The organism is Vagococcus intermedius, assembly GCF_029144185.1.
GTDB lineage: Bacteria > Bacillota > Bacilli > Lactobacillales > Vagococcaceae > Vagococcus_D > Vagococcus_D intermedius.
Map to the genome: position 1 here is coordinate 2133843 of NZ_CP110232.1, position 57671 is coordinate 2191513.

A 57671-nucleotide genomic window follows, 5' to 3' on the forward strand; every position below is an offset into this window, starting at 1 on the left:
ACATTAAAAATATGATGTCAAACTTTTTTTAATCTTTATACTTTCAATGTCGCCCTTCTTAAGGACATGTATTAATATACCAAGTTCATAAATAAAATGCAAGACTTTTTTATAACATTTTTATATTTTATCACCCAAAGTTTAAGTCCGTTATTTTATTAACTAAAAAATAAAAAGCTCGCCTTTTCAGACGAGCTTTTGTTTTTAATTTCTCATTGTTGGGAATAACAAGACATCGCGAATTGATTGTGAGTTTGTTAATAACATAACCAAGCGATCAATTCCAATTCCTAATCCACCTGTTGGTGGCATACCATATTCTAAAGCTTCAATGAAGTCTTCATCAATCCCATGAGCTTCATCATTACCTAGATCTTTTTCACGAGCTTGTGCTTCAAAACGCTCACGTTGATCAATCGGATCATTTAACTCAGTAAAGGCATTTCCATACTCTTTACCTACAATAAAGACTTCAAAACGGTCCGTAAAACGACCATCTTCTGGATTTTTCTTTGATAAAGGTGAAACGGACGTTGGATGACCATAAATGAAGGTTGGTTGAATCAAAGTATCTTCAACAAACTCTTCAAAGAATTCATTAACCACATGACCAAAGTCCATGTGATCTTCTACGTGAACATGATGCTCTTTAGCAATAGCACGCGCTTCTTCATCTGTCATCTCCTGCCAGAAATCAACGCCTGTCTGAGCTTTAATCGCATCAACCATATGAATACGTGCCCATGAACCACCTAAATTAATACTATGATCGCCATATTCAACTGTTAAGCTATCATTAACTTTAGTAGCAACATGTTGAATAATTCCTTCTGTTAAATCCATAATATCACGGTAATCAGCATAAGCTGTATAGACTTCGATCATTGTAAATTCAGGATTATGAGTTGTATCAATTCCTTCATTACGGAAAACGCGACCGATTTCGTAAACTTTTTCCATACCACCGACAATTAAACGTTTTAAATGTAGTTCTAGGGCGATACGTAAATATAATTCCATGTCTAAAGCGTTATGATGAGTAATAAATGGTCGTGCTGCCGCTCCACCAGCCATGTTATGTAAAGTTGGTGTTTCAACTTCTAAATAATCATTTTCATTTAAATAGTTACGGATTTCCTTGATGATTTGACTACGTTTAACAAAAGTGTCAAAACTATCGCGATTGCTAATCAAATCTAAATATCGTTGACGGTAACGTTGTTCTACATTTGTTAAACCATGATATTTGTCTGGTAACGGACGTAGCGCTTTAGTTAAGAAAGTTAATGAAGTTGGTTTGATTGTTAACTCACCCATATCAGTTTTCATGATTTGGCCAGTAACGCCAATAAAATCACCTAAATCTGCTTGTTTGAAATGTTCATATGGCTCTTCACCAATCGCATCTTTACGCACGTACACTTGAATTTGACCTTCTCTGTCTTGTAAATGAGCAAAACCGACTTTTCCTTTTCCACGTTTTGTCATAATACGTCCAGCAACTGTTGCTGTTAATTCTTTTTCATTTAATTCTTCTTTTGTAAATTGATCGTAAGCATCATGTAATTCTTTTGAATTGTGAGTTCTTTCAAAACGTTGTCCAAAAGGATCCATTCCTTCTGCTTGCATTGCTGCCATCTTCTCACGTCTCACCAATAATTGGTCATTCATCTCTTGCTGAGTTGTTTGTTCTTCAGTCAATTTAATTCCTCCATCCTTTTAACTATCTTCATCTATCTTATAATGCCACATTAAAAACAAAAAAGGCAAGGATAATTTGCCTTTTCATCTGTTTGTTATTAAACTTCTTAACGAATGATTCCTTTTGCCTCAGTTGCCTCGACAAAATCATCTAAAATCTTCACCATTTCAGCTTGTTCTGTAGTTTGGTTAATCGCTACTTTCGTTTTAGCAGCACGAGGGATTCCTTTTAAATAATAAGCAGCATGTTGTCGGAATTCACGTGTTGCAACGACCTCACCTTTTAAATCAACTAAGCGCTGTAAATGTAACTTAGCTGTTTTAATTTTTTCTCGTGGTGTTGGTTCTGGTAATAACTCACCTGTTTCCAAATAATGTTTTGTTTGATAAATCATCCAAGGATTTCCAAGAGCCGCGCGACCAATCATCACACCATCACAACCCACTTCATCTAACATGCGTTTAGCATCTTGTGGCGTTCTAACATCCCCATTTCCCATAAATGGAATCGTCAATTGCTCTTTAACTTGACGCAATACATCCCAATTAGCTTTACCTTCATACATTTGAACCCGTGTACGACCATGCATTGCGACTGCTGCAGCTCCTGCTTTTTCAGCAGCTAACGCATTTTCAACTGCAAAAACATGCTCATCATCCCAGCCAATACGCTGTTTTACTGTCACAGGTAATTTAACAGCCGACGCGACTGCTTCGACCATCTCATAAACTTTATCAGGATCTAATAACCATTTAGCACCTGCTTCCGCTTTGATCACTTTGTTAACTGGACACCCCATATTAATATCGATAATGGCAGCTTTTGTATTAGCTTCAACAAATTTGGCAGCTTCTACTAAGGTTTCTTTCCCTCCACCCATGATTTGAACACTCAAAGGATGCTCACTTTCATCTATATACAACATATCTAAAGTTTTTTTATTACGAAACTGAATCCCTTTATCACTAATCATCTCACAAACAACTAAACCTGCCCCAAACTCTTTAACAGTCATACGAAAGGCAGCATTACTAATTCCGGCCATTGGTGCCACAACCACACGGTTCGGAATTTCAATATTTCCAATATTCCACAAAACTAGACACACCCTTTTACTTAATTAATTAGCTTCTTTTAATAACTCTTTTAATTCATCTTCTGAAAATTGATATTTATTGGCACAAAAATGACACACAGCCTCTGCTCCATGATCTTCATCAATCATCGCTTGAATTTCTTCTTTACCTACAGAAATTAAGGCTGATTCAATTTTTTCAGATGAACAATCACATTTAAATTGGACTGGTGTTTCTGTTAAGAAATTAACATTTTCATCCCCTAACAATCGATTTAAAATCGTCTCTGGTGACTCTCCTTGTTCAATCAATCGTGATACAAAAGGCATATCAGCAATACGTTTTTCAATTTCAGTAATCGTTTCCTCAGTGGCACCAGGCATAACTTGAATAACAAAGCCACCGGCGGCTTTTACTGTATCATCCGTATCAATTAACACACTCAATCCAACAGCTGATGGTACTTGTTCAGAATTTGCCAAATAATAAGTAAAATCCTCTCCTAATTCACCAGAGACAATCGGAACTTGTCCAGAAAATGGCTCCTTAAGTCCTAAGTCTTTGGTAACTGAAAATGAACCAGCGGTTCCCACTGCCCCACGCACATCAATCTTACCCTTTTCATTAAGTGGTAAGCTAACTTTCGGATTCTGAATGTAGCCTTTGACATCTCCACGTCCATTACTCCCCACAATAATTGCACCGGCAGGTCCATTACCTTGAATACGAACAGTAATAACATCCTCACCTTTATTCATCGCTCCTAACATCACAGTCCCAACCATAGCGCGTCCTAATGCCGCTGTTGATGTATTCCATGAATCATGACGGCGTTGTGCTTCGGCTACTGTATTTGTAGCATTCACCGCGTATGCCCTAATTTGACCCTCAAAACATAATGCTTTTAATAAATAATCTTTCATCTATTATCACCTTGCTCTTTATTTTATAGTCGTTCTAATATAGCATATTTTTACATTTATCTCTAATTTTCTCGAAAATAAAAAGTGGATTGCTCTTAGCAACCCACTTATTATATAACTATTTGTTAGTAAGCTTCAACTAGATAGACTTGTAAGTTACTCTTCCGTCTTTTCAACATCATCAGACTCGGCTGCTTGACTTGATGATACGTCTTCAGCTTTATTCATCTGTTGTGATTCGTCTTTTTCTTCTAACACTTTTTTAGCTTCTTTTTCTTCTAAAGCTTTTTTAGCTTCTTCAAATGTCCCTGCTTTTTCACTTGGAAACTGCTCATCAATCACATCTTGAGGCATAACACCTTCCTCAAATAATGATTTAATACTACGAGCATCTAACGTTTCAAATTCTAGTAGTTTCTCAGCAATTAGTTTATGTTGCTCACTGTACTCTTCAATAATCTCACGCGCTTTAGCATGAGCTTCATTTAAAATAGCACGAACTTCTTGATCAATTTCATATGATACCTGATCTGAGAAAGCTTTTGATTGACCATAATCGCGACCTACAAAGACTTGATGATTTCCCTCATATTGAACAGGTCCAAGTTTTTCGCTCATACCATATTCTGTTACCATACTACGGGCTAAACCTGTAGCTTGCTCAAAGTCGTTACTTGCACCTGTTGTTTGCACGCCGAAAACAATCTCTTCAGCTGTACGTCCACCAAGTAACCCTACGATACGTTCAAACATTTCATTACGGGTAATTAAGAATTGATCTTCTTTAGGAAGAGCAATCATATAACCACCAGCACGCCCACGAGGGACAATTGTTACTTTATGAACTGTATTCGCATCATCTAGTACTAGACCACAGATAGTGTGTCCAGCTTCATGATAAGCTACCAAAGCACGTTGACGTTGGCTGATCACACGATCCTTTTTAGCTGGTCCTGCTATAACACGATCTTGTGCTTCGTCAATATCTGAAGCATCAATTATTTTTTTATTACGACGAGCTGCAACTAAGGCTGCTTCGTTTAACACATTTTCTAATTCAGCACCAGCAAAACCTGGCGTTTGTTGTGCAACTACTTTCAAGTCAACATCATTAGCAAATGGTTTGTTCTTTGCATGAACTTTTAGAATAGCCTCACGCCCTTTAACATCAGGACGACCAACTAAAATTTGACGGTCAAAACGACCTGGACGTAGTAAAGCTGGATCTAAGACATCTGAACGGTTAGTTGCAGCAACGACGATTACGCCTTCGTTTCCACTAAACCCATCCATCTCAACTAACAATTGGTTAAGTGTTTGTTCACGTTCGTCATTTCCGCCACCCATACCGGCACCACGTTGACGACCAACAGCATCAATCTCATCGATAAAGATAATTGCTGGCGCATTTTTCTTAGCATTTTCAAACAAATCACGTACACGACTCGCTCCGACACCGACAAACATCTCAACAAAATCTGAACCTGAGATTGAATAAAACGGCACGCCTGCTTCACCAGCAACCGCTTTTGCTAGCAAGGTTTTACCTGTCCCTGGAGGGCCTTCTAATAAGACACCAGCGGGAATTCGAGCACCCAACTCAATAAAACGACGCGGATCTTTCAAGAATTCGACAACTTCCACTAATTCTTGTTTCTCTTCTTCGGCACCTGCCACGTCTGAGAAGCGAACTTTATTGGCTTTTTTATCAGCTTCTTTAGCTTTTGATTTACCAAAGTTCATCACACCACGGCCACCGCCGCCACCTTGTTGCCCTTGGCTCATCATCATATAGAAGAAGAAAATCATTAATAATAATGGTAAGAATGATAATATCATCGTCATCCACATACCGTTACTTGACTGTTCTTTAATATGAACTTTTGTATCTGAGCTTGCAGCACTTTTAGTGATTTCTGCTAATGTTGCATCATTTGGTAAAACCAACGTTGTGAAATGGTCATTCGGTGTCGAAGTTGAACCAAACACCAGTAACCCATTATTTGAAACTTTTTGTTTCTCGTAATACGTTCCCTCAACACGATAAGCTCCATTAGCTGGCTGAATCGTTAACTCTTTAATTTTTTCATTTTTTAATTGTTCAGAGAATGTCGAATACGTCACTTCTGAACCCGGGCTCTTCTTATCACCGAAGACAAAAAATACAACCATGGCCATTGCTAAAACTAACAAGACATAATAGAGCGTATTTTTCCCGTTTTTCTTTCTATTCATATAGGGCCTCCCTCTAAGTTACATATACTTTTTCTATTCTTTACTAATTCTATCACACTTTAGTAAAAAGCTTAGCTATTTGACTCATAGATTTCTGGCTTTAATACTCCCACAAATGGTAAATTACGATAACGGTCTTTATAATCAAGACCATAGCCAACAACAAACTCATTTGGAACATGGAAACCAAAGTAATCTGGTGTTAAATCTACAACACGTCCCTCAGGTTTATCTAACAGTGTCACTAATTTAACTGAATTTGCCTTACGGTACTTAAATAATTCAACTAAATAATTTAAGGTACGGCCACTATCAATGATGTCTTCTACAATTAAAATGTCTCGTCCCTCAACATTTGTATCTAAATCCTTCACAATTTTGACTTCGCCTGAAGATACCAAGGCATCCCCATAGCTTGAAACGTCCATAAAATCCATTTCTAAGTAAACATCAATATCACGAACTAACTCTGCCATAAAAGGAATAGCACCTTTTAAAATACCAATAACAAGTGGTGTTTTATCAGCATAATCTGCTGTAATTTTTTGTCCTAATTCCTTTGTTTTAGCTGCAATTTCTTCTCTTGAATAAAGCGTACGTTCTATGTCTTTCTCTAACATAAAGATCTCCTTCCGACTATGACTCACCTTTCAAATAGATAAGCCTGTAATGTATTTTATCAGTTTCTGTAATAATACTCAAATAACTTTTCTTAATTGGAATAATCCCAGATATTTCTTGTTGAGCATCTCTGACCACCCAAATTTTTTCCCTATCCTCTTTCGGAACTTTTTGATCAATTAAGACACGCTTAATTTTTTTTCTTTGTCCCTGCGCATTGTATATCATTTTATCACCTGGCTGGCGTCTAGTGATCATTAATGGATACTTTTGAGAATCAGAACTAACTGCCAACTCCCATCGTTGCCATCCCTGACATTTTTCTGGAAAAATGACTGTTTCTCCTGCACTAACAAGAGTCACCCATTCTTTATCAGATAAAAATAAATTCTCTCCCACTGATAATTGATAGGGTTCACTTACTCTTTCATTTGAATCACTAGTATCAGAAGCAATCATTAGAAAGGCAGAAGCATATCGTTTTTTAAACACCCAACCCGCAGATAACTGAATAACCCCCTGCCCTTTTTGAGCAGTTAATAAGGACAACACAGCACTTAGCTGACGCTCATTAATTGATACCCCTTTTTCTACTAAAGCTTGTTGCATAATTTCTACCAAAATAAAATAACGTACAGCTTCTGATTCTCTTAATAATTTAGTGACATCCAACTGCCAACACGTTACTTTTTTAGAAATTACAATATCAGCCAGTAATGGCTCTATGACTGACTCGATGACTTCATTGGCATACCCTATTTGACGTGAGAAATTTTGGATATGCTCTAATAAGTTAGGATTTTCTTGCTTTAAGTTCGGGATAACCTGCAGCCTATAGCGGTTTCTTGTATAAGTGGTTATTTGATTCGTTTGATCCTCTCTATAAGGGATATTTTGAGCTTTTGCAAATTCATAAATCATCTCCTTTGAGAAAATAAGCAAAGGACGACATACGGTTAACCCATTGGCACGATGTGTTACCGTCTGGATACCTCCCAAGTTTCTAAACTGGCTCCCTTTTACCAAGCGCATTAAAATCGTTTCAGCTTGATCGTCACCATGATGAGCTGTTACGACATAATCACAGTTCTGTTCCTTGGCTATCTTTGCAAAAAATGCATAGCGCATATCACGAGCTGCTGCCTCTAAATTATTAAGGGGATGATGGCATTCTAACCACTCTTTACAGTGGCAGATAACTCCCAACTGATGGCAATATTCTTTAACAAATTTTTCTTCCTCATTCGACTCTTGACGTAGATGATGATTGACATGCACTACCTCTATATTCGGTCTACACTCATCTGGTAGCCCTGTAAATAATGCTAGTAATACCATTGAATCTACACCACCAGAAACAGCTAATAATATTTTTTTTTGATGAATCTGTTCATCTATCCTCGTAATTAACTGTTTAAATGGTTCTATCAGCAACCTATTCGCCTCCAAACTTATGCCTTTCTTTAAAAATAAAAAAGGATAAGTTTCCTTATCCTTTTGACTCTATTTAAACTTAGTTGCGTCGTCCGCCACGGCCGCCGCGTTTACCTTCTGTGTTACGTTTTAACGAAGTTAAACGGTCATCGCTATCCTTTAAGAATGAATTCATTAACGAATCAAAATCGTTCTTTTTAGGAGCTGCTTGGACAACTGGTTTTTTATATTCTTTGCGTTGAGGACGATTAAATTCTTTTTTAGGCGCTCTCTCAGGTACTTCTTCAGAAGATGCTCGACGGATTGATAAACCAATCTTTCCATCATCTCCTACTGACATAACTTTTACTTCTACTGTTTCTCCGACTTTTAAAACATCATTAATATCTTTGATAAAGTTGTTAGATACCTCACTAATGTGAACCAAACCTGTTTTTCCTTCACCTAAATCAATAAATGCTCCAAAATTTGTAATACCTGATATCTTACCAGAAATTTTTGTCCCTACTTCGATTGACATAAAAAAGTTGTTCCTCCTTAATATTTTAAAATCATTTTATAATCGTTTAATAATTCCCAAAAACTATTCATTTTTACCGCTCTTATCAATCTGATTTAGCTGGTGATTTTGCGGTTTTTCTTTAATTTGAGGGAGACTATAAACTAATTCATCCTCTTTAGTATAAAAATACTTTTGACGAGCGACTTTTAATAAATAATCCTCATCTTCCAATAGCTTCACATCATATTTTAAAGACGAAAGCTGTTGCTTTAAATTCGCATCCTCCTGCTTAGCCGCTACCTTCTCTTGCTTTAAATCACTGATATGTAGGTAACTTCTAATTATGTTGAAACCACTGGCTAAAAAAACAACTGTAATCACTGTAAAAAGAGCTGCCAAACGGCGACGCTTAAAAATCAATTCTTTTTTTTCACGATTATATTTCTTTAATTGTTCTTCTGTGTAATGATTTCCAATTGAGGAGACCTTGGCTTCATTGGAATTAGTTTGGCGTTTTACATTTTTTTCGACCATCTCTAAAACCTCGTTCCATTGATTTTGTATCATAGATATTATAGCAATAAGGCAAGGTATTGTCTAATCTAATTTTGCTAATTCTGACTCTCTTTTTTCACTGATAATCTCGTACATTTTATCAGCATCTTCTTTTTTAGTAGAATCCTTCAACTGAAGTACTTTTATTTCTAGCGTTTTATTTCCAAAAAGAATTTTAATGATGTCCCCAACTTTTAAACTAGTTGATGATTTGGCTAACTGACCGTTAATTTGAATACGGCCTTTGTCTGCTACTTCTTTAGCTACTGTTCGACGTTTTATAATCCTTGAAACCTTTAAAAATTTATCTAAACGCATCTTAACTCCACCTCACTATTATTTTTACGCTATTTCAATCTCACTTTTTTCCCTATTTTTAATATTTTTTTTCCTAAGGGAATGCTTAACCACTCACGTACCGTAAACATTTTTTGTAATAAAATTACTGTTACAAACGTGAATCCACCCACCATAACACCAAATAATGCTAGGAATAACATAGTACCACGATGACATGTTTGAGCGAAGAACACACTAACAAGCAATCTATAGATCCCTAAACTCACTACCATCATACCCAAAGCATACCCCAATTGCCATATAAAGCGTATATTAATCATTGTTTTTTTTAACCAATTGGGACTTTTATATACCAACCATATCAAACAACTTAATAATCCTAATAAACTACTAACACTTGCACCGATTGTGCCAAAATAATAAGTTAAGTGATGACTAGTCAGGACTTTTACTAACATACCTACTAGTAAGCCAATCAAAGGGGAGCGATAGCTGTTGCAACTTTGATAGATTGTTTGGAAAACTAAAATTAATGACATCAAAAATACTGTCCCCATTAAGACAATCAATGCCTCTTCTTCCGCATTATCACCAAATAAACTAACGTTAATATACGGTAGCAACATCATCAAACCAATACTTGCTGCACTGGCTATAACAAACATTGTTCTGATAAAAATACCAACAGTCTTTTGATATAACACTTGCTTATTTTCTACTCTTAATTTAGTTAATTTTGGCATAAAAGCTGTCGAATAGGCTACCCCAATCACCATACCAACTTGAATTAAGGGTTGCCCACGGTCATAAGCCCCTTTGATAACTTTAGCATCTAAGTTAGTGAGACCCTGGGCTACCAATTGGTTTTTTATGACAAATGAGTCAACTAATTGAAATAAAACTAGTAAGGCACTATAACCACAAATCAAACCGCCTTCTACTATAAAACGTCGCCAATATATTCTGGTTCCTTGCCAATCAAGTGTATGAGAGAAAAGGGAACTACCCCAAATAGTTTCACCCGCTTGTTTTTTTAAAATGATTAATGCACCTAGTCCACCAATAAACGAACCAGACATTGCCAATGTCCCCATCTGATAAATTGATAGGGACCGTTTGGTAAAAATATAAGCTGCAACTAAGATGATCCCAACTCTCATGACTTGTTCAACAACTTGTGAATATGCCGTTGGTGTTAATAGTAGTTGCCCCTGATAATAACCTCGATAACTTGTTAAAAATGGTGTAAGTAAGAAAACAATCGCTACTATCCCAATGATTGGAGCTAATTCTGGATCTCCCATCCAATTTGCTATCACTTTCTTCCCTAAAAAAGTCAAAAGAAAAGCGACTAGCGATAACCAAAAATACAAAGGAAAAATCAAAGTAACTATCTCTCTTTTTTTCTTATCAGAGTCTTGTTCTGCTACTAATTTCGAAATAAAAACTGGTAAACCAGATAAAGCTAAGGTCATGGCAATTCCATAAATCGGATACACTTGCTGATAAACATAAAACCCCTCATCCCCTACCAAATTTTGGAAAGGAACTCGATAGACAGCACTTAAGATTTTCACTAGTAAGGAACTGATTGCTAATAAAGCTGCTCCTTGGGTCAATTGTTTATGCGTAGCTGTTTTTTTCAACATATCCCCAACCACCTTTATTACTCTTCATTTATTGACCCTCATCTGTTTGTTTAGCCTTTTTAGAGAGATACTTTTCTTGTCTCAATGCTGTCACAAATTGCGACAGTTCTAGCAACCAAACAGCTTCACTCATTCCTTTTGGTAAACTTAATTTTAGACACATCTTATCATCTTTAGTCCCAATGTCTGCCTTTAATTTGGTAGCTGTTAAAGCCTTTAAAAGCTGTTCAATAGTATAAGATTTTGTCCCAATAGGACTTAATAAGACTATTAATTGATTTTTTGATCGACTAATCCGTTCGATTAAAGCATAATCTCCATTCATTTTAATCAAGCCTATAGATAATAAATAGCCGACTTCATCTGGATAATTTCCAAAGCGATCAAATAAATCGTCTTCCAATTCTTCATACATTTCTTGATTTTCCAATTGGCGGACACGTTTATATATTTCGATTTTCTGACGCTCATCGCCTATATAATCTGAAGGAATATAGGCATCAATATCCACATCAATTTCCACAGACGTTTTATAATCATGCTCCGACTTACCTTGCTTACGAGCAACAGCTTCACTAAGCATTTGTGTATACATATCAAATCCAACTGAATCAATAAAGCCGTGTTGTTGCGCTCCCAGTAAATTCCCCGCACCTCTAATTGATAAGTCACGCATGGCAATTTTAAAGCCCGCCCCAAGTTCTGTAAAATCTTTTATCGCCTGTAACCTTTTTTCACTTACCTCATTCAAAACCTTGTCTGGTTCATACATAAAATAAGCAAAAGCTACCCGATTACTTCGTCCAACTCGTCCACGTAATTGATACAACGTTGATAGCCCCATATGATCCGCATTTTCTACAAATAAGGTATTAACATTTGCGATATCAACCCCTGTTTCAATAATCGTTGTAGTGACCAATACATCGAACTCATGATTAATAAATTCAAGTAAAACATTTTCTAACTGTACTTCTGTCATCTGACCATGAGCAAAAGCAATCCTAGCCTCTGGTAATAATTGGCGTAATTCATCTACTTTTTGGTCAATTGTATTAACACGATTATGTAAGTAAAATACTTGTCCGCCACGTGCTAGTTCACGTTCGACAGCATCCTTAATTGCGCCAGGATTTTGTTCCATCACATAGGTCTGTACTGGATAACGATTAGCTGGGGGAGTTTCTAAGACTGATAAATCTCGGACACCTAGCATCGACATGTGTAAGGTTCTCGGAATAGGCGTAGCTGTTAATGTCAGAACATCAACTTGAGAACGTAACTGTTTTAGGCGTTCTTTATGCTTCACGCCAAAACGTTGCTCCTCATCAACAATCAACAAGCCTAAATCTTGCATCTCCACATCTTTAGAAAGAATACGATGTGTGCCCACAACGATATCAATTTGTCCTTTAGCTAGTTCTTCCATAGTTTCTGTCTGCTGTTTTTTAGTTCTAAAACGACTTAATAAACCAATTCTTACTGGAAAATTAGTAAATCGTTCTAACATTGTCTCGTAATGTTGCTGTGCTAAGATAGTTGTTGGAACTAAAAATGCAACTTGCTTGCCGTCTTGTACTGCTTTAAAAGCAGCTCTCAAAGCAACTTCTGTCTTTCCAAAACCGACATCCCCTACTAATAAACGATCCATCGGACGTTCTTTTTCCATATCACGCTTAATTTCTTGAATGCTGCGTAGCTGATCTTCTGTTTCTGAATAAGGAAAGGCATCTTCAAACTCTTTTTGGTAACTATCATCAGGTGAAAAAGCATAACCTTTTTCCGCCTCTCTAGCAGCATAGAGTAAGATTAAATCATCGGCAATATCCTCAATTTTTGATGATACTTTTTTACGAGTCTTAGCCCACTCACTGCCACCAAGCTTATTGATTTTCGGAGCTTTCGACTCAGAAGCAACATATTTTTGAATTAAGTCTAATTGTGTCACAGGAATAAATAATTTATCATTATTTTGATATAAAATAGTCATATAATCTTGATGAACCCCATCCATTTGCAAGGTCTCCATCCCAATATACTGACCAATCCCGTGATTAATATGTACAACAAAATCACCTGGTTTTAGCTCATTGTAACTCTTTAAACGCTCTGCATTGGAAATTGTTTGCTTTCTAGCTCTTTTTTTAGTGACGGTCTGTAACATTTCTTTTTCTGTCACTACCACTAACTTTTCTTCTGGCAACTCAAACCCAGATTGTAAGTCCCCTATCATAATTTGAGTTGTCCCTTTTAATATAGTATCTGGTTGTGTCACAACAGCAGATAGGTCATGGTCAATAAATAACTCTTCGAGCTTACGACTCTTCTCTTCATCAGAAGCTAAAAAAATCACAGTATCGTTTCTTTTTTCCCAACGTGCCAACTCAACTTTTAAAACATCCACTTGGCCAAAAAATTGTTGCATGGCTCTAAATTGGAAGTGATGTAAAGCATGAAATTTTAAATGCCCCATCCCTTTTTGAAAAAGGGAAAAAAAGCTAACCGAACTTTTTACTGCTTTTAAGGTTTGCCGTAACTCAATGCCTAATTTTTGCTCTGGAAAAACTTTTAATTCAGCTAACTTTAGGGTCAGCCACTCGCCTTCCTCTACTAGCATCTCTTTTTCAGCATCTAATAATCTTGGGTAATCATCTATACAAATATCGTCTTCCTTTGTTAGATAATCCAAAATTGTATGCTTTTTTTTATATAAAATGTCTAAATAATAACGATCATATTCAGTTGTATGTCCTGAACGCCAGCTAGATAAAATCCCTCCAAAATGTTTCTCAAAAGTCTGTTTATCTGTTTCATTTTGCAAAGTTACAAGATGTTTCATAACGTGACCTTCTAAACGATCTGCCGCCTCTTTTAAAGATTCACCATTTAGAATAACATCAGTTGCCGGGCTAATTATCACTCGATTAATCGTTTCAATTGAACGTTGTGTATCGGCTTCAAAATAGCGGATAGAATCAATTTCATTATCAAAGAAATCTATTCTTACAGGATAATCAGTTGTTAGGGGATAAATATCTAAAATACTTCCTCTCACACTAAATTCACCTGGTTTGCCAACCATATCTTGACGTTGATATCCCATTAGGACTAATTCTTGAAGTAAACTATCTAACTCTACCTCAGTTTCAACCTTTAATTCTCTGACAAAGCCTTGCCACTCTCTCGGTGCTGGCACTATTTTACGTATACCTGAAAGAGGAACCACAATCACCCCGGGGCGCTTACTCGCTAGAAATGAAAGCGTCGCGACACGTTCGGCTAACGACTCAGGTGATGAATAAGACATTTCGATTGCTGTCATCTCTTCTACCGGAAATAAATGCAATTGTTCTTCTGGTATCACATTACGTAGATCATCTAGTAAATTACTTGCTTGGTATAAATTAGGTGTGACAATCACTGTTCTATTTTGCTTCGTTTGAAATAAGCTCGCCATGACTAGCATTTTGGCTGAACCTGTCAAACCTGTTACCAATTGTTGTTTAGCAGTCTCAGTTTGCCTTATCCACTCTACAACTGGTTGAGACTTAGAAATAATATCTACTATACTCATTACCTATCTTTCACCTTCACTTTACTTTACTTTGTATTATAACGATTCATTGTATCAACGAATGTATGGCCTTCTAACCAAAACATAATCGCATCTGCAGAACTCTTGACAGCTAAGAGCATCTCCTCATGAGTCTCTTTAGGAAATGTTCCCAAAACATGGGAGATAACATCTTGTCCTTTTTTAGGTCGATCAATCCCTATTTTTATCCGATTAAATTCTTTTGTTCCGAGATGTTGAATCAAACTTTTAATCCCATTGTGCCCACCAGCACTTCCTTTGGCACGCAAACGAATTTTGCCAACCGGCAAATCCAAATCATCATAAACCACTAAAATATCTTCTGGTTCAATATTATAATATGCCATCAATGGTCCTACCGAACGACCTGATTCATTCATAAAAGTTGTCGGTTTTACTAATAAAACTTTTTCAGAACCAACAAAAAACTCTGCAATATCAGCTTCACATTGTTGTTTATTAAAGGTTATATTTTCACGAACTGCTAATTCATCCACCGTAATAAACCCTATGTTATGTTTTGTTGCCATATATTTTTTTCCTGGATTTCCCAGACCAATTATTAATTTCATTACAATCAATTGCCTCTCTTCTATGCTCTTCTTTAACTCATCTTTTCAACACTATAAAACACAAAATAGCCGAGCAGGAGATAATCTCCTGCTCAGTTCACTCTATTATATCACACACTTAAAGGACTACGTAACTAAATTACTTTTCTAAAAACTATTCAGTCTAATTTCCTTTAGCGTACATATAAATCGAGTTATAATAGAACTAAAATAACGGTGTTAAGAAAATAATAGGTTTTTTTAACTTGGTCTTTATCTTTTAATTCTGTTACAATAAGTCTACGAAAAAAAACAAACAAAGGAGAGTTACTATGACAGCAAAAAAATGGACATACCTTGTTGCCGGCTTAGTATTAGTAGCTATAGGTAGTTTTTATTTATTAAAGGCTAACTTTTTCAAGCAACATTTTTTACCCAAAACTTCTGCCAATGGTGTCAATATTAGTAAAATGACGGTCAAGGAAGCTGAAAAAGCTCTCTCTGCCAAATACAGTGGTGATACTTTCGAAATAACAGATAATGGTGAAGTTTGGCGTGATATTCCTACAAAAGACTTAGGCATCGACCATGATTTTACTGATAAATTAACAGAGCATTTAAAAAAACAATCTGCCAATAATTGGCTAATTAAATCATTTTCAACTAAAAAATTAAAACTTAGCGAGTCCTCCCTAAACAAAGAAAATTTTGAACTCTTTAGTAAACAACTCAAAAAAGACTTAGCAAGTTTAAATAATACTAAAACACAATCCGTTAACGCTTATATCAAACAAGCCGATTCAGCTTTTGAAATCATTCCGGAAGTTGAGGGAGATACAATTAACACGGACAACGTCGTACACTCTCTGTCTGACTTCCTTACACAAGGAAAAACAGCGTTAGAATTGAATTCTTTTTTAGATAAACCAACTGTTAAAAAGGACGATCCTACGCTCCAAGACAAACTAAAAGAGATTACAAAAATCAGCGAACAACCTGTGACTTATCAAATAAACGGCAAAACAATTGAAGTCCCTCAAGATACTGTTGCTTCTTGGATTCAATTCGATCCAACTGAGCAAAACGTCACAATTAATACCGAGCTCGCTCAAACCTATATTAGTGAACTGGGTGATAAATATGATACCAGTGAGAATGAAACAACCTTTAAAAGTACTAAACACGGAAAAGTCTCTGTCCCAGCAGGTACTTATAGCTGGACAATTCAACCAACGGCTGAGGCAGAAGAACTAAAACTAGCCCTACTTGAAGGAAACGGTGTTGATCGTTCGCCAATTGCTATGGGAAGTGCTTCTATTGGCCAACCTCTAATTGGCGATACCTATGTAGAAATTGATTTAGACAATCAGCACATGTATTTCTATAAAGATGGAAAATTAGAACTAGATACTGATATTGTTTCGGGGAAACCAACCACAGTGACACCTAAAGGCGTGCACTATCTTTGGAAAAAAGAAAGAGATTCTGTCCTACGTGGAACAAATGATGATGGCTCAACTTATGCTGAACCAGTATCTTATTGGATGCCTATCGACTGGACTGGAGTAGGGATTCACGATTCTCCTTGGCAAGATAAATATGGCGGGAAGCGATGGAAAGAAGGCTTTGGTTCACATGGCTGTATTAATACGCCACCAGACATTGCTGCCAAATTATTTAATTCAATCGATGAAGGAACACCCGTTATTGTCTTTTAAAAAAACACCGTTGCTCCCATTAATGGGGGCAACGGTGTTTTAATTATCTTCATATAAAAAAGTTGCTTGCCTCATAGCCCTTTTTACTTCTAAAAAATGTGCCCCATCTCGGCATCTAATCGTATGTAGATGAACACCACCTGTCAAATCTGATAATAGTGTCACTTGATCATTTTCAGCTTTTGTCAAAAAATCAGACACATCTTGCTTAGATTTCAGGGATAAATTGCCAACAATCTCGCCATACAACTGATGTTCCACACTCACATCTTTAATTTCTACACCTAAATCTACCAACAAAAATAACTCTTCAGATGTCTCTTCTGGTAAATGCTTACAAACAATTTTATATTCCTTACCGATTTCTAAGTCATTTTGTATCAGTACATAACCTCGTGAAGTTGCTTGAATAGGGTGAGCTGCTGCTCTTAATAAGGCAATATCACCAACTACCACTTGTCTGCTGACACCAAATTCTTTAGCAAATACACTGGCACTCACCGGTTGGTCTATTCTTGTTAAGCACGATATGATTTTTTCACGTCGTTCATTTCCTTTAAGCATTTTTATTACACCTCTTTATTTTTTAGTTTTTGTCACTTTGGCTTGATATGCTTTTGATAAAATCATCATTTCTTGATACAACGCTAAAATAATTTCTTCATAATCCGGTTTTGATATATAACTTTTAATTTTACTAAAGACCTCTGCCTCACGTTTAGCATCATGCACTTCCAATTGATTACAAACCTTAACTTTGGCCACACGATTTACTACCGTCAAACGTTTTTCTAACAAAGAGACAATTTCTTGATCAATCTCATCAATTTCTCGTCTTTCTTGACTTAACATCTTCTCTCTCTCCTTTTTTCAACTTCCTCAAAGAACGACATAGCATCTTCTTGTACCATAATAAATGGCACTTCTAAATCTAAAACTTCTTGGTTAACTGCTATGACAGGACAATTAGCCTTTTTATATTGCAGTAACTGACAAAATGGTGATACCCTAAAACTTGTACCGACTATAACTAATAATTCAGCTTGGGAAACTCCGCTAATTGCAGCAGAAATAATATCATCACGTAGTCCTTCCTCATATAACACAATATCAGGTCGAAGCTGTCCGCCGCACTGATGATGTTTATCATTTTTCAAATAATCTTTAACAGCAACCTTTTTACCGCAAGACATACAGTAACACTTATATAAATTACCATGAAAAGAAACTACATTTTGACTACCCGTTAACAAATGTAACTGATCAATATTTTGTGTGATAATTTGAACGTCTTTTGATTTTTCTAACTTTTTCATACCACAATGAATACGATTTGGTCTCGCAGTAGGATGATATAACTGACGGACAAACTGATAAAATTTTGTTGGTTCGACTTCGAGGCAGGTCCGACTTAATAAATATTCAGGCTGATTCATCCCTTGATAGACGCCTGCTAAAGAACGATAATCAGGAATACCTGAGGGGACAGAGATACCCGCACCTGTTAAAAAGGTGATTTTTTGTGCGCTATCAATTAACTCAAGTGCTTCGATTCGTTTATTTTTTTTCACATTCTCACCTCTTTATACAATTATAACGAAAGACTAGTCATTGGCAAAGTCTTTATAGACCTGAAAGAAATTTAAATCAACGAAAAGAGTTTGTGATAAATTGTGCTAAATTTGTTTTTTTCAATGACAAGTCATATATAAGATGATAAAATACTAGTGAAAAGAAAGAGGTGAAAAAAATGGTAGCATTTTTAATTTATTGGGCTAGTATTTTAATAAGTATTGCATGGATTATTATCAGTGTTGGATTTTGTATTTATTATTTATCAAACAAAGAAAACGGAAACCTTTGGGCTTTCGCATTCCTTAATGTTCTTGCAGCAATTTTCTTAGCAATTGTTCTACTTGTATACAAAACTTGGGATTTCGACATTACAACATACAGTTCTTTAATGTACGGATTAATTGCAGCTGAATTAGTATTAGCTGTTATTAAAGGTTTCTTAGGTCGTGAACCTAAATTAGCTCCTGCTAAATAAAAAACCACCTAATCAAAATTAATCTAGATCTCAAATTTTGAGATCTTTTTTATTTTCAATAAGCTATAAAATGGTTACTTTGTCCTAATTGTGGATAAGTTTCCCCTCTGAAGTTTTCCACAATTAGGATAAGTAGCTAGTATCCCTTAAGGTTTTCCACAGAATTCTGTGGATTACCCTCCGTTTTTTGTGGAAAACTTAACCGGTTTCATTTTTAATAAAAAAAGTGCGAGTCTTTAAGGACTCGCACTTTTTTATTTGAACTGTTTTTTTAACGTATTATTATTTTAAGATTCTTTTTTTTCACCTATTACTTCTGGCGTAACTTCGGCCGCTACTTCATTTTCTTCTGCTTCATGATCTACTGCCTCTAATACGACTGCAATTTGCTCATCAGCTTCTGTCATTATCGTATAATCAGCATTTTTAGAAATATCCGCTACTGTTAATGCTTCGCCAATATTTAAAGCGGTCACATCTACCTCAACACGTTCTGGTAGTTTATCTGGTGTTGCTGAAACAATCACCGTGTAAAGATTTTGACCTAGTACTCCGCCCACCTTAACACCAGCTGGGGTTCCTTTTAGGACTAGTTCTGCTTCTAATTCGGTTTTTTCATCCATATCAACTGCTAAAAACTCGACATGCAGCCATGCTCGATTAAAGGTATCTTGTTGTTGTGCAAATATCAATGTTGGAACTTTTTTACCATCAATGTCTAAAGTATAAACCGCATTTTGTCCATTCTCTTTTAAAGCTTTCATCAATTCTTTTTCATCTACTGAAATAGCTGTATTCACTACATTGTTTCCGTAAACTACTGCTGGAATTTGACCTGCTTTACGTAATTCTCTTTTTAATGATCTTGGGCGTACTGCTCTTTCTTTTACTTTTAATAAGACTGTCATGATTTTTTTCCTCCTTAAGATATTATCCAAAATAAGTTTGTTTTTTGTGCCAGTCAGTTTGTTCACTTTTTCAGTCAATAGCGAACACTTTTCCAACATAGTACGAAAAATAAAATCTTTTTTTGCCACTTCTCGAGAAACAAACATCACTCATTATTATAGATAATCCCTTTGTTGACTTAGACAGTCATAGTCTACTTCCTAGACAAAAAATGATTAGATTAGTAACTTAATTTAGGTTACTTTGCTCATCATGATCATTAGTTTTATTACTACCACTACTAATTCAACTAATTGGCATCACACTATAATATAAGCTTATGTCTTAACCATACTAGCTGTCTAACAGATAGTCAAGAAATACGATGTAAGCTCTCTCATCTATAACTAACCTCTCTTAACTGATTTTTGACTTACAAACATTTATCTAAGCCTTTGTTTAATTTATTCTTTCATTTATATCCTTAACTTTATTTCTTTAAACAGTTGGAGTACAATAATTAGAAGTCAAAATAAGTCCCTTTTATTAGGAACTTTGAATTTATTTTTAGGAGGTTTCATATGTTTTCTCTACTTCACTATGCCAAGGATTACCGCAAAGAAATACTACTTGGCCCATTCTTTAAGTTTTTAGAAGCTGTTTTCGAACTCGCCTTACCACTTTATATGGCTCGCCTTATTGATTTAGGTATTGCTAAACAAGATAAGGCCTACATCATCAAATCTGCTAGCCTCATGATTGGTATGTCTCTCGTTGGTTTAATATGTGTCTTAATTTGTCAATACTATTCTTCCATCGCCTCACAAGGCTTCGGAACCGAACTACGAGAGAAACTATTAAAAAAAATCAATACCTTTTCCCATCATGAACTAAATAAATTTGGGAGTGCTACACTAATTACACGAATGACAGCTGATATTAATCAGTTACAACTAGCCTTAGCTATGTTAATTCGTCTCGTAGTAAGAGCGCCTTTTTTAAGTATCGGTTCAGTTTTTATGGCCTTCTATATCAATGCTCAACTGGCTAGCCTTTTTTTAATAGCTCTTTTCCTATTCTGCCTTATTTTATATTTTTTAATGAGCAAAACCATTCCCCTTTATCAAAAAGTTCAAGGAAAAGTTGATAATTTAAACCAAGTCCTACAAGAAAGTTTGAGTGGTGTAAGAGTCATTCGTGCTTTTTCACAACAAAGACATGGGGAAAAAAAAATGACCGAAACAAGTGATGAACTGGCAAGTGCTTATAAAAGAGTTGCTAATATTTCAGCGCTATTAAATCCTATCACCTTATTAATTATGAACAGTGCTATTATTATTTTACTTTACGTTGGCGGCTTCTCTGTTAATAGTGGTAATTTAACTCAAGGTGAAATTCTTGCTTTAATTAACTACTTAATGCAGATGTTACTGGCTTTGATCGTCGTTTCAAATCTGGTCATCATTTTTACTAAAGCTTCTGCTTCTGCCAAGCGCGTAAATGAACTATTTGACACTACGTCTAGTCTGATAGAAAAACCTACTGAAACATTAGACTTTTCCATCCCTCCTGTGAATGCTGTTGCCTTTAACAATGTTTCATTTAAATACACACCAGATAGTGGTCAGGCTCTAACAGATATTTCATTCACCTTGCCTCTTGGACAAACTCTAGGGGTTACTGGGCAAACTGGTAGTGGCAAGACTACTTTAACGCAATTGTTACCACGGTTCTATGATGCCACTATTGGTAACATTGAGCTATTTGATACGCCAATAAAAAAATTACCCCTAGCTGATATACGTTCAAGTATCGGTATTGTCCCACAAACGAGCACTTTATTTAGTGGGACAATTCGTGATAACCTTCAGTGGGGACAAGAAAAGGCTTCGGATCAAGAGTGTTGGCAAGCACTTAAAACAGCCCAATGCTTAGACTTTGTTAACGCCTTACCTAATAAACTTGATACGATGATTCTTGAAGGTGGAAAAAACTTTTCAGGAGGACAAAGACAACGTTTAGCTATTGCAAGAGCTTTAATTAGAACACCTCGTCTACTTATTTTAGATGACTCACTCAGTGCATTGGACTATCAAACTGACTTGGAATTACGTCTAGCCTTAAAAGAAGAGTTAACACAAACAAGTTTAATCATTGTTTCGCAACGTCTAAGCTCCGTCCAAGATGCTGAACAAATCTTAGTTTTAGAAGATGGCAAACAAGTCGGGCTTGGCAAGCATGAGACTCTTTTAAAAAAATCCACAATTTACCGAAACTTATACAACTCACAACAAGAACGGGAGGAAGCATAATGACACAATCTACTCATAATAAATCAGCCTTCAAACGATTTATCCCGTATCTTAAAACATATAAAAAAGAGATTACCTTAGCCTTAGCATTAGGTCTCAGTGGTGGTACTGCTACTGTTATGATGACACTTTATATTGGTAAGGCCATTGATACCATGGTTGGTTTAGGACAAGTTGACTTAAACTCTTTACTGACGATTCTAGCACTACTTAGTGGTATTTTAATTGTCGCTACATTTTCTCAATGGCTTGTCCAACTCTTAGGAAATCGCATGGCTTATCTCTCCATTGCTGAGTTAAGAAAAGATACCTTTGCTCATTTAAATCAACTCCCTATTAATTACTACGATCAACACCCACACGGAACAATTATTAGTCGTTTTACTAACGACCTCGATGTGGTCTCCGAAGCCTGTGTCGCCATTTTTAACAATCTTTTCTCTGGCATGACCATTGTAGTCATTTCTTTAATTTCTATGTTGCGTCTTAGTTTACCTTTAACCTTTGTGGTTTTAATTGCAACCCCACTAATCTTCTTTATTAGTTGGTTAGTTGCTCACACGAGTCAAAAACGCTTTCAAGCTCAACAAGAAATCGTTGGTGACATATCCGGATTTATCAACGAAATTGTCGGTAATCAAAAAATAGTTAAAGCCTTTCAGTATGAAGAGCACTCGGAAAAACGTTTTGAAGCTCTCAATCATTCCCTGCAAAATGAAGGACAAAAAGCACAATTTGCTTCTTCTCTGACTAATCCTCTTTCTCGTTTTATTGATCATTTAACATATATTTTTATCGGTTTAGTTGGGGGGCTTCTGATTTTAAACCACCAAACCAGCTTAAGTGTTGGGATGATCTCTAGTTTTACGATATACGCTAGTCAGTTTTCGAAACCTTTTATTGAACTATCTGGTATTACTACTCAAATCCAGACTGCTCTAGCTGGTCTAGAACGTACTTTTGCAATCTTAGATGAACCACTTGAACAAGCCGAGGAAAAAGAAATATATCAATTAGATAAAGTCATCGGCAAAATAGAATTTAAACATGTCAGCTTTTCCTATCTTCCTGATAAGCCTTTAATCACCGACTTTAACTTGACGATAATACCTGGTGAAACCATTGCGATTGTAGGAAAAACAGGTGCTGGAAAATCCACTTTAGTAAATTTGCTTATGCGATTTTATGACGTAACAGATGGCGTCATTCTGATTGACTCTCGCCCCTTAGCTTCTTATACACGTGAATCACTAAGAAAAAGTTTTGGGATGGTCTTACAAGATACTTGGCTATTCGATGGCAGCATTCGAGACAATCTTACATTTGGGAATCCCAAGGCGTCAGATGAAGAAATTAGGCAGGCAACCAAAGCAGCTAATATTCATAATTTTATTCAAAAATTACCTGATGGGTATGACACAATAATTGGCGCTTCAGGTGTTAAAATTTCTGAAGGACAGCGACAATTACTAACAATTGCTCGTACTATGATCTCTGATCCCAAGATGTTAATATTGGATGAAGCTACGAGTTCAGTGGACACATTAACCGAACAAACCATCCAATCTGCCTTCTTAACGATGATGGAAGGGAAAACAAGTTTTGTTATTGCCCATCGATTATCGACAATTCGTAATGCTGATAAAATATTGGTAATGGATAGTGGTGCCGTTGTAGAAATTGGCTCACACGATGAATTGCTTAAATTGCAAAATGGCGCCTACCATCAACTCTACCACTCTCAGTTTCACCATTAAAAAAAGCAGGTGCCGAGGCACCTGCTTTTTTACTTAGGTATAAAAATCTGAGGGTATTTCTTCACAATTATCAATAACAATAAGCCAGTTACGACAGCTGTTGCTAATCCGCTAACCCCATTCATAATAAGGGAAAACCACCAAGGATTTAGGCCCCATAAAGCATATTCCCCCCAAAAAATTACTCCGGCAATAAAATGCCAAAAGAAACGTGCTAGACACCCAACAAAAGTCGCCATAACTATGGTACTACTTACCTGTCTACTTTGATTGCTAAGCAAAGCAGTTTTAAGACGCTTACCATAAAGTCCTGCAAAACCAGCAAAAACAAAAGCAACAACATACTCTACGAGAACTTGACTAACTGCTAAAAAGACCACTGAGCCTAATAAAAAATGTAAAAGTCCCCACATCAGTCCTGAAAATAAGCCTGCTTTTAACCCACGACGTAGAGCATAAATTGTCAGTGGAATCATTCCAAGTGAAATAGTAAAACTACTCCCAATGTTCGTTGGAATCATTGATAATACCATCGCTAATGCTGCCACAATAGCGCCTTCAATCCAAATCGTTAATCTCGTTGTTGCCAAAAAAAACTCCTCCTTAAATTGTATAGAACTTAGGTCCATACAACAAAGAAGGAGTAGCATTTATAACATTAAAATTCGCCACTCCATCACAATCCCTACGCAAGTCTAAACATGATCAGGTTCGAAGGGTTAAAGCAAGTTGCTTAATCTCAGCCTAAGAGGCTCCCCTTTGTGATGGTAAGTTCTATTTAGTTTTTGTATTTCTTACAACAACTTCACTATAGCAAGTCAAACTTACTATGTCAAAGCTTATGATTCATTGATATAATAAGCCACTTACCCTTAAGAGCCAAGACCTACGTTAGACATAAGCTTTCTCACACTTACTACCTAAAAGAGTAACGCTTCTTTCTACAGTATAATCCTCGTTTCCTTCGTTAATTTTATTTTAACAGCACTTTTCTTAACGAGTTAACCTTATAACAAATTAAACCGAGCACTCTATTTTATGATTCAAATACATTAAATGCCTAATAAATTTAATTCGACTTAAAAAACTTAATTAATGTTGCTATTTCTTTTTTTCCTTGTTAAAATCACTTTGTGAAATAAATAACTTGTTTAAGTAATATTGGAGGAGACATAATCATGAAAAGTAAATTAGGTATAGGATTTGCCTCACTACTATCAGTTCTGTTATTAGCAACTGGGTGCGGAAATACAAATCAATCAGAGACGTCCAGCTCAACAAAAAAAATGGAGAAAACTGAAAAAGCAGCTAACAAAGAAACAGATACCACTTCAGGTGCCTCTGAACAGAAGAAAGCATCACTCGATGATCTAAAAGATCGTTATGATGTCGTCATTGTTGGAGCAGGTGGCGGTGGTATGGCTGCCGCTATAGAAGCCAAAGAACAAGGGATGAACCCTGTTATCTTAGAAAAAATGCCCGTAGCAGGTGGGAACACAGTCAAAGCTTCTGCAGGAATGAATGCTTCTGAAACTAAATTTCAAAAAGAAGCTGGAATTAAAGATAGCAATGATTTATTTTTTGACGAAACCCTAAAAGGTGGAAAAGAAACGAACGACCAAGAGTTACTGCGCTATTTTGTTGATAGTTCAGCTAATGCTATTGATTGGTTAGATTCTATGGGAATTACCCTAAATAATTTAACCGTCACAGGCGGTATGAGTGTCAAACGGACTCATCGTCCGGCTGATGGCTCAGCTGTTGGGCAATATTTAGTTCAAGGGTTGTTAAGAAATGTCCAAGAACGTGAAATCCCACTATACACTGACGCTGATGTCAAAGAAATTGAAAATCAAGATGGCGCTGTATCAGGAGTCAAAGTTATCTTTAACAACACAGACGAAAAAGAAATCAAAACAGATGCTGTGGTAGTTGCAACAGGTGGCTTTGGTGCCAATTTAGATATGGTGACTGATTATAATAAAGACCTAGATGGTTTCGTCACAACTAACCAAGCTGGTAGCCAAGGTGATGGGATTAAAATGATTGAAAAAATGGGTGGCACTACGGTTGATATGAAAGAAATTCAAATTCATCCAACAGTTGAACAGGAGACGTCATTCTTAATTACTGAAGCTGTTCGTGGTGAGGGAGCTTTATTAATCAATCAATCTGGTCAACGTTTTGTCAATGAATTAGAAACACGGGACAATGTTTCAGCTGCTATCATCGCACTAAAAGAACATGCTGCTTACTTAGTCTTTGATGAAGGCGTAAAAGAGCGCGTCACAGCCATTGATTTTTATGAAAAACAAGGCTTTGTTAAAAAAGCTGATACGATCGAAGAGTTAGCTAAAGAAGTTAAGATGGATGAAAAAACACTTACTGACACGTTAAGTACTTGGAATACAAGTGTTACAAATAAAAAAGATGGCGAATTTAATCGCACAACGGGTATGGACCATGATTTATCAAAAGCTCCTTACTATGCTATTAAAATTGCACCAGGAATCCACCATACAATGGGGGGCGCTAAAATTAACAATAAAACACAAGTATTAAATAAAGACGGCGAACCAGTCAAAGGACTTTATGCTGCTGGTGAAGCCTCAGGCGGACTACACGGCCAAAACCGTATTGGTGGTAATGCTGTAGCAGATATTATCATTTATGGACGTCAAGCTGGAACACAATCAGCTGAATTTGTTAAATCATTAGAAAAATAAAGCTTAAAAAGTTACTAGTGGCAAAAATCGCTAGTAGCTTTTTTATTATACCCAAATACATGACGCCTAGCTTTTTTTTCGTTACAATAAGAAAAGAGTTAATTTTAAGGAGGACCTGTTAATGAAATTTATTTCCTGGAATGTCAATGGTTTAAGAGCGATTGTAAAAAAAGGGTTTGTTGAGATCTTCGACGAACTAGATGCAGATTTTTTCTGTTTACAAGAAACAAAACTACAAGAAGGTCAAATCGAATTAGATCTCCCTGGCTATACCCAGTATTGGAATTACGCCATCAAAAAAGGCTATTCAGGTACAGCCATTTTTGCCAAAGAACCTGCTTTAACTGCCCAATATGGGATTGGGATCGACGAACATGATCAAGAAGGTCGTGTGATTACTTTAGAATACCCCAATTTTTACTTAGTAACTTGCTACACACCCAACTCGCAAAATGAATTAAAAAGATTAGATTATCGCATGCGCTGGGAAGATGATTTCCAACAATTTATCCACTCATTAAACCAAAATAAGCCAGTTGTCTTATGTGGTGACTTAAATGTTGCACATGAAGAAATTGATTTAAAAAATTATAAAACCAATAAAAAAAATCCTGGGTTCTCACTAGAAGAACGTCATAAAATGACACAATTCTTAGACGCAGGTTACATCGACACGTTTAGATATTTTTATCCCGATCTGACGGGTGCTTATTCATGGTGGAGTTACCGCTTTAATGCTAGAGCAAATAATGCTGGTTGGCGTATCGATTACTTCTTAACTTCAAAATGCTTACAAGATCAGCTTGTATCAGCAAAAATTCTTGCTGATATTATGGGAAGTGACCATTGCCCAGTCGAATTAGTATTAGAAATAGACCAATGATTCCTCTTAGAGACAACTCTTGTGATCAAAAAGAAAGGAAATTTTTATGAATTTTATTGCATTTGATTTTGAAACAGCCAATTTCCAAAAACATAGTGCCTGTTCTATCGCCCTAGTTATGGTTCAAAATAACCAAATCGTGGGTCATTACTATACCCTAATTAAACCTGAGACTGATTTTCATTGGAAAAATATCCAAATTCATGGTATTAAGCCAGAAGATGTGCGTGATGCTCCAACCTTTCCTGAAGTTTGGGCAGAATTATCACACTATTTTTTAGAAAATCGCTTAATTGTTGCCCATAATGCTGCTTTTGATTGCAGCGTCTTAAAAGCTTGTCTTGATTATTACAATCTATCACAGCCACATTATATGTCCCTTTGTACGGTGCAGACGAGTAAAAAATTATATCCTCAATTCGAAAATCATAAATTAAATACTGTGTGTCAAAACTTAGGATTAGCTTTAGAACAGCACCATCATGCTCTTGATGATAGCTTAGCTTGTGCTAATATTTTGGTGAAACAGGCAGAAACTTTCGGTATTGAGCCATTAAAAGCGTTAGTTAAATATCGCTAATTAAATTAAAAAGACGTTAGTGACTAACGTCTTTTTAATTTAATAATAGTCCCATCATATAGACATCTACTAAATCACCTTCAGCCGTGAAAGCAGCATTTTTTAACGTTCCCTCAATTTCAAAGCCTACCTTTTGATAGAGATGAACAGCACGTTCATTCCTAATTTGAACACGCAACTCCAGACGTTTTAAATTTCCAAGAGCCTCAGCCCAAGTAATCAGTTCTCCTATTAATAACTGCCCCAGACCGATGCCCCAATAATCTCGGGCCACACTAATACCAACCTCACCGATATGAGACGTATTTGATCCCTCTTCTCCTTTGATACTCGCTAAACCAATAATTTCCTCATCAGCTAATGCTACAAGGATTAAAGTATTTAGGCTCTGACAAAGTTGTTCGACTTGTGTTACCTCTTTCAATTCATTTTGAGGGGGATTAGGACTATTTAAAGTCAGAAAATCTGTCTCTCTTGCTACTTTTTGCATCAAACTTTGAACGGCTTGATGATCTTCTGATGTTACCTCTCTAATAATAACCGATACTTCCTCAGACATCTTCGCGCTCCTAACTTACTACCTCTAATCTATTTTTCAACTCTAAACCATTAGGTCCTACTGCAGCTATCCCTAATTCTCTAGTATTTGTCTCAGACAAATAACTCAAGGTCAATTCAACATAACTTTCCGGCAAGTCCTCTTTAATCATTTGTCCCCATTCTACAATGCTAACTCCTTCAGACTCAAAATAATCTTCTAAACCCAAATCGCCTGCGCCATCTTCTAAACGATAAACATCCATATGAAATAAAGGCAGTCGTCCTTTTCGATATTCTCTGACTATGGTGTATGTCGGACTCTTCACCATTTGTTCAATATCTAACCCTTTGGCTAGGCCCTTAGTAAAAGTTGTTTTACCTGCCCCTAACTCTCCAGTTAGAACGATACAATCCCCACTCTTCAATTGCCTACCCATTCTTTCAGCGACTGCCAATGTCTCAGCTTCACTTTTTAATAAATATGTCATTTTACTAACCCCTTCCCTCGAACTCACTTTATTACTCAGTATACCGATTATCCCTTTGACTGACAATTGCTTTTACTCAACAAAAAAGCTACCCAACTAAAGTCGGATAGCTTACCCTCAATACGGACTAGTCCATTAATGATTGTGCTGCTGTAATGATAGATAATTTATAAACTTCTTCCTCATTACAACCACGTGATAAATCAGAAACAGGTTTATTTAAACCTTGTAAAATTGGGCCAACTGCTTCAAATCCACCTAAACGTTGAGCAATTTTGTAACCAATATTTCCTGATTGGATTTCTGGGAATACAAAGACAGTTGCTTGACCAGCAACTGCTGAATCTGGTGCTTTTTGTTGAGCCACTGATTCAACGAAAGCAGCATCAAATTGTAATTCACCATCAATTTCATAATTAGGTGCTAATTCTTGAGCAATTTTAGTCGCTTCAGCTACTTTTGTTACTTCTTCAGATTTAGCAGAACCTTTTGATGAAAAACTTAACATCGCAACTTTAGGAGCAATTCCAAACATTTCAGCAGTTTTTGCACTTTCGACAGCAATTTCAGCTAACTCTTGCGCCGCTGGATTGATGTTAATTGCACAATCAGAGAATAAATATTTTTCATCCCCACGAACCATTAAGAACGCGCCACTTGTACGGCTAGCACCTGGTTTTGTTTTAATAATTTGTAAGGCAGGACGCACTGTATCACCTGTTGAATGAATGGCACCACTTACCATGCCATCTGCTTCGCCCATGTAGGTTAACATTGTTCCAAAATAATTAGGATCTAATAAAATAGTGCGTGCTTGATCTTCAGTTGCTTTGCCTTTACGGCGATCGACAAATGAAGCCACCATATCATCAAATTTATCATAACTTGTTGGATCAATAATTATTAAATCAGTTGCATCAACACCATTTTCTTTTGCAACAGCTTGAACTTCTTCCACATTTCCAATCACAACTGGTTTTAGTAACCCGTCATTATTTAAGCGAATAGCTGCTCCTAATACACGAATATCTTTTCCCTCTGGGAAAACGATTTTAACATCTTTACCTGTAATTTGTTGTTTTAAACCTTCAAAAATATCCACCGTGATACCTCCAAAACATATTTTATACTTTCTTAACTATCATACACCTAAAGCGATAAAAAGAACAGTTTAAAATGTGTCTAACCAACAATTTTTCACATTTCACTTACTTTAAAATAATACAGTTATTTTTATTGTCTTATACAGTTTCTGGTAATTGCCAATCAATCTCTTTTTCTCCTTTTCTACTCAACGCACTGTTCACTTTTGAAAAAGGCGAACTGCCAAAAAAACCTCGATAAGCTGCTAAAGGACTTGGATGAGGAGCAGTTAAAATAACATGGTGTTTTGCATTGATCATGTTAATTTTAGCTTGGGCAGGCTTACCCCATAAGATAAAAATAACTTGTTTTTCTCGTTCGTTTAAAGCTTCAATCACTTTATCTGTTACTAACTCCCAACCTTTTTGTTGATGAGAATTGGGTTGACCTTGACGAACTGTTAAAACGGTATTAAGCATCAACACACCTTGTTTCGCCCAGGACTCCAAATAGCCATGAGAAACGGGTACTATGCCTAAATCATTTTCTAACTCTTTATAGATGTTAGTCAATGATGGCGGAATTTTATTGCCTGGTAAGACAGAAAAACTTAAGCCATGTGCTTGGTTAGGACCGTGATAAGGGTCTTGTCCTAAAATCACTACTTTAACTTCCTCAAATGACGTCCATTCTAAAGCTGTAAAAATGGCTTCTTTAGGTGGATAAACTACCTGTGTTTGATATTCCTCTACTAAATAATTCATTAATTGAGAGTAATACTCTTTTTCAAACTCTGAAGCTAATACTTTTTCCCAGCTATTGCTCGGTTTTAATAACATCCTTAACACTCCCTCTTTCTCTATTTAATCAGCATACTAAAAATCATTAAAATGCTCAACTCTTGTAGGGAAAAAGCTTTTTAAAAAATGGTCTTTAAATGCCTATTTTCTTAAAAAATGGTACACTAAAAACGATGAAAGATTTTAGGAGGAAAACAAATGATCAAATTAATTGCATCTGATATGGATGGCACTTTACTTGGGAACAAAATGGAAGTACTACAAGAAAATATTGACGCTATAAAATTTGCTGAACAACACGGGATTAAATTTATGGTTGCTACTGGACGAGGATATACCGAGGCCAAACCCGCTTTAGATGAGGCAGGTATCACCTGTCCAATGATCACAGTCAATGGTGCACAAGCTTTTGACGAACAAGGGCAAGAACTATTTACGATAAATATTGATAAAAAGCATGCTCAAACTCTTTTAGACCTATTAAAGCTAAATAATGTTTATTTTGAGATTGCTACTGACCAAGGGGTTTATTCTGACAATCCCCATAAACGCATTGAAAATGCCGCTCAAATGCTCGCTGGAAAACTACCTCATTTAACCTTTAAAATGGCTATAGCTATGGCATCAGCTCACTTAGAGCTACTAGATGTTAATTATGTTGATCATTATCAAGAGTTGATTGATCGAACTGACATCGCTATTTTAAAATTTATCGTGTTTGAAGAACAAGGACCAACTATTCTCGATCCTTTACGTGAAAAAGTTGAAAAGGTACCTGAGGTTGTTGTCACTTCTTCCTTCCCAAATAATATTGAAATCAATCATGTGAATGCTCAAAAAGGTGTAGCTGTTCAACGCTTTGCTGAAAGTTTAAACATCCCAATGTCAGAAGTTATGACAATTGGTGATAATTTCAATGATGTGAGTATGCTAGAAATGGCTGATGTGAGTTTTGCCATGGGAAATGCTGAAGATGGTGTTAAACAGATTGCCCGTTATGAAACAGCCAATCATGATGTAGGTGGTGTCGGAAAAGCGATCCTTCGCGCGATCAAAGAGAATTTATAGATTACAATTTGATAGAAAGGGCTGAGGGTCCATGACTAGTTACTATATTCGAAAAACACGTTTATCTAGTAATTACCGTACCATTGTTAAAGACGAACACGGTCAACCTTGTTACTTGCTAGTTGGAAACTGGGGGAGAAGAGGGGACGTTTTCTCACTTTTTAAAATGGATGGACAACGTATCGCCTCAATCAAACAAGCATCTTGGGCTTTTACTTTGGGATCTCGATTTGATTTATATAATGCCACTGACAAAGTCGGCTCACTTAAACGTATCTTGTCCTTCAATCGTGATTTTTATTATGTTCACCAATTAGGCTGGATTGTCATTGGCGATATTGGAAATCAAACATACAAGATTCAGCATCTCAACCATATGATCATGAACTTAACTAAGATAAATGATGATACTGGGGAATTTTTTAAATTAGAAGTAGAGGAGAAGCATGCACCACTTTGTATTTGTATCGCAGCTGTCTTAGATTATTGGTTACGCCGACAAAATCCAAAGGTAACTCTTTTCAAGCAACCTGCTAAAGAATTACGCCTAGACTAAAAAAAACGACTAACTATGTTAGTCGTTTTTTTTAGTCTAATTCAATTTGCATATGGTCATATAAATGGCCACTTATGGTTGCTCTTCCTACCTCTTTAAAACCAATACGAGAATATAATTTTTTAGCTCTTGGATTGTCATCATCTACACTTAAGCCAATTTTATTTGCTTCTTGACTTTTAGCAAATTCAGGTAGCGCTGCTAGTAACTGCGCACCAATTCCTTTACCACGCTGATCATCACGAACAGCTATACTATCTAGGTACCACTCACCTTCAAATGCTTCCTTATCTAAAAACATTTTTTCTGTCACGGGGATCTCAAACTCATTGAAGATTTCAATCAAAGGCAGATCAATAATCGCCTCTTCTGATTCGTTGTAACCATAGGCTACTCCTAAAATTTCTCCCTCTTCTTCTACCACCATAGCTCGTCGATAACTATACCTGAAAGTTTCTGTCATAAATCCTTTTTTTAAGATTGCTCTTAACTTTTCATCACCGTAGGTTTGCAAGAAACCTAACTCCATATCCTCTAAAATAATCATAATCAAAGGAATAATTTGATCGGCATCATTTTTTTTTGCGTATCTTATCACACTAGTCTCCTCCTAAAAAGTATCATGCTCTAAATTGTAGGGGGTAATTGGTATAAAGTCAATCAAATAAAGCTTAAAAAGCCCTTTGTAACAAGCTTTTAACAAACTCTCGTTCTTTTTTTAAACGAGTGGACTCTCGTTTAATTTTGCCATAACAATGTCTATAATGTCTTCAACCTTTGCCATTGCCCCGATTCCAACATCTCCACAGGCTAAGCGTTCTGTTACAGGAGTAATTTCTTCATAACCATATTCTTTTAATGTCGCTAAATTTTTTTGTGTGGCTGGATTTTCATACATTTTAGTATTCATGGCTGGTGCAATCAAACGCGGCATTGTTTGCGGGGTTGCCATACAGACAGTTGATAACATATCATCAGCAATTCCGTTGGCTATCTTGCCTAAAGTATTAGCGGTAGCCGGTGCTACTAATAATAAATCGGTATTTTGTGCCAAGTAAATATGATTGATACGTTCAACTGATGGTTCGGTCATCACATCAACATGAACTGGATTACCTGACAAGATTTGTAACGTTAACGGTGTAATGAAAGCTGTACTATGTTGCGTCATTATCACATGTACATCCACATCTCGTTTTTTTAATTCGGTAATAATTGAAGCAGCCTTATACGCTGCAATACTAGCACTAACACCCAATACTACTTTTTTCATTTAACTTTCTCTCCCTTGAGTTGTTTCTTTGACAATTCCTTGAGCAATGTCTCTTTTTGTTTCAAAATATGTATACGTTCCGTCCTTAGTCAATAAAAGCCCGACATGCTGATCACCGCTAATACGAGTCTTATCGTTAGCTAAAACATAATCACAACTATTTTTAGCCATCAGACGGGTTGCAACTGATATTAATTCTGATTCTGGTACGTCAACTAGGAGTTTAAAACCGACCAAGGTCGTCGCTGGTTGAAGTGCTTTGATTCTACCAATCACCTTAGGTGTCTGCTTCAATTGCATGTAAACCGTTCCCAAATCAGAGCTCATCTTGCCTGCGCTCTCTGAAGCATTTTTAAAACTTGTCTCTAAAGCCTCTTGAAGCTGAATATCTGTGGCAACTAGATTTGCTTGAGACGCTTTTGCTAAGGAGGCAACGACTTGATCTTGACTTGCTGTACCTGCCAAATAATAATCACTTACTGCCATACTATGAACAACAATATCAAAATTTGTCTGTTTTAAACATGTTTCTAGACTATTTAATAAGTCGTCAACTGATTCTATCTCAATTTTTTTTATGTTCTGATTTTTCGGCAATATTGCTGTCTTGCCGTGGATATAAGTCACGTCACTATTTTCTTTTTCGGCATAAGCATCTGCAATTAAACTTCCCAAACGGCCTGTCGAAAAATTGGTAATCCCCCGCACATCATCAATTCTTTCAGATGTTCCACCTGCTGTTACAAGTACTCGCATTTCCCTACTCCTTCACTCTAATTTTTTAACTATTTATATGAACTTTAAGCACTTTCTAGTGTAGTCTAGGCACTAATAAAAAGGAAGTACTTTGCATTATTTTAATAAAAATATAGGATTATTATATTGCTTTTCTTTATAATTTAACAGTTTCATTAACTGTTAGCTCAAAATTTAACACTATGATAAACTATGATTAGAAGTAGGAGGGATTAAATGTCAAATATTGTGGATGAGGTAAATAAATTCCGAGAAGAACGTGATTGGAATCAATTTCATAACCCAAAAGACTTGGCAATATCGGTTTCACTCGAAGCTTCTGAACTTGTTGAAAATTTCCAATGGAAATCAAGTGAAGAAGCACTTTTGGAAAAGCAACAAAATATTAAAGAAGAGCTCGCTGATGTATTGATTTATTCGCTCATGTTAGCCAGTGATTTAGGATTAGATTATCAGGAAATCATCCGCGAAAAATTATGTCTAAATAGACAAAGGTATCCAGTTACTAAAAGTAAGGGAATTAAAAAAAAATATACGGAACTATAAAAATTAAAGTAAGAAAGTGAGTAAAAGTTATGACGATTCGTCTAGTATCTGTTACTGAAAACAATTGGCGCGCAATTTGTGCCTTATCAGTCGGCCCTAATCAAATAAACACTATTGAAACAAACCAAGACTCTTTATTAGAAGCAGCCTATGACCAAAGCCATAACTGGCATCCCTTCGGTCTTTATCATAAAGAAACACTTGTTGGTTTTACCATGATTGGCGCTTTTGATACAGACGAACAGACTATTTGGTTAGATCGCTTGATGATTGATCAGAACTACCAGGGGAAAACATATGGACACCAGGCAATAAAAGCTATTATTTCTTACATACATCAACACTATGTCATCAATGCTATTTTATTAAGCGTTCATGCCCATAATCACCAGGCAATAACATTTTACGAAAAGCACATGTTTAGTAACACTCAAAAAATTGATCCAGAGAATAATGAATTAATTTTTAAACGCCATTATACTGATTAAAAAATAAAAAGTTACCTAAATTATCTCTTAATAAAAGATAATCTAGGTAACTTTTTTACTTATCTTTAAACTGGAAAAGATCTCACAATATATAAAACGCCCATTGTTAGGAGATACAATCCAACTAAAAATGATAAAGTCATCACAGATACAATCGGTGACACTAACAACATAATACCGACAGCTATTCCAATCACATGACTAATTAATGAGAACCAGAAATAACCCTTATTAATTTTTTTTATCCAACCTAAGTCAAACAAGCCAAAGATTGAATCCAATAAAAACCAGCTAGCAAATACATAAGGAGCAATTGCAACACCACTACTCAAATTAAATATAAAATAAATTCCAATTAAGATATCAATAATCCCAATTATTAATAGTGGGGTTAAAGGTAAGTCAATATATTTTCTAATTTTACTTCGAGCCATCAACATATAAATCCCTTTAAATAAAACAGTAATTGTAAACATACTAACAATTACTCCAATATTACTAATTGGTGAGACTCTAAATGAAGTAAGTGCCGCTATGATAAAGATAACTCCCATAGCCAAGCTTAACCAATCAAACCCTCTTTTTTCTTCATACATATTACTCACCCTTTCATTAGTTTTCTATAATAACATTATATTGTTTCCTCATCCTTTTGTCACTTAATATCCCTTGTTATTTTTAATCCAGATAATTTTCTACATAAAATCTACAAAACTTTTTATTATCTTAAAGGTAAGGTCATAACTAGGAGGTTAAAACAATGAAATTTTCAAAAACTTTAGGGGCGGTTACACTTGTAACTATTTTAGTCGGTGGTGCTTTTTGGCTAGGAACACCTGAACAATCAGATGCTACTAATTTAGAAACTAACCAAGAAATGACAACTCAAACTAAAAGTCGAGAGAATGACACACAACGTCATCGTCTAGCGAATCGTGATTGTTGTAAATTATCAACAAATCAAGAGTATCACTACGATAATGATAACGCTTTTTAATCAAATGTAACAAACACCACTCTTAATCAACTATGGTAAACTAAAGCTAACTGTTTAAAATCAGCTAGCTTTTTTTAATTGAAAGAAAGGAGCAAACTATGCATATTTTAATTGTGGATGATGAACCAACTATTTTAGAATTTATCGCTGCTTACTTACAGTCAGCAAATTATACAGTCAGTTATGCTGATTCTGGCATAAAAGCTTTGGATAGTTGGCAAAAACTAAAGCCCGATCTCATTGTATTAGATTGGATGTTACCCGATTTATCTGGAATCGAGGTTTGCCAAACGATACGTGAACAAGCTGATACTCCTATCATTATGTTAACTGCTAAAACAGCAGAAAATGATTTACTAACAGGTCTCAAACTTGGAGCTGATGACTATCTCACCAAACCCTTTAGCCCAAAAGAATTAGTTGCGCGTATCGAAGTCGTTCTTCGTCGTACTCATCCTATTTCAAAAATAGCGTCTCAATTCAATCAAGGAAAATTACGGTTGGAATACAATACCCAACAGGTTTTCTTAGACCAAACAGAAATTATTCTCACTGCAACTGAATGGGATATATTAAGCCTTTTAACACAACATCCCAAACAAATTTTTACAAGAGAACAATTAATAGAACAAACCAGAGGATTAGAATTTGATGGGTTTGACCGTGCCATTGATTCTCATATAAAAAATTTGCGACAAAAACTAGGAGATTCTCCACGTCACCCAACTTATATTGTCACTGTCCACGGTAAGGGTTATCGTTTTGGTAATATAACATGAAGCACAGTCTAAGAAAATACTTACTCTGGGCTTTCTTATTTAGCTCTTTAATATTGTTAGGTGTTGTTAGTTTTTTAACTTTAACCTTAATGAATAAACATTTTAATAAATATGTGGATGAGAAACATGAAGAAACACTTGCACAATACCGTGAAGCAGTTTTATTTGCCTATAACCCTGAAAAAGAAACTTGGTACATGCGTGATTTAAAAAATATTACCGAAAAAGCCCAAGACAATCAGGTAGAAATTACGATTAAAGATAGCAACAACCAAGACATTTGGTGTTTTAAACATCAAAATTCAAATAAAATGTCTCACAATTCAATGATGTCTTCCTCACATCATAAAAAAAAACAAAGACTTAACCCAGAATCTTCCAACTATATCGAAAAGACAGAACCTCTCTCTTTTCAAAAAGAAAAAATTGGCAGTATTACCTTTGGCTATTACGGTAATCAAACTTATACCGAACACGATATCCAGTTTATTAGGGATATGAAAAAGAGTTTAAGTATGATGTTTCTAGCCGCTTTACCACTGTCTTTATTTTTAGCTTCGATTGTTGCCAAAAAAATCAGTTTGCCTATTACAGAAGTCAATCATTTAACAAAAAAAGTTGCAAAAGGTGATTTCACTACACACGTTACCATGACCACAACTGTTATCGAAATCAATGAATTATTACAATCAGTCAATGCCCTCACTCAGCGTCTCGATCAACAGCAAATACTTCGAAAACAATTGACAACCGATATCGCTCATGAACTCAGAACGCCTTTGACTACTCTTCAGGGAAATATTGAGGCTATGATGGACGGTATTTGGGAAATTACACCAGAGCGACTTGGCTTATGTCATAACGAAATTCTACGTCTCACAAGGCTTGTAGGAAATATTGAAAAAATTGCACGCTTAGAGCAACAAAATGACACCTTAGTCAAAGAAGTCTTCAATCTTGGCAGTCTCGCTAACGCGATTGGGATGAATTTTAACAATAGCTTCAATGAAAAACAGCTAGATTTTTCACTAAAGACCGCTGACATAACGATTGAAGCGGATAAAGATGGTCTTAGCCAAGTCATCACCAATCTACTATCTAATGCTTTAAAATTTACCGATAAGGGTGGAAAAGTTACCTTAACGCTACAAGCTACTAGTAATGAAGCCCTCTTGATTGTCACTGATACCGGAATTGGTTTATCAAAAGAAGAGCAGCAAGCGATTTTTGATCGTTTTTATATGGCTGATCCCGCTCGTAGTCGACAAACTGGCGGTCAAGGTGTTGGCTTAGCAATTGTCAAAAGTATTATTGAAGCTCATCGCGGCAGTATTACTGTTACTAGTCAAGAAAAAAAAGGCACACAGTTTAAAATAACATTACCTTTAAAATAAAAATGTCGCTTCTAAAATAGAAGCGACATTTTTTTAACGACCTAGACTAAATCCTCGACCCATAACCTCACTTGCTGCCATTGCGACAACAAAACCTTCAGGGTCAATTGTTTGAACACTTTCGTTCAACTTATGAAATTCTTTTTCAGGTAAGACACACATTAACATATCTTTACTTTCTTGATTGTATCCGCCTTTAACTGGGATATGAGTTACACCTAAATCCATCTCTGATAAAATCATTTGTGCCACTTTCTCAGGTTCTTTTGACACAATCAAAACATTTTTAGAACGGTTGAAGCCCATTTGAACTAAATCAATCACTCTGCCAATTACAAATAAACAAATCAATGAATATAAAACTCGATCAACCTCAAAAGCTAACAAGGCACCTAAAATGACAAAACCATCTACTACAGATACACATAATCCCAAGGGAAATTTTGCATACTTATGAACAATTTGAGCTAAAATCGCGGTACCACCGGTTGAAGCATTTCCTTTAAAGACTATTCCTAAGCCAATACCCGTAATGATTCCACCAAAAATGGAAGCCAACAATGGATTAACTGTCAAAATAGGGATACTCGCTGTAACCCAAACAAAGAATGGGTATAATAAACTACCGAAAATTGTCTTCATTCCAACCTTCTTGCCTAATAATAAAAAGCACAGTAGTAGTAAGGGAATATTAATTGCATATAAAGTAACGGCCAGTTCAATGCCGAATAATTTGTTTAAAATAATACTGATTCCATTTGCGCCTCCAGCTACGATTTCATTAGGTTTCAAAACCGAATTAATCGACACTGCCAAAATAAATGAGCCTACCATAACATATCCCAGTTCTGCTAATCGTTCTTTAGTAAAAAACTTTAACATCCAAACATCCTCTCTTCTTTTCCTAACTGATAACTTGTCCAAATTTGGACATAAAAAAATAAAAAATGGAAAAGTCCATTTTTTATTGCTAGGTCTCCACGTATTATAACCAAGACTTATAGAAAAAGAAAGTATCCAATGGATACTTTCTGAAAATTACACCGTTTTATAAAAATTATTGAGTGATTTTTTCCAAACTTTCACCTAAAAGGTTCAAGCGTGTTTCCCATTCAATTTCAGTCAAACCTGTTTCTTTTACATAACGATTCTTAACATGAGCGCGACACTCTGCTGAACAACCACGTACATACTTAGCCTCATTTTCCTCTGAGGTTAAAATACGACGATTACAAAATGGATTAGCACAATTGACATAACGCTCACAAGGCTCACCATCAAACCAATCTTTACCGACTACAACGTGTTCATTATGATTAATTGGTACCCCAATTCGTTCATCAAAGACGTACATCAGACCGTCCCACAAATCACCACGAACCTCAGGATCACGGCTATATGTAGCAATCCCACCATGCAATTGTCCAACATCTTTAAACCCTTCTCGCACTAACCAACCAGAGAATTTTTCGCAACGTATTCCCCCTGTACAATAAGTCACGACACGTTTGTCCATAAATTTTTCTTTATTGTCTTGAATCCATTGTGGTAACTCTCTAAAATTACGAATATCTGGACGAACAGCGCCTCTAAAATGACCTAAATCATATTCGTAATCATTACGCGCGTCAATCACTACTGTATCTTCATCTTCCAACGCATTTCTAAACTCTTTTGGTGACAAATAAGCTCCCGTTAAACTTAATGGATTGACATCTTCTTCTAAATCTAATGAAACAATCTCTTCTCGTGGTCTAACATGCAATTTTTTAAAAGCATGTCCTTCTGCTTGATCCACTTTAAACAACATTTTTTTAAAGCGACGGTCATTATGCATATAGGTCATATATTTTTCAGTATCCTCTGTTAAACCTGATAACGTCCCATTAATACCTTCTCTTCCCACTAAGATACGACCTTTTAACCCCAATGCTTTACATACTTCCAAATGAGTTTTAGCAAACTCATCTGGATTTTTAATTGCTGTATATTGATAATATAAAATTACTTGATAATTACTCAACGATTATCCCTCCTAAAATTGTTCATTAAAATTATAATCTAACTAACTCATAACAGCAATTTTATTGCTCACTTCACAAAGCTTTTTTAAGGGTCTTTTTTTAGCAAAAAAATTATTCCACTATTTATAGTTGACTAAAGCTAAGATTGTCGTTACTCTAAATAGGAACTATTTTTAATGAGAATTACCTTCTACGACTAAATTTAGGAGCGATGGCTGATGTTTTGGAAAGAAATAAAAAAACAATTTAAACTATTTGATGGCATCATTATCATTGCCTTAATTATCTTATCTTTTTTACCTTATGTTATTTTCAATTCGCAACAGCGCGATACCCCAATCAAAAGTGATGAAATGACTGCTGTTGTTTCAATCGATGGAGAAGAAGTCGATCGCTTTATTTTGGCAAAAGATACTCCCTATCAAGAAAAAACCTACCGACCTAAAAAAAAGCAGTATAATATTGTTGAAATTAAAGGCACAAAAATTAGGGTGCGAGAAGATAACAGCCCCGATCAAATTGCAGTTCACACAGGATGGATTAGCAAGCCTGGTCAAACATCTATTTGTTTACCACATCGTTTAGTTATTGAAATTATCGGTGTGCCAGACGAAGAAGAAGACATGATTTTAACCTATTAAAAAGAACCTAACGGCTAAACAGTTAGGTTCTTTTTATTAATCTTTAATTGGCAACAATAATCGTAAACCATTTAAGATAACTAAAATAGTGCTACCTTCATGGGCAATTACACCTAGAGGTAAGTTCATTTTGCCAAAGATATTTAAAACAACTAGCAATAGAATAACTGCTAATGAGAAATAAATATTTTGCCAAACAATTTTATCTAAACGTTTAGCTACTCTATGTGCATAACTTAATTTTGTTAAATCATTTTGCATTAAAACAGCATCTGCCACATCTATAGCTATATCTGTTCCCTCACCCATTGCAATCCCAATGTCTGCTTGAACTAAGGCTGGAGCATCATTGACACCGTCACCTAACATTGCAACAGGTCCATAAGCTGCTTGTTGTCCTTTGACTATTTCTGCTTTATTTTCAGGTAAGACATTCCCAATTACTTCGTCCATTCCCAACTGTTTACCCACTGCTTGTCCAGTTCTTTCAGCATCCCCTGTAATCATAGTTGTATGGATACCTTGTGTTTGTAAATAACTAATAACTTTTTTAGCAGCTTCATTAGGGACATCCATCATTGCAATTAAGCCTTTAACTTCCTCATTTTCAGAAAAATAAACGACTGTTTTCCCTTCATCGGCATAACGTTGGTTTAATAACACGACATCATTCGGAATATCAGTGAAACTGGCTGGTTTCCCAATACGATAAGCTACACCGGCGTAATTTGTAACCAACCCTTTCCCAATTTGATTTTCCACATCTAAATCAAGCTCGTCCTGAGAATCAAATTTTTCTAATATCGCATTAGCTAATGGATGATTCGCAGTTTTTTCCATACCAACAATAATATCAATATAAGCTTGTTCCGCTTCTTCAGTTTCAAAGAAATAATCTGTCACTTGAGGTTTACCTTCAGTCAATGTTCCCGTTTTATCAAAGGCAATTGCTTTAACTTCTACTAAGTTTGATAGATACGCTCCCCCTTTAAATAAAACACCTCTCTTTGCCAAGTTAGACACCGCAGATAAAGTTGCCGGAACAGCACTAGCAGCTAAAGCACAAGGTGAGGCTACTGTTAAGAAGACCATCCCTCGATAAAAACTTTCACGCCAGTCCCAAGAGAAAATAACAGGACCAAGTAAAATAAAAATAGGTACTAATACTAAAACTGTTTTGACATAGGTAGGTTCTAACTTTTGAATTCGAGTGGCTGTTTTAGTCAGATTAGACTGCGATTGATTCACTAATTCTAAAATCTTAGAAAATACTGTTTCGCTACTATCTTTCGTTACTTCCATTGTAAATGACCCTGTCCCATTCATCGTACCCCCAAAAACTTCATCACCTTCTGTTTTCTCTCTTGGGATACTTTCTCCGTTAATAGCGGATTCATCAATTGAGCTATAACCTGCCAAGATACGCCCATCAGTCGCAATTTGATCGCCATTTAAAACTTGTAATTGATCGCCAATCTTTAATTCAGAGACCGCTACAATTTCAGTACTACCATCAGCCTTTAATAAACGGGCTTCAGTCGGGTTAAGCTCCATTAAATTAGTAATTTCTCGACGGCTTTTTCCTTCCGCATAATCTTCTAAAAAGTGCGCTGCTGCAAAAATAACAATTAATAAAGCACCTTCTTGAAAATCCCCAATAATCATAGCACCAAGTGCTGCCAGTGTCATTAAAATATGGACGTTAGGTGTAAATTTACCTTTGGCTTTAGTTGCCGAAATCGTATCCATCACACCTTCTTCAATAATGTGGTAACCAGCAAACAACATCGCTACAACATATAACATATTTTTAACTAAACCTGCATCTATAAATAATGCTAAAATAAATGCTGCTAGACCAACAAAAAATAAAATAACCGGTAATTTTCCATGGTCATGTTCATGACTATGACTGTGCTCATTAGTCTCATTGTGTTGACATGTCATAAAAATCCCTCTCCCTCATTTCAATATGATTAACATATGAATTTTTTTTCATATGTTAATCATACAATAACTTAATTAATTGTGCAAATGATAACACAAAAAATAGACAATAAAAAAAACTACCTTAATTTGGTAGTTTAAAAAATCACACCTATTGCAAATAAAATAGCATAAAAAATCATCGTTACTGCTAAATTTTTAATAGCTAGAGGAAACGTTTCCGTTTTTATTTGTTTTTTTGAAAAAGCAAGCGTATTTTTATAAATCAAAGGAAAAATAAGCCACATACCTAATATTAAAACGGGAACTATGTTAGTCAACACCGCAATAGTTGAAAAAACAAACGGAGCTAACGCTAAAAACCAAAATAAGCGAAGTGCTCGTTTTTTACCAATATATGATACCAGTGTATGACGATTGTTTAAAATATCTTCTTCAACATCGCATGTGTTATTAGCCAACATTAAATTAGCAATTGCAAAAACTGCCGGTAAGGCCATAACTAAAACACTCCCAGCTAATTGCCACGTAAAAGGAGTGACATCATAAATATTTAGATAAACACAAATCAAGGGAATAATATAACCCATGGCTAAACCTGAAGCGACCTCTCCTACCGGCATACTAGATAATGGTTTAGGTCCTGCAGAGTAAAAAATACCTACCGAATAACTAATAATCCCTAACCATAAAATTACCCAACTTGTTTGAGAAGCTAGATAAATCCCAATACCAGCAGAAATAACAATAAAACTAATCATTATGTTTCTAACTAAAGGTAGTGAGAGTTTTTCCCGCCCAATAATATTCGTTTCTTCTTTATAATCATGTACATCTGTTGCATTATGATAATCCATATAGTTATCTAAGATATCGACTGCCATATTAAATAATAACATTGCGATAAAAAACATTAACATATTTCCTAGATAAAGTTGTTTATAATGATACCAACTGTATGCCATTCCCAAAATAAATGGAAACACACTGGCAGTTTTTGCTTTCATTTCAACTAATTCAGCAAAAATCTTCCAACTCATTCTATCCCTACTTTCTACACCTTTTTTAACATTACTTTAATCCCCTAAAAACAACCTATCCCATTGGCAAAACTTTTAATCTGAATCAATTGACACAAAGTTAATTTTAAGCTAAATTGGAATTAGTGTAAAGAATATTGCAGGAGGCCGACTATGGCGATTCATCCATTATGGGATAAGTACCCAATCATTCAAAAAGAATTACTCGAAACACAAAAAATTATGAATCAAACGGTCAAAATTCGCAATAAAGAAATGACCGAAGCATTACAGTTATTTTTTCAATCAGGTGGTAAATTATTGAGACCTGCCTATTTCCTAATATTTACAAAATTTGGTAAAAGTCCTTCAACAAAAAGACAATACCAATATGCTGCTTCTTTAGAAGTACTACATGCTGCTACTTTGGTCCATGATGATATTATTGACAATTCACCAGTGCGTAGAGATCAACCCTCAATCCAAGCTACTTTCGGAAAAGATATTGCTGTATATGCAGGTGATTTTTTATTTACTGTTTACTTTCAACTGCTTGCGGCCTCTTCACAAGATGTCAGCTCACTTGAACGTAACGCCTTAAATATGAAAAAAATTTTGATAGGCGAATTAGATCAACTTCATTTAAAGAATAATACTAAGATTACAATCAAACAATATTTACAACATGTACAAGGGAAAACCGCACAACTGTTCCAATTAAGTTGCTATGAAGGTGCCCGCTTTGCTGGTAGCTCCTTACGCGTTCAAATATTAGCTCAGCGGATAGGGTATAATATTGGAATGGCTTTCCAAATATTAGATGATGTTTTAGACTATTCTTCAACTGAAGAAACCTTACACAAGCCTGTCTTAGAAGACATTCGTAATGGTAACTACACTTTACCTTTGATTTATGCCATGCAAGAGAATCCTCAGGCTTTTAGTCTATTAGAGACGAAAGATAACCTAAGTGATCACGACATTAAACAATTAGTCGCCGCGATTTCTCATTATAAAGGAATTGAAAAAGCACAAGCTCTGGCTACTCGTTATACGGATAAAGCTTTAAGTGAAATTAATAAATTGCCTGATATTCCTGAAAAAAAACAACTTATTGATTTAACAAAAAAATTATTACATCGTGAAGATTAAAAAATACCACCTAGCTACTAGGTGGTATTTTTAACTATAAATAAAAGGTAATTCTTCATCTTGATTAATAACTTTTGTCAATCTCAAGTACAAATTCAAATAATCATTTAACAGTGTGTAGCCTTGTAGCTTATAATATGTTCTAGCATCTGTCACATAACCTGATAAAATGAATTTTGGTCTGACTGTAATTGACAAATCGGTTAATAATAAATCTAAATGTGCCATATATGGTTCTATCATCATAAAGAAACGTTTATCTTCCGGTGCTTTAACAAATTCACTCACCTCTAACCACTGGTTTGGCAATAAAGTAATCCGTTGTCTATAATAATAAAATGATTCTTTCGACATATATCTTTTTTTATTAGCAATTGTTTTATTTTGAGATTTTCTAAATAGTTCTAATATTTCTTGTTCCATTTCTGTTTTTGTCACAATGCTCTCTTCTTTAGAAAAATATTTTTCCCGATTTCTCACAAGTAAAAAATCCTCTGAATAAACTTCCTCATCTTCTAAATCTAAACTATTTAGATTGTCTAAGGTAGGCATTTTAGCAATTGGTTTGATAACAAGTTTGCGGTGTAGATCCTCTAAGCGTTCCTCATCAGTTTTTTTGCTTAGCCAAGGATAAGTTGCGACCAACTGAGCATCTCTTTGTTGGTAAAAACGTAATTTTTTATCTAAACGTTCGTAATCACTTAAAACTTCTTCTAAGCACACTTTAAATAATTTAGCACTTTTTTTCTTTAATTCGGTCACCCTAGCAGAATCATCTTCATCAGCAATAACAAAATAAGTCACCAATGAGAATCTCTCATCATCACTCCACTCATAATACACCTCATGCAAAGGAAAATCAGAAAAATAACTCCCCCAATAAGCAATTAAACGATAACTAGCTGGAATAAAAAGCTCTCTTGGAACAGCCTGACGCTGACATGCTATCACCAGCTGACTCAAACGAAAATCATCTTCTGCTGATTTTCTTAACACAACGGTATTATCTTTATCTCTTTTTTTAGCTAATTGATACACTTTGGATTTTATCGAAATTGCTTCTTCTAACATAACACCAATCTCATCCTTTCTAAAAAAATCTACTCTAATTTATCAAAAAATACGGTTTATTTATTCTTTTTATAAAATAATGTCATATGACTAACAACTAAGAGCATATACTATTATACTACCTATATGTGTGGTAGATGTACAGAAGTTTTTTATCATAACAGCTGTTTTACAATTAAAACATGATAGCACTTTTATCTTAAGTAATTCTTACTTTAAAATATAAAATCAACTCTTTCAAATAACACTTTTCATCTAAAAAAAACAGCACTCCCCTAATTAACTAAGTAATTAGGGGAAGTGCTTTATTGATAATCTAAGCTTAGTAAGTGACGATAATGCTTATTGTTAGCTTTTAAATGATTCGGACTACCATCCATCATAATATGCCCATCTTCTAGAAAAATAACACGATCAGCATGATCTATTGCTAACAAGTGATGGGTTATCCAAATAACTGTCTTGTCTTTTAATACCTTAAAGACGGTATCTAATAAAGCACGCTCTGTGATTGGATCTAAACCAATCGTCGGCTCATCGATAATAATAATTGAAACATCTTGTAATAAAATTCTTGCTAAAGCAATTCTTTGTTGCTCACCACCAGAAAAACGTTTTCCGCCTTCTTCAACTAAGGTGTCAGCACCTTGAGGTAATTGATCAATGACTGACTTTAGTCCCGCGCGCTCAATCGCTTCTAAAACTTCTGCATCAGTGGCATTAATATTGCCTAAGCGGACATTATTTAAAATGCTTGTATTAAATAAATGAGGCGCCTGGTTTAACACACCAATATAATCTGACATCTCAGTTAACTGAATCAACTCTTTTTGACCAACGACTATTTTTCCTTCTTTAGGAAGTAAATCGCCACGGATTAATTTTGCTAAGGTTGTTTTACCAGTACCACTCTTCCCTAACACTGCCACAGTACTACCTGCTTCAACAACTAAAGACAACCTATCTAAAATTTTCTTTTCTGAGCCATCGTAATGAAAGCTAACTCCCTCAATAGCCACTGAACTATCGACTAATTCGATAGAGTCTGGATGAATAGCTAGTTCTTCTTCGACAACGGTTGGCAATTGATGAAAGTGCTGAACAGAATCTTCATACATTGGTAACTCTGTCACCCCTTGACTGATAGGCCCAAAAGCATCCATCAATGGAAATAAAGCTAAGACAAATGCGGCAACCCAATTTAACCCCTCGGTCCCTCGACCATAAAAATAGAGTCCTGCCCAACAAAACATAGCAACAACAATTCCTCCAAAAACTAATTGAACCAACATATCTTGTCTACGTGTATATTGGTTCAACTTACGATCTTCGATACGGACACTTTTTTCCGCGCTATTATAGCGTGTTAAAAATTCATCATAACGACCACTATATTGCCAGTCACCAATCCCTAAAACCGAATCAGTTAATTGATTATACAAAACGTGACGTTTAGCTTTACGACGGTAGACACGAGCACGGTTAATTGCAACCGAAACTAAGGGTAGAAAAATAATTAAAATACCCATCAGCAATGCCATTAATAAAGCAAATGGTATCGAGAAAAAACCTAACATCACCACAATTATAACGTAAAGTAACAACCCAATTAAAGTGGGGAAAATCGTTCTCAAATATAAGTTTTGAATATGTTCAATATCTTCGGCTAAAATTCCTAAAATATTACCTGTTTGAAATTCTGATTTTGAACGATTCGCTCTTGATTCCAAAGCACGATATAATTTTAAGCGAATATCTGATGTCATTTTTAATACCCAATTATGACTACCTAAACGCTCAGCATAACGAAATGTTGGGCGACCTATTCCAAAAGCTCTAGTTAGGACAATTGGAACGTAGACAACTAATACATTCCAAGGACGTGAAGCTGATTTACTAATTAAAAAACCAGAAGTAAACATCAAAGCACTCCCACAAAAGAATGTCAGTAGACCTAAGAATAAAACTAATGCTAATAGTTTTTTATATTTTTTAAAATAAGGACGAACCCAAGTATCTTGTTTCGATAACAATAAGCGTGCTTCCTTAGTTGCTTGTTTCATCTGTTGGTTTACCTCCTTCAATTTCAGTTACAAATTGGCGATAAATGCCTTGTTTTGACATTAACTCTTCGTAAGTTCCCTGATCAACAATTTGTCCACCCTCCATGACTAAAATATAATCCATCTCTTTCATCCAATGCAAGCGATGTGTCGCAAAGAAAACTAATTTATCTTTCAATAATGGTAAAATAGTGGCCTTCAATTCTGCTTCTGTCTCAATATCCAAGTGCGCCGTTGGTTCATCAAATAACATAACTCGACGACTGCTATCTAAAAAGGCCCTTGCCAACGCCACACGTTGCATTTGACCACCGCTTAGCATTTGACCAGCTTCCCCAATTACCGTCTCTAAACCTTCAGGAAGCTCTGTCAATAAATCAGCCAATCCTGCTTGGGACATTGCTTGAAGAACTTCTTCATCGCTTGCCTCTGGCATATAGAAGTTAATATTTTCTCTTAAACTTGCATGAAAAATATAAGGATCTTGTGGGATATAGAATAATTGATTTTGCCAATCAGGCTGATTAAGATGACGGTAATTTTTATCATTAATTGTTAAATGAGTCTCTTTAGTACTTGATAAAAATCCTCCCAAAAGTTTGATTAAAGTCGATTTTCCTGAACCTGACAGACCAACTACGCCAATCTTACCAAACCCTTGCCACTCAAAATTTAGCTGACTGAGAGCATTTTTAGTAATTGCCTTATCATAGCTCACTTCAGTTCCTTTTAATACGATTTTACTAGCCTCTGACCATTCTTTAACAGGCTCTTGATTAGTTGTATCATTAATTGGGTCATCAAGGTTTAAGACCGCAAAAATGCTTTTTAAAGTGTTGCCACCATTTAGAGTTGCATGATAATCATTTGAAAAATCACGAATTGGTAAAAAGAAATCTGGAGCTAATATTAATACTGTTAATGCTGGAAATAACGGCATTAACCCTTCAATAAGACGTAGGCCTAGAAACAGAGCAATTACTGCAACTGATAGGGTTGTAAAAAAATCCAGAGCAAAAGTAGATAAGATAGCAATTTTTAAAGTGCTCATTGTTGCTTTCCGATAATTTTCACTAACATTAAATACATTCTTACCATAACGTTTGCTTAGACCCAGTAAATTTAAAGTTTCTAAGCCTCGTAAGGAATCTAAGAAGTGATTACTTAACAATTGGTAACCTTCATATTGTTTATCTGCCTTTGCTCGTGCCGCATAACCAAGTACAATCATAAAAATAATAATAATTGGAAACACAATTAATAATGTAATCCCTGCTTTTAAATCCTGAGTAAAGACAAAAATCAAAATAATCCATGGCACTATCATCATATTAGTAATTTTAGGTAAGATGATAGTTATATAATTTTCGATTTGGCTGATTCCTTCAATCGCCATTGTTACCATGTTACCAGTACCTTCTTTTTGAACAAAATTAGGTCCTAAAGAAAATATTTTCTTCAATAGTTTTTGGCGAATAATTTTTGACTGCTCATAGGCATAGCTATCGAGTGTCTTATCGCGGAAAAACTGACCTACTTGACGCAAAATAAAACAAATAAAAAACAATGAAATATTCAACAACTGCGACTTAACCGTCGCACCATTCCACAAGTTACTAATTCCTTTAGCAAGAAAGTAAGCTTGGCCGATAATCAAAAGAGCTTGCAAGACAGCAAGTCCTGCAAGCCCAATTAAAATCGGTTTAATTTTATTGATCTTAAAAATATTTTTATCAATCATTAGAATTATCCCTCGATTTTTTCGGTATTTATTCTCTTTCTAAACACATAGTATGACCAAATAAAGTAGCATAAAACAATTGGTAACAAGATTGCTGTTACGATTGTCATAACTTTTAACGTGTAAGGTGTGCTTGCTGCATCTACAATTAATAAATCTCTTACAGCATCAGCAGAGCCAATCATAACACGTGGGAACATACCATTAAATAATAAAATAACAATTCCCGCTAAAATACCACCTGTTCCTAAAAATGACACTAACTCTTTGTCTTTGTAAGTACCTACTGCAGCAACTACCGCACTAGCAATAATCGCAAGTAAAATAATTAAAGTTGATACTGGACGTTTATCGAAGAAATCTGTATTTGACCATAATAATAAAGCAAATACGACTAGGCCAACAAACAAGACTGGATAAAGACGTTTCGCAACATGTTGAGCACGGTAACGAATTGGACCTTTAGTTTTAAGTCTAATATAGTTCAAACCGTGTAAGAAACATACTAAAGTAACAGCAACACCACCAACTACGGAGAAAACATTTACATAGTCGCCAAAACTAGCATAGATATTTTTATCTTCAGCAATTGGCATTCCACGAACTAAACTTGTAAACATTAAACCAAATAAGAAGGGGGTTAAGGTACTACCAATAAAGGTTGCCCATTCCCAAAAATTACGGCCACGATCTGATTCCATATGATGACGAAACTCAAATGAGACTCCTCGTAAAATCAAGCCAAATAAAATTAAGAATAAAACAATGTAATACCCACTAAATAATGTCGCGTACCACTCTGGAAATGATGCGAATAAAGCACCACCAGCAGTAATCAACCAAACTTCATTCGCGTCCCAGACAGGTCCAATAGTATTAATCAATGCATCACGCTCATGACGATTTTTTGCTAATAACTTAACTGACATCCCCACACCAAAATCAAAACCTTCTAGAAAGAAGAAACCGGTGAAAAGAACACCAATAATAATAAACCATAATAACTCTAAAGTACTCATATTAGAATGCCTCCTTTGATAGAGGATCTGTTGCTTCGATTTCTTTTTCTTCTGCATATGGACCGTATTTTGCTGTACGTTGAACTAAGAAAACTAATACTCCACCTAATAAAGCAAAAATTAAGAAATACATAATATTAGAGAACAATAATTGAGGAGCTGTTACACTTGGTGAAACACTGTCTGCAATTGTGAACAAACCATAAACAGTCCAAGGGAAACGACCTAACTCAGTAATTAACCAACCTGATGTGTTAGCAATAAAGGGTGCAAATGTACATAGTGACATAATTACCATTAGCCATTTCATTTTTTGTAGTTTGTCATTTCTTAATAAGACTAGACCGACAACTGATAATAAGGCCATTAAAGAACCAAAACCGGCCATGAAACGGAAACTCCAGAATAAGGCATTAACAGGGACATAATAATCCATTTCGTCACCATATTTAGCTTTTAATTCTTCATTGATAGTGTTCATCCCTTTAAAACTACCTTCATGTGAACTCCCCAGAATACTTAATAAATAAGGAATCTCAATAGATGGTCCTTCTTCATTCGTTTTTTCATTCATTAGTCCCATGATTTTCCATGGTGCAGGATCCTCTGTATCTTCATAGATCCCTTCTGTTGCTGCGAATTTCATTGGTTGATCTTCAATAATTGCCTGTGTTTGTTCATGTCCGACTGCAATCGTAGCAATAGAGAAGATTAAACCTAATACTAAACCAATTTGCATTGATTTTTTAAAAAAGTTTGTGTCTTCTTTACGTAACATTTTCCAAGCCGAAATCCCAACAATAACAAAAGCACCTGTTACGAAAGCTCCAAAAATTACATGTGGGAACTCCATCCATAATTGATGATTTTTAAGTAGTGCTGAAAAACTTTCTAATTCAGCGCGTCCTGTTACCTCATTAATTTTAAATCCAACTGGATTTTGCATAAATGAATTTGCTGCTAAGATCCATAAAGCTGACAAAGTTGAACCGAAAGCTACTAACCACATAAAGACAACATGGACTTTAGGACTTACCTTATCCCAAGTAAATGACCATAGGCCAATAAATGTTGATTCCATGAAGAAAGCTAATAAGGCTTCAACTGCAAGGGGTGCCCCAAAGATATCTCCCATGAATCGTGAATATTCAGACCAGTTCATACCAAATTGGAATTCCTGAATAATTCCTGTTACTACACCGACTGCAAAGCTTAATAGGAAAATTTTTCCCCAAAATTTTGCCATGTCTTTGTATACTTCATCTTTCTTTACAACGTACATAGTTTCCATAATAGCTACTGCCAGCCCTAAACCGATTGATAACGGAACAAATAGGAAATGGAAGACCGTGGTCATCGCAAACTGGATTCTAGCTAAGGTTAATATATCCATCTAAAGAACCTCCTCTATTCAATTTTTATCTATATAATAATTATTATTATTACCTAACTATTATAATCCATAATAACTAAAAGTAAACCGTCCTTGCTGATAATTATTTGGATTAACTTCTGATTTAACGCAAGGTGACAAACTCTTCTGCCGCTGTGGGATGAATCGCGATGGTTGTGTCAAAATCATGTTTAGTTGCTCCCATTTTAATAGCAACAGCAAACCCTTGTAACAGTTCATCCATGCCTATACCAATACCATGCAACCCAATAATCCGTTCTTCTTTACCTAAACAGATTAATTTAACTGTGGCTTTCACTTTTCTTTCCTGTAAGGCATATTGCATTGGGTTGAACTGGGAAGTATAAATTGTTAGCTGAGTGTCATCATGCAGCTCACGAGCTGCCGATTCTGTTAAGCCAACTGTACCAATTGGCGGATGGGTAAAGACCACTGTAGGGATGTTATTGTAATCCACCTTAGCATCTGTCTGACCATTAAATAAACGATCTGCAAGACGTCGCCCTGCAGCAATAGCAACTGGTGTTAATTCTGCTTTACCTGTGATATCACCAATAGCGTAGACTCCTTTTTGATCAGTTTCCTGATAATCATCTACCCTTAAGTAACCCTTATCAGTTAGCTTAACACTCGTCTGCTCTAAATTAATTGCCTCAATATTCGGTTTACGCCCAATCGCCCAAATAACTTGATCTACTTCTAAGGATTGACCATTTTCAAAGCTTAACTTAAGAGTACCATCTGCTAACTTTTCAACTGCTTGAGGAGTTGAGTTAGGGTACATCTTAATACCTTCTTGTTCATAGATAGACACCATCGCTTCTACAATTGTCTGATCAAAACTACGTAAAGGCATTGCTTTACGGTAAGCTAAATGAGTATCCGAACCTAAACCATTCAACACACCCGCTAATTCAACAGCAATATAACCTGCCCCGACAACTGCCACTCGTTTAGGCAATTCTGTTAAGTCAAAGAATCCATTGGAATCTATTCCTAATTCTTTACCAGGTATATCAGGAAGCTTAGATTGTCCACCAGTTGCAATTACAATATGCTCTGCTGTAAAAGTTTGGTTGTTTACTTCAATGATATCATTGGACGTAAAACGTGCATATCCTCTAACTACAGTCACGCCATTAGATGCTAAACCTGAATCGTACAGCCCCCTTAAGCGTTCAATATAAGCTTCTCTATTGTTAACAAGTTGACTAAATTCAAACTTTTCTAATGACACATCTATGCCATAACTTGAGGCATCCAACAATAAATTTTCTCTAAGTTGTGCCGCATTCCACATCACTTTTTTGGGAACACATCCAACATTTACACAAGTTCCACCTAGATGTTGCCCTTCAATTAATAGTACTTTAGCTCCATGCATACCCGCACGATTAGCAGTAGCAATACCACCACTTCCCCCACCTATTACAATATAATCAAATTTTTCCATAAGATACTCCTTTCTACATACTCTCCTAAATTATACGTAAAATGTTCGTCATAAAGCAATTAATCTGTTTATAAAAAAAGCCCAGTCTAACACTGGACTTTTGTACCTATTTTTTTTTACGAATCATATCACCTGTTTTAACTGGTTGATTAACTGGCATTGTTAGAATCATCATTGGATTAGGTGCTTTTTCAATCATTTCACCCTCTTCATTCCACATTTTTTCAACTTTTTTCTCAAAGTGTTGGAATCCAGGACCATAAAATTCAATTTCATCACCTACTCTAAAATGATTTCGTTGACGAATAGTCGCCATACCTGTTGTTTCATCATAAGACATCACTTCACCTACAAATTTATATACAGGAATTTTACGGCGTTCACCAAATAACTGCTTTTCTTCAGTTGGCGTTTGATAATAAAAACCCGTGGCTAACTCACGTTGGGCAACCTTCCAAAGTTCATCAATCCATTCTTGCTTGCATTCATAATTTTCAGGGTCTGCCATGTAGCTATCCACTGCTTTTTTATACACGTTAGCAACTGTTGAAACATAATGAATTGATTTCATACGACCTTCAATTTTAAAACTATCCACACCGTTTTGAATTAAATCTGGAATATGTTCTATCATAGACATATCAACGGCACTCATAGAAAATGGCTCATCTTCAATTTCACCGGAAGTTAATAAAGAGCGATGCTCACCAGCATATGGCATATCAAATAAATCATACTTCCAGCGACAAGATTGTGAACAACCTCCACGGTTAGCATCACGTTTTGACATATGATTAGATAATGTGCAACGACCTGAATAAGAAATACACATAGCCCCATGAATAAAGGCTTCAATTTCAATATCAGTATTATTACGAATGGCTGCTACTTCTTCCATTGAGACTTCACGGGCTAACACGACACGTTCCAATCCTTCATTTTTCCAAAATTCTAATGTTTCATAATTAGTAGCAGAGGCTTGCGTTGATAAATGAATTGGTAATCCTGGAGCTTCCATAGCACAAATTTCAATCAAAGCAGGATCTGAGACAATCACAGCATTAATGCCGATTTCCCGTAATTTTCTAAAAAAATCACCTGCGCCTTGTTCGTCCCCTTCATGAGTAACCATGTTGGCTGCTACATAAACTTTAGCATCATACTCTTTAGCAAAAGCCACACCTTCGGCCATTTCCTCAAAGCTAAAATTACCCGCACGACTCCTTAAACCATATGCATCTCCACCAATATATACCGCATCAGCACCATAGTGTATCGCTGTTTTTAATTTTTCTAAAGTTCCAGCTGGAGCTAAAACCTCTGGACGTTTTAATATTTTTTTCATGATCTTAGTTCCTCCTTATTTCACTTCATCTGGATCCATCAAAAAGAACCCGGTATCTAAACTACGTTCTTGTGGATGTAGTACTATTACTTTTTCTAACAACTGATTTGCTACCTCAAGCGTCCACTCATCAGCTTCTAAAATACGGGCTGCTTGGACAAATAGTTTGGCAATATCAACTAGCTTACTACCTGGCGTATATATTCCATCTAATTTCCAATGAGTCAATCCAAGTTCAAATAGTTTGTCTAATTCTGTCATCAAGTTAACATCACTGTCGGCAAAAATATGAGTGCCGTGACTATCTTCATAGACAGAATAATGCGTTTCTTCTTTTTTAGGCTCAGATAAAAACAAGCCACGTTCCTTACTTGTATCATCCTCACTTTTAATATAGGAAAAGAAATTTTCAACTAACGGTCGTTTAGATTGATGAATACATGTTGCTCCATAAACTAATATCTCACCGAAAATATCTAACTGTTTCGTCATATCAACTAATTCTAAATAAGGTACTTCTCTGGCAATAACCCCGCCAATTGCTCCTCTTTTTCCCCAAAAATTAATTTGACGGGCACTGGTAACTAAAGTATGGGCATCATAAATAAAAGGAAGTGCTAACTTTTCCTTCTGTAAAACATAAATAACTCCTGTATCACCCACTGTAATTTGGTCAACCCCAATATCGACTAGAAATGTCAGATATTCTGGAATCAACGTCATTTTTTCAGGATGCATTATACCATTAACTGCTATCGTTGCTTTTTTATTATAAGAATGAGCTAATTCTACTAATTCTTTTTGTTCTGCTCTTGAAAAGTACCCAGGCAGGCGTAAGCCAAATGCTTCATCACCAAAATAAATATTATCAACCCCACAAGCAAGTAATTCTCTAGCTTGGGCAACTGATTCGACTGTTGATGTGATTTCAATTTTATTCATAAAAAAACCTCCTATTAAATTCAATCGGTTAAACGGGCTTAAAAATACGCAAAAAGCTGGTAGGAGCTTTGGTTTTGCACCTACCAACTTATATTGTATTATTCGTTATTTACACCTTAAATACTAACCTTTTTCCACTGTATTTTCAAGTGTTTTTTCAGATACCGTAACGTTTATCTTACCTTTACTAGAGCCAATCGTGACGGTATCACCCCTTGATATTTGACCTAGAAGTAATGCTTCGCTTAGACGATCCTCTACTTCTTTTTGCAGGGCTCTTTTAATTGGGCGTGCCCCATACTCTGGGTCAAATCCTTCTTGAGCAATAATATCTAAGGCTGCCACAGTAAATTTAAGACTAATATTTTGTACTTGTAAGCGACTAACTAATGACTTACTTAAAATTTTTACTATTTCACGTAATTCTTTTTGATCCAAGGAATGAAACACAATTGTTTCATCTATCCGGTTAAGAAATTCTGGTTTGAAAGCTTTTTTTAGTTCTTCTAAAATTTTAGAAGACATCGCTTTATGGTCAGTTTGAATATTTTTAGCATTAAATCCAACCGATTTTTCCTCTTTTAAAGCAGTTGCTCCAATATTAGATGTCAAAATAATAATCGTATTTCTAAAATCTACCTTACGTCCCTTAGTATCTGTCAAATAACCATCATCTAACACTTGCAACAAGATATTAAAGATGTCTGGGTGTGCTTTTTCAACTTCATCTAACAAGATAACCGAATATGGTTTTTGACGAATTTTTTCAGTCAATTGACCACCCTCATCATAACCAACATAGCCTGGAGGGGAACCAATTAAACGGCTTGTTGCATGTTTTTCCATAAATTCAGACATATCAACCCGAACAAGGGCCTCCTCTGAACCAAAAACAGATTCAGCTAACGCTTTAGCAAGCTCAGTCTTCCCAACACCTGTTGGACCTAAGAACATAAAGGAACCAATTGGACGTTTAGGATCTTTCAATCCACTACGTGCACGACGGGTTGCACGA

The 57671-nt window shown here is 35.7% G+C and carries 54 protein-coding genes and 1 riboswitch (1 of these 55 only partly in view); of the genes, 16 read left to right on the forward strand and 38 right to left on the reverse strand.

Annotated elements, in window-relative coordinates; translation table 11 throughout:
* Positions 1-204 precede the first annotated feature (204 nt).
* From lysS to pth, 12 genes are all read right to left on the reverse strand, one after another.
* The gene (gene lysS, locus OL234_RS10045) at positions 205-1701 is read right to left on the reverse strand and encodes a lysine--tRNA ligase (RefSeq protein ID WP_275469062.1); all 1497 of its coding nucleotides are present in this window, start codon (positions 1699-1701) and stop codon (positions 205-207) included.
* A gap of 107 nt (positions 1702-1808) precedes the next feature.
* The gene (gene dusB / locus OL234_RS10050; RefSeq protein WP_275469063.1) at positions 1809-2798 is read right to left on the reverse strand and encodes a tRNA dihydrouridine synthase DusB; all 990 of its coding nucleotides are present in this window, start codon (positions 2796-2798) and stop codon (positions 1809-1811) included.
* Positions 2799-2822: 24 nt separating this feature from the next.
* A complete protein-coding gene (gene hslO, locus OL234_RS10055) occupies positions 2823-3701 on the reverse strand; it encodes an Hsp33 family molecular chaperone HslO (protein ID WP_275469064.1) in 879 nt (292 codons plus the stop codon).
* Between the two features lie 156 nt (positions 3702-3857).
* Entirely contained in the window at positions 3858-5936 is a 2079-nt protein-coding gene (gene ftsH, locus OL234_RS10060) for an ATP-dependent zinc metalloprotease FtsH (protein WP_275469065.1), read from the reverse strand.
* 71 nt (positions 5937-6007) lie between these two features.
* The gene (gene hpt / locus OL234_RS10065) at positions 6008-6556 is read right to left on the reverse strand and encodes a hypoxanthine phosphoribosyltransferase (RefSeq protein WP_275469066.1); all 549 of its coding nucleotides are present in this window, start codon (positions 6554-6556) and stop codon (positions 6008-6010) included.
* Positions 6557-6572: 16 nt separating this feature from the next.
* Positions 6573-7991: a tRNA lysidine(34) synthetase TilS gene (gene tilS, locus OL234_RS10070; protein ID WP_275469067.1), complete on the reverse strand. Its 1419-nt coding sequence runs from the start codon at positions 7989-7991 to the stop codon at positions 6573-6575.
* A 79-nt stretch (positions 7992-8070) separates the two neighbouring features.
* On the reverse strand, positions 8071-8511 hold the full coding sequence (locus OL234_RS10075) for a S1 domain-containing RNA-binding protein (protein WP_275469068.1): 441 nt from the start codon (positions 8509-8511) through the stop codon (positions 8071-8073).
* 63 nt (positions 8512-8574) lie between these two features.
* Positions 8575-9027, reverse strand: coding sequence for an FtsB family cell division protein (locus tag OL234_RS10080; RefSeq protein ID WP_275469069.1), 453 nt, complete (start codon positions 9025-9027; stop codon positions 8575-8577).
* A gap of 63 nt (positions 9028-9090) precedes the next feature.
* Positions 9091-9366, reverse strand: a complete 276-nt coding sequence (locus OL234_RS10085) for an RNA-binding S4 domain-containing protein (RefSeq protein WP_275469070.1) — start codon at positions 9364-9366, stop codon at positions 9091-9093.
* A gap of 29 nt (positions 9367-9395) precedes the next feature.
* A complete protein-coding gene (locus OL234_RS10090; protein WP_275469071.1) occupies positions 9396-10997 on the reverse strand; it encodes a putative polysaccharide biosynthesis protein in 1602 nt (533 codons plus the stop codon).
* Positions 10998-11025: 28 nt separating this feature from the next.
* The gene (mfd, locus tag OL234_RS10095; protein WP_275469072.1) at positions 11026-14571 is read right to left on the reverse strand and encodes a transcription-repair coupling factor; all 3546 of its coding nucleotides are present in this window, start codon (positions 14569-14571) and stop codon (positions 11026-11028) included.
* Between the two features lie 26 nt (positions 14572-14597).
* Entirely contained in the window at positions 14598-15164 is a 567-nt protein-coding gene (pth, locus tag OL234_RS10100) for an aminoacyl-tRNA hydrolase (RefSeq protein ID WP_275469073.1), read from the reverse strand.
* Positions 15165-15475: 311 nt separating this feature from the next.
* Here pth and OL234_RS10105 point away from each other — a divergent pair, with 311 nt between their 5' ends.
* Positions 15476-16861: a L,D-transpeptidase family protein gene (locus OL234_RS10105; protein WP_275469074.1), complete on the forward strand. Its 1386-nt coding sequence runs from the start codon at positions 15476-15478 to the stop codon at positions 16859-16861.
* A 39-nt stretch (positions 16862-16900) separates the two neighbouring features.
* On the opposite strand, the gene OL234_RS10110 is transcribed toward OL234_RS10105, so the two are convergent.
* From OL234_RS10110 to OL234_RS10120, 3 genes are read right to left on the reverse strand one after another with little or no spacing between them, the layout of a single operon-like run.
* Complete coding sequence (locus tag OL234_RS10110) at positions 16901-17425, reverse strand: transcription repressor NadR (RefSeq protein WP_275469075.1); 525 nt, start codon at positions 17423-17425, stop codon at positions 16901-16903.
* A gap of 15 nt (positions 17426-17440) precedes the next feature.
* A complete protein-coding gene (locus OL234_RS10115) occupies positions 17441-17713 on the reverse strand; it encodes a chorismate mutase (RefSeq protein WP_275469076.1) in 273 nt (90 codons plus the stop codon).
* Positions 17707-18432 (reverse strand): NAD-dependent protein deacylase, encoded by a 726-nt coding sequence (locus OL234_RS10120; protein ID WP_275469077.1) that lies wholly within the window; start codon positions 18430-18432, stop codon positions 17707-17709. The genes OL234_RS10115 and OL234_RS10120 overlap by 7 nt, the downstream gene beginning before the upstream one ends.
* A 179-nt stretch (positions 18433-18611) precedes the next feature.
* Between OL234_RS10120 and OL234_RS10125 the strand changes: the two genes are divergently transcribed.
* The gene (locus tag OL234_RS10125) at positions 18612-18911 is read left to right on the forward strand and encodes a hypothetical protein (protein WP_275469078.1); all 300 of its coding nucleotides are present in this window, start codon (positions 18612-18614) and stop codon (positions 18909-18911) included.
* Between the two features lie 287 nt (positions 18912-19198).
* Here the strand turns inward: OL234_RS10125 and OL234_RS10130 are convergent, their stop codons facing one another.
* A complete protein-coding gene (locus tag OL234_RS10130) occupies positions 19199-19819 on the reverse strand; it encodes a 50S ribosomal protein L25/general stress protein Ctc (RefSeq protein ID WP_275469079.1) in 621 nt (206 codons plus the stop codon).
* Positions 19820-20380: 561 nt separating this feature from the next.
* On the opposite strand from OL234_RS10130, the gene OL234_RS10135 reads away from it, so the two are divergent.
* Together OL234_RS10135 and OL234_RS10140 are read left to right on the forward strand one after the other, a co-directional pair.
* Positions 20381-22111: an ABC transporter ATP-binding protein gene (locus OL234_RS10135; protein WP_275469080.1), complete on the forward strand. Its 1731-nt coding sequence runs from the start codon at positions 20381-20383 to the stop codon at positions 22109-22111.
* Positions 22111-23868 carry an ABC transporter ATP-binding protein gene (locus OL234_RS10140; RefSeq protein WP_275469081.1) on the forward strand — a complete coding sequence of 586 codons (1758 nt, stop codon included), beginning with the start codon at positions 22111-22113 and terminating at the stop codon, positions 23866-23868. Before OL234_RS10135 ends, OL234_RS10140 begins: the two co-directional genes overlap by 1 nt.
* 29 nt (positions 23869-23897) lie before the next feature.
* Here the strand turns inward: OL234_RS10140 and thiT are convergent, their stop codons facing one another.
* Entirely contained in the window at positions 23898-24458 is a 561-nt protein-coding gene (gene thiT / locus OL234_RS10145) for an energy-coupled thiamine transporter ThiT (protein WP_275469082.1), read from the reverse strand.
* 75 nt (positions 24459-24533) lie between these two features.
* Positions 24534-24637: riboswitch (TPP riboswitch) on the reverse strand.
* Between the two features lie 409 nt (positions 24638-25046).
* Here thiT and OL234_RS10150 point away from each other — a divergent pair.
* The 3 genes from OL234_RS10150 (at position 25047) to OL234_RS10160 (ending at position 28057) form a co-directional block, all read left to right on the forward strand.
* Positions 25047-26594, forward strand: coding sequence for a flavocytochrome c (locus tag OL234_RS10150; protein ID WP_275469083.1), 1548 nt, complete (start codon positions 25047-25049; stop codon positions 26592-26594).
* A 121-nt stretch (positions 26595-26715) separates the two neighbouring features.
* The gene (locus OL234_RS10155; protein ID WP_275469084.1) at positions 26716-27477 is read left to right on the forward strand and encodes an exodeoxyribonuclease III; all 762 of its coding nucleotides are present in this window, start codon (positions 26716-26718) and stop codon (positions 27475-27477) included.
* Between the two features lie 46 nt (positions 27478-27523).
* Entirely contained in the window at positions 27524-28057 is a 534-nt protein-coding gene (locus tag OL234_RS10160; RefSeq protein WP_275469085.1) for a 3'-5' exonuclease, read from the forward strand.
* A gap of 34 nt (positions 28058-28091) precedes the next feature.
* Here the strand turns inward: OL234_RS10160 and OL234_RS10165 are convergent, their stop codons facing one another.
* From OL234_RS10165 to OL234_RS10180, 4 genes are all read right to left on the reverse strand, one after another.
* Positions 28092-28616 carry a GNAT family N-acetyltransferase gene (locus OL234_RS10165; protein WP_275469086.1) on the reverse strand — a complete coding sequence of 175 codons (525 nt, stop codon included), beginning with the start codon at positions 28614-28616 and terminating at the stop codon, positions 28092-28094.
* A gap of 10 nt (positions 28617-28626) precedes the next feature.
* The gene (gene tsaE, locus OL234_RS10170; RefSeq protein ID WP_275469087.1) at positions 28627-29085 is read right to left on the reverse strand and encodes a tRNA (adenosine(37)-N6)-threonylcarbamoyltransferase complex ATPase subunit type 1 TsaE; all 459 of its coding nucleotides are present in this window, start codon (positions 29083-29085) and stop codon (positions 28627-28629) included.
* 127 nt (positions 29086-29212) lie between these two features.
* Positions 29213-30187 carry a phosphate acetyltransferase gene (gene pta, locus OL234_RS10175; RefSeq protein ID WP_275469088.1) on the reverse strand — a complete coding sequence of 325 codons (975 nt, stop codon included), beginning with the start codon at positions 30185-30187 and terminating at the stop codon, positions 29213-29215.
* Positions 30188-30326: 139 nt separating this feature from the next.
* Positions 30327-31007: a uracil-DNA glycosylase gene (locus OL234_RS10180; protein ID WP_275469089.1), complete on the reverse strand. Its 681-nt coding sequence runs from the start codon at positions 31005-31007 to the stop codon at positions 30327-30329.
* A 159-nt stretch (positions 31008-31166) separates the two neighbouring features.
* On the opposite strand from OL234_RS10180, the gene OL234_RS10185 reads away from it, so the two are divergent.
* Together OL234_RS10185 and OL234_RS10190 are read left to right on the forward strand one after the other, a co-directional pair.
* Positions 31167-32036: a Cof-type HAD-IIB family hydrolase gene (locus OL234_RS10185; protein WP_275469090.1), complete on the forward strand. Its 870-nt coding sequence runs from the start codon at positions 31167-31169 to the stop codon at positions 32034-32036.
* Between the two features lie 31 nt (positions 32037-32067).
* The gene (locus OL234_RS10190; RefSeq protein ID WP_275469091.1) at positions 32068-32592 is read left to right on the forward strand and encodes an LURP-one-related/scramblase family protein; all 525 of its coding nucleotides are present in this window, start codon (positions 32068-32070) and stop codon (positions 32590-32592) included.
* Between the two features lie 31 nt (positions 32593-32623).
* Here the strand turns inward: OL234_RS10190 and OL234_RS10195 are convergent, their stop codons facing one another.
* The 3 genes from OL234_RS10195 to OL234_RS10205 form a co-directional block, all read right to left on the reverse strand.
* Positions 32624-33190 carry a GNAT family N-acetyltransferase gene (locus tag OL234_RS10195; RefSeq protein WP_275469092.1) on the reverse strand — a complete coding sequence of 189 codons (567 nt, stop codon included), beginning with the start codon at positions 33188-33190 and terminating at the stop codon, positions 32624-32626.
* 120 nt (positions 33191-33310) lie between these two features.
* Complete coding sequence (locus tag OL234_RS10200) at positions 33311-33865, reverse strand: flavoprotein (RefSeq protein ID WP_275469093.1); 555 nt, start codon at positions 33863-33865, stop codon at positions 33311-33313.
* Positions 33866-34621, reverse strand: a complete 756-nt coding sequence (locus OL234_RS10205; RefSeq protein WP_275469094.1) for a phosphopantothenoylcysteine decarboxylase domain-containing protein — start codon at positions 34619-34621, stop codon at positions 33866-33868.
* 216 nt (positions 34622-34837) lie between these two features.
* Here OL234_RS10205 and OL234_RS10210 point away from each other — a divergent pair, with 216 nt between their 5' ends.
* On the forward strand, positions 34838-35167 hold the full coding sequence (locus tag OL234_RS10210) for a nucleotide pyrophosphohydrolase (protein WP_275469095.1): 330 nt from the start codon (positions 34838-34840) through the stop codon (positions 35165-35167).
* Between the two features lie 29 nt (positions 35168-35196).
* The gene (locus OL234_RS10215; protein WP_275469096.1) at positions 35197-35655 is read left to right on the forward strand and encodes a GNAT family N-acetyltransferase; all 459 of its coding nucleotides are present in this window, start codon (positions 35197-35199) and stop codon (positions 35653-35655) included.
* A gap of 65 nt (positions 35656-35720) precedes the next feature.
* Here OL234_RS10215 and OL234_RS10220 read toward each other — a convergent pair whose 3' ends face one another.
* A complete protein-coding gene (locus OL234_RS10220) occupies positions 35721-36251 on the reverse strand; it encodes a DUF308 domain-containing protein (RefSeq protein ID WP_275469097.1) in 531 nt (176 codons plus the stop codon).
* Positions 36252-36415: 164 nt separating this feature from the next.
* On the opposite strand from OL234_RS10220, the gene OL234_RS10225 reads away from it, so the two are divergent.
* From OL234_RS10225 to OL234_RS10235, 3 genes are all read left to right on the forward strand, one after another.
* Entirely contained in the window at positions 36416-36652 is a 237-nt protein-coding gene (locus OL234_RS10225) for a hypothetical protein (protein ID WP_275469098.1), read from the forward strand.
* Between the two features lie 98 nt (positions 36653-36750).
* A complete protein-coding gene (locus OL234_RS10230) occupies positions 36751-37431 on the forward strand; it encodes a response regulator transcription factor (RefSeq protein ID WP_275469099.1) in 681 nt (226 codons plus the stop codon).
* Between the two features lie 89 nt (positions 37432-37520).
* Positions 37521-38825: a sensor histidine kinase gene (locus OL234_RS10235; RefSeq protein WP_275469100.1), complete on the forward strand. Its 1305-nt coding sequence runs from the start codon at positions 37521-37523 to the stop codon at positions 38823-38825.
* Between the two features lie 33 nt (positions 38826-38858).
* Here the strand turns inward: OL234_RS10235 and OL234_RS10240 are convergent, their stop codons facing one another.
* Together OL234_RS10240 and trhO are read right to left on the reverse strand one after the other, a co-directional pair.
* Entirely contained in the window at positions 38859-39707 is an 849-nt protein-coding gene (locus tag OL234_RS10240) for a YitT family protein (RefSeq protein WP_275469101.1), read from the reverse strand.
* 175 nt (positions 39708-39882) lie between these two features.
* The gene (gene trhO / locus OL234_RS10245; protein WP_275469102.1) at positions 39883-40848 is read right to left on the reverse strand and encodes an oxygen-dependent tRNA uridine(34) hydroxylase TrhO; all 966 of its coding nucleotides are present in this window, start codon (positions 40846-40848) and stop codon (positions 39883-39885) included.
* Positions 40849-41067: 219 nt separating this feature from the next.
* On the opposite strand from trhO, the gene OL234_RS10250 reads away from it, so the two are divergent.
* Positions 41068-41490 carry a NusG domain II-containing protein gene (locus tag OL234_RS10250; RefSeq protein WP_275469103.1) on the forward strand — a complete coding sequence of 141 codons (423 nt, stop codon included), beginning with the start codon at positions 41068-41070 and terminating at the stop codon, positions 41488-41490.
* 36 nt (positions 41491-41526) lie between these two features.
* On the opposite strand, the gene OL234_RS10255 is transcribed toward OL234_RS10250, so the two are convergent.
* Positions 41527-43437, reverse strand: coding sequence for a heavy metal translocating P-type ATPase (locus tag OL234_RS10255; RefSeq protein ID WP_275469104.1), 1911 nt, complete (start codon positions 43435-43437; stop codon positions 41527-41529).
* A gap of 137 nt (positions 43438-43574) precedes the next feature.
* Positions 43575-44477: a prenyltransferase gene (locus tag OL234_RS10260; RefSeq protein WP_275469105.1), complete on the reverse strand. Its 903-nt coding sequence runs from the start codon at positions 44475-44477 to the stop codon at positions 43575-43577.
* A gap of 153 nt (positions 44478-44630) precedes the next feature.
* On the opposite strand from OL234_RS10260, the gene OL234_RS10265 reads away from it, so the two are divergent.
* Entirely contained in the window at positions 44631-45608 is a 978-nt protein-coding gene (locus OL234_RS10265; RefSeq protein WP_275469106.1) for a polyprenyl synthetase family protein, read from the forward strand.
* 30 nt (positions 45609-45638) lie between these two features.
* On the opposite strand, the gene OL234_RS10270 is transcribed toward OL234_RS10265, so the two are convergent.
* The 9 genes from OL234_RS10270 to OL234_RS10310 form a co-directional block, all read right to left on the reverse strand.
* Positions 45639-46679, reverse strand: a complete 1041-nt coding sequence (locus OL234_RS10270) for a hypothetical protein (RefSeq protein ID WP_275469107.1) — start codon at positions 46677-46679, stop codon at positions 45639-45641.
* Positions 46680-46984: 305 nt separating this feature from the next.
* Positions 46985-48742: a thiol reductant ABC exporter subunit CydC gene (gene cydC / locus OL234_RS10275; protein ID WP_275469108.1), complete on the reverse strand. Its 1758-nt coding sequence runs from the start codon at positions 48740-48742 to the stop codon at positions 46985-46987.
* Positions 48726-50483, reverse strand: a complete 1758-nt coding sequence (gene cydD / locus OL234_RS10280; RefSeq protein WP_275469109.1) for a thiol reductant ABC exporter subunit CydD — start codon at positions 50481-50483, stop codon at positions 48726-48728. Before cydD ends, cydC begins: the two co-directional genes overlap by 17 nt.
* A gap of 5 nt (positions 50484-50488) precedes the next feature.
* A complete protein-coding gene (gene cydB / locus OL234_RS10285; RefSeq protein WP_275469110.1) occupies positions 50489-51502 on the reverse strand; it encodes a cytochrome d ubiquinol oxidase subunit II in 1014 nt (337 codons plus the stop codon).
* A 1-nt stretch (position 51503) separates the two neighbouring features.
* The gene (locus OL234_RS10290; RefSeq protein ID WP_275469111.1) at positions 51504-52895 is read right to left on the reverse strand and encodes a cytochrome ubiquinol oxidase subunit I; all 1392 of its coding nucleotides are present in this window, start codon (positions 52893-52895) and stop codon (positions 51504-51506) included.
* Positions 52896-53019: 124 nt separating this feature from the next.
* Positions 53020-54369 carry a glutathione-disulfide reductase gene (gene gorA, locus OL234_RS10295; RefSeq protein WP_275469112.1) on the reverse strand — a complete coding sequence of 450 codons (1350 nt, stop codon included), beginning with the start codon at positions 54367-54369 and terminating at the stop codon, positions 53020-53022.
* A gap of 106 nt (positions 54370-54475) precedes the next feature.
* Positions 54476-55714 carry a peptidase U32 family protein gene (locus OL234_RS10300; protein WP_275469113.1) on the reverse strand — a complete coding sequence of 413 codons (1239 nt, stop codon included), beginning with the start codon at positions 55712-55714 and terminating at the stop codon, positions 54476-54478.
* Between the two features lie 15 nt (positions 55715-55729).
* Positions 55730-56656, reverse strand: a complete 927-nt coding sequence (locus OL234_RS10305; protein WP_275469114.1) for a peptidase U32 family protein — start codon at positions 56654-56656, stop codon at positions 55730-55732.
* A 123-nt stretch (positions 56657-56779) separates the two neighbouring features.
* Positions 56780-57671: the 3' portion of an ATP-dependent Clp protease ATP-binding subunit gene (locus OL234_RS10310; protein WP_275470154.1), read on the reverse strand. Its footprint extends 1601 nt past the window's final position; 892 of the gene's 2493 nt are visible here — the last part of the coding sequence; its start codon lies off the right edge, out of view — the gene reads right to left on this strand; the stop codon is at positions 56780-56782.

Bases quoted from the DNA above. Each gene is read 5' to 3' on its own strand.
- OL234_RS10210 (WP_275469095.1), top strand. From the start codon at position 34,838: ATGTCAAATATTGTGGATGAGGTAAATAAATTCCGAGAAGAACGTGAT.
- OL234_RS10250 (WP_275469103.1), top strand. From the start codon at position 41,068: ATGTTTTGGAAAGAAATAAAAAAACAATTTAAACTATTTGATGGCATC.
- gorA (WP_275469112.1), bottom strand. From the start codon at position 54,369: ATGGAAAAATTTGATTATATTGTAATAGGTGGGGGAAGTGGTGGTATT.
- mfd (WP_275469072.1), bottom strand. From the start codon at position 14,571: ATGAGTATAGTAGATATTATTTCTAAGTCTCAACCAGTTGTAGAGTGG.
- OL234_RS10240 (WP_275469101.1), bottom strand. From the start codon at position 39,707: ATGTTAAAGTTTTTTACTAAAGAACGATTAGCAGAACTGGGATATGTT.
- OL234_RS10190 (WP_275469091.1), top strand. From the start codon at position 32,068: ATGACTAGTTACTATATTCGAAAAACACGTTTATCTAGTAATTACCGT.
- OL234_RS10110 (WP_275469075.1), bottom strand. From the start codon at position 17,425: ATGCTTAAAGGAAATGAACGACGTGAAAAAATCATATCGTGCTTAACA.
- cydD (WP_275469109.1), bottom strand. From the start codon at position 50,483: ATGATTGATAAAAATATTTTTAAGATCAATAAAATTAAACCGATTTTA.
- OL234_RS10130 (WP_275469079.1), bottom strand. From the start codon at position 19,819: ATGACAGTCTTATTAAAAGTAAAAGAAAGAGCAGTACGCCCAAGATCA.
- OL234_RS10150 (WP_275469083.1), top strand. From the start codon at position 25,047: ATGAAAAGTAAATTAGGTATAGGATTTGCCTCACTACTATCAGTTCTG.
- tsaE (WP_275469087.1), bottom strand. From the start codon at position 29,085: ATGACATATTTATTAAAAAGTGAAGCTGAGACATTGGCAGTCGCTGAA.
- hslO (WP_275469064.1), bottom strand. From the start codon at position 3,701: ATGAAAGATTATTTATTAAAAGCATTATGTTTTGAGGGTCAAATTAGG.
- OL234_RS10260 (WP_275469105.1), bottom strand. From the start codon at position 44,477: ATGAGTTGGAAGATTTTTGCTGAATTAGTTGAAATGAAAGCAAAAACT.
- OL234_RS10140 (WP_275469081.1), top strand. From the start codon at position 22,111: ATGACACAATCTACTCATAATAAATCAGCCTTCAAACGATTTATCCCG.
- OL234_RS10165 (WP_275469086.1), bottom strand. From the start codon at position 28,616: ATGTCTGAGGAAGTATCGGTTATTATTAGAGAGGTAACATCAGAAGAT.
- OL234_RS10235 (WP_275469100.1), top strand. From the start codon at position 37,521: ATGAATAAACATTTTAATAAATATGTGGATGAGAAACATGAAGAAACA.
- OL234_RS10255 (WP_275469104.1), bottom strand. From the start codon at position 43,437: ATGACATGTCAACACAATGAGACTAATGAGCACAGTCATAGTCATGAA.
- OL234_RS10290 (WP_275469111.1), bottom strand. From the start codon at position 52,895: ATGGATATATTAACCTTAGCTAGAATCCAGTTTGCGATGACCACGGTC.
- OL234_RS10075 (WP_275469068.1), bottom strand. From the start codon at position 8,511: ATGTCAATCGAAGTAGGGACAAAAATTTCTGGTAAGATATCAGGTATT.
- OL234_RS10230 (WP_275469099.1), top strand. From the start codon at position 36,751: ATGCATATTTTAATTGTGGATGATGAACCAACTATTTTAGAATTTATC.
- OL234_RS10090 (WP_275469071.1), bottom strand. From the start codon at position 10,997: ATGTTGAAAAAAACAGCTACGCATAAACAATTGACCCAAGGAGCAGCT.
- OL234_RS10135 (WP_275469080.1), top strand. From the start codon at position 20,381: ATGTTTTCTCTACTTCACTATGCCAAGGATTACCGCAAAGAAATACTA.
- OL234_RS10270 (WP_275469107.1), bottom strand. From the start codon at position 46,679: ATGTTAGAAGAAGCAATTTCGATAAAATCCAAAGTGTATCAATTAGCT.
- OL234_RS10160 (WP_275469085.1), top strand. From the start codon at position 27,524: ATGAATTTTATTGCATTTGATTTTGAAACAGCCAATTTCCAAAAACAT.
- OL234_RS10105 (WP_275469074.1), top strand. From the start codon at position 15,476: ATGACAGCAAAAAAATGGACATACCTTGTTGCCGGCTTAGTATTAGTA.
- OL234_RS10085 (WP_275469070.1), bottom strand. From the start codon at position 9,366: ATGCGTTTAGATAAATTTTTAAAGGTTTCAAGGATTATAAAACGTCGA.
- OL234_RS10155 (WP_275469084.1), top strand. From the start codon at position 26,716: ATGAAATTTATTTCCTGGAATGTCAATGGTTTAAGAGCGATTGTAAAA.
- OL234_RS10080 (WP_275469069.1), bottom strand. From the start codon at position 9,027: ATGGTCGAAAAAAATGTAAAACGCCAAACTAATTCCAATGAAGCCAAG.
- hpt (WP_275469066.1), bottom strand. From the start codon at position 6,556: ATGTTAGAGAAAGACATAGAACGTACGCTTTATTCAAGAGAAGAAATT.
- OL234_RS10300 (WP_275469113.1), bottom strand. From the start codon at position 55,714: ATGAAAAAAATATTAAAACGTCCAGAGGTTTTAGCTCCAGCTGGAACT.
- pth (WP_275469073.1), bottom strand. From the start codon at position 15,164: ATGAAATTAATAATTGGTCTGGGAAATCCAGGAAAAAAATATATGGCA.
- OL234_RS10115 (WP_275469076.1), bottom strand. From the start codon at position 17,713: ATGTTAAGTCAAGAAAGACGAGAAATTGATGAGATTGATCAAGAAATT.
- ftsH (WP_275469065.1), bottom strand. From the start codon at position 5,936: ATGAATAGAAAGAAAAACGGGAAAAATACGCTCTATTATGTCTTGTTA.
- OL234_RS10215 (WP_275469096.1), top strand. From the start codon at position 35,197: ATGACGATTCGTCTAGTATCTGTTACTGAAAACAATTGGCGCGCAATT.
- cydC (WP_275469108.1), bottom strand. From the start codon at position 48,742: ATGAAACAAGCAACTAAGGAAGCACGCTTATTGTTATCGAAACAAGAT.
- cydB (WP_275469110.1), bottom strand. From the start codon at position 51,502: ATGAGTACTTTAGAGTTATTATGGTTTATTATTATTGGTGTTCTTTTC.
- OL234_RS10185 (WP_275469090.1), top strand. From the start codon at position 31,167: ATGATCAAATTAATTGCATCTGATATGGATGGCACTTTACTTGGGAAC.
- OL234_RS10205 (WP_275469094.1), bottom strand. From the start codon at position 34,621: ATGCGAGTACTTGTAACAGCAGGTGGAACATCTGAAAGAATTGATGAT.
- OL234_RS10220 (WP_275469097.1), bottom strand. From the start codon at position 36,251: ATGTATGAAGAAAAAAGAGGGTTTGATTGGTTAAGCTTGGCTATGGGA.
- OL234_RS10125 (WP_275469078.1), top strand. From the start codon at position 18,612: ATGGTAGCATTTTTAATTTATTGGGCTAGTATTTTAATAAGTATTGCA.
- OL234_RS10225 (WP_275469098.1), top strand. From the start codon at position 36,416: ATGAAATTTTCAAAAACTTTAGGGGCGGTTACACTTGTAACTATTTTA.
- OL234_RS10305 (WP_275469114.1), bottom strand. From the start codon at position 56,656: ATGAATAAAATTGAAATCACATCAACAGTCGAATCAGTTGCCCAAGCT.
- OL234_RS10265 (WP_275469106.1), top strand. From the start codon at position 44,631: ATGGCGATTCATCCATTATGGGATAAGTACCCAATCATTCAAAAAGAA.
- OL234_RS10180 (WP_275469089.1), bottom strand. From the start codon at position 31,007: ATGTTATTAAAACCGAGCAATAGCTGGGAAAAAGTATTAGCTTCAGAG.
- OL234_RS10200 (WP_275469093.1), bottom strand. From the start codon at position 33,865: ATGAAAAAAGTAGTATTGGGTGTTAGTGCTAGTATTGCAGCGTATAAG.